Genomic DNA, 57,671 nt, shown 5'->3' on the forward strand with positions numbered 1-57,671 from the left:
CAGAACTGGTTGAAGTGCATTCCTGAGTTGTAAAGGAACAGGTCGGCTTGGTCGAATGCTTTCTGAAATTCAAGGTTGTTGGCTTTGCCGCGCGCGTTGAGTTTACCTTGTACGATCTCAACGTTCGGGAAACGCTGCTGGAGCATTGCGGTGATTTCGGGGGTAGTTTTATGCAGCCAGAGGATGACTTTGGCGTCGGGAAGATATTCTTCGAGGTAACGCAGTGTTCCCGGTGTATGGCCAATGTCTCCAATATTGATGGTCTGCCAGCCGGAACGCATCAGGATAGTTTTCTGTTTGGGTTCCGCAGCTTGTGAAAATGAGCAGGCAAATAGAGGCGTAATAGCAAGCAGCATGAGCAGGGAACGACGATTGAGCAGACGTGTGGTATTCACTGAAGAACTTCCTTGGGGTGATTCAATTTTTTCGTAACGATTGTTTGATTAACGTTTGATTCATCTTAGCTGTCAGTGGAGGCAGAGAAAAATCAAATTGAATTATTTAAGTTTGTTTTTTTGAGGTTCGGCGGTCGAGTTGCATCAAGGGAGAAATGATGTCTTGTGGAGGGGACGATTTATTGACTGTGAGGTGACTTCGAACCGGTTCTGACTACTGAATCATTGATGAGTGAGAGAGTCAAGAGTATGATCAATGAACAAAAATATGGTACCACTTTGAATACCAGCAGATGCAGGAGAATCCACTGTGAAGACACCGTCGAGCTTTTTAAAGCGGAGCGAAAATCTACTTTCGATGTGGCGTTTCTGCCCTTTGTTTGTATTGTCGGGAGATAATCCCCGCCAGTTTATGTCTGAGGCTTCGAATTTCGCCGAAGAAGCCAAACAGGCTTATGAAGACCTGCTCAAGAAAGGCAAAATTGTCTGGGGCAGTCTCGTTCAGGCCAATGTGGAAATCTTTGAACCAGGTAATCAGAATCTGCTGGCTTCCTATATCTACTCGCCGGAAAATTATTTCCTGGACAACCCACAACATTTGCTGGAAATTTCAAATCGTATTTTCAGGTTGAAAGGAAGAAAAACGGGTGACGAGCTGATGGATGCGGCTGCGAACCGGATAACCGATGAGCACAAAGATAGTTTTTCCTATCCGATTCCCTATCAATTGACGGACGGGCATCAGGTTTATCTGAGTTCGGTTTTACTCATGCGGAGTTGTCTGCCAGAAGGTCGTTTGACTTCACGGCTGATGCCGATGCTGGTTAATCCGCCTGACAATGGTTTCATACTCCCTTTACCACTCAGGTTCTGGTCGAACCCGTTAGAGCAATGTATGGCATTTGGTTTCCCACAAAAAGTGGAACAGGGGGTGTGGACGACGATCTGGCAGACAGAAAAAAGTCCGCCACACTTTCAGCCTTTAATCGGAGGAGAGCGAGCAGAGAAAGAGCCAGACTGGTTGCGTGATACTCTACCGATCAAAATCTCAGTGAAAGCTCACCAGTTATTGCGAGACTATCTGATTGATGCCAGACTTCTGGAAAATGGCGCCGTGCAGGTAGGTGAATACGCAGGTCAGTTCTTTTTGAAATTGATTCCTCGTCATGAAAATGAACTGGGTGGTTCATTGATGCTGGAAGATGTAATGTACTGTTTTTCCTCTGATCAGTTCTCGGAAAAGGACGGGATGAGTATCGACTATATCACTGGCCCGTTTCAGTGTGGACTTGATTTCAAAAAAGTTTCGGTTTGAGCAGCCGCCAGGCACCCGAGAACTGAAATGAGCGAGTTTTAAAACGGGAATGAAATTTACTTCAACAGAATTATGCTCAAGTGATGTCGTATTTTTTCAGCTTACTGTAGTAGGTGCTGCGAGGCATGCCTAGCAGGCGGGCTGCTTGAGCTTTGTTCCCATCACATTCGGCGAGAGCCAGCTTGAGTTGCTCAGGCTCAGAAAGTCGCTGGTCGACAGGATTCTGAGAGCCGGGGAACGTGATGACCTCGACATCGGATAACGGGATACGTCGAACAGGTTCAGAGCGAACCGATTTGGTTTCAAAGACGCGGGCCGGCAGACGTTTTTTCTGTTCCAGCAGATCTGCCGGCAGGTCTTTGAGCGTGATGACCTCCGATTCGGCGAGAACGACAGCGCGTTCGATGACATTTTCCAGCTGGCGGATGTTACCAGGCCAGGCAGCACGTTCGAGCGCTTCGATGGCGTCGGGATCGATATGAGAAATACGTTTGCCCAGGCGATTGGCAGTACGCTTGAGGAAGTAGAAGGCGAGTTCGAAGATGTCTTCCCGACGTTCACGCAGCGGAGGCAGCGTGATACTGATGACGTTGAGACGGTAGTACAAATCTTCGCGGAACAGACCTTCGGTAATTCGTTGTTCGAGATTCTGGTGGGTGGCGGTAATGAGCCGCACATCGACGTGCAGAGTTTCCGAACCTCCCACGCGTTCGAACGCCCGTTCCTGCAGAACCCGCAGCAGTTTCACTTGGGTATCGAGGGAGATATCCCCGATCTCATCGAGAAACAGGGTACCACCGTTGGCCAGTTCGAAGCGACCAACGCGGTCTTCGTGAGCACCGGTAAAAGCACCTTTGACGTGACCAAAGAGTTCACTTTCGAGCAGACTGGGCGAAAGGGCAGCGCAGTTGACGCGGACCAGTGGTTTTTCGTGACGGGAACTGTTTTCGTGGACAGCCTGGGCGAGGAGCTCTTTCCCGGTACCGCTTTCACCACGAATGAGCACCGTAGATTCGGAGTTTGCGACTTTACGGACGGTTTCCATTACCGAGCGGATCGCGGGGCTGTTCCCTTTGATGAGCCCACGCTGGACATCAATGGCAGGGGTAGATCGTTCGGCAATTTCCTGAGAGTTAGTGAGCTCTGACTGCAGTACAGAAACGAGCCTCCGCTGATCGTCGATCTTTTCGACTTTGATGCGCATCTCTTCATTCAGGCGGCGGAGGTCCTGATGGATTTTGGTACTATGCAGGGCGATACTGGTGATCTGTCCCATGGCATTCAGGAAGGTGAGGTCTTCTGCGGAGTAGGCACTGCCGGCCGTACGCTGTCCGAGTGCGACGAAGCCGGCAAATTCCCCGTCGAGTTCGAGGTTATAGATAAAGTCAAAGCCGAGCAGACGCAGCAGCTGTTGGGCCGGAGAGGCTTCTTTCAGGAGGCCTGTCGCGACGCGCTGGAATGCGAGTTCGCCTTCGAGGACTTCCAGCAGTTCCGGATTGCAGGGGACAGCCGAGGGCGCATTTTCAATATGAAAGCCGGTGAGCAGATCGAACTGAGTGCGCTCGGGATTGAGCAGGTAGATGGCGGCACTTTTGACCTGAAGTACTTCGCGACAGGAGGTCAGCATGCGGTCGGCGATGGAACGCTGGTCACCCAGGCGACCGACGGCCCGGTTCATTCGTTTGAGCGCTTTATCGAGCTGGTATTTCTGACGGAAGAAACGGCGGTCAATCAGACGCTGGATACGGTCGCGCGACCAGAGCAGCAGCGAAATGGCAAACAACATCACCAGAAAGACAGAAACTGCCTGATTGGCGCTGGGAACGCGGTTTAACTGGGTTCCCAGGAGTGAGCCAAGCGAAATCACAGTCGCATAGAGAATGGAGATTCCGGCACTGACGACGTAAAACAACATGCCACGACTGATGATCTGGTCGATGAGCATCAGTCGATAGCGAATAATTCCGACGACGAAAGCCGCCATGAAGGAGACACTGGCAAGGAACATGGGAATCCCGGCACCGCCGAGTGCGAACTGAGTGCGGTCGAATTCGGCCATATAAATTGAGTAACCAACGGGAATGGTCGAGATGAGCCCGGCCAGCGCAATCCACTTCAGCTGATTGCGTTCGTAAGGATTCTGACTTTTGAAATACCCATGAAATACAGCGGCGAGTGTCGCGAGATAATACAGGCCAGCAACAGTGATATAAGCATAAACGGCCCAGCGCAGGATATAGATGGCCTGAAACACAAGGGGCGAATATTCGAGACTGGCGAGGTCACGCGGATCTTCACCGATATGAGATGTGGCACGGAGGTAGGTGAGACAGGCCAGAATTAGCAGTGTAGTGGCGACCGGAATGGAATAAACAATTCGTAACAGTCCTACCGGATATTGAACGAGTGGCGGAATGGCCCGCGGGTAAGTGATGAAGAAGTGCAGTGTGATGGCTGGAATGAGAACTGCGGCGATCACAAATGGGATGTTCAGTATCAGAGAACCGGCAATGATCCACCAGTTATAGCCGCCAATAAAAGCAACCAGGGTAATAATACCCATGATAAAGAAGATACGTGTGGTCCGGTCAAAGGGGCGCATCCAGTAGGCGAATGCACCGATGGCGAGGATGATCAGTTCCAGCGAGAACCAGAGGAGTGAGATCGCCACATCTCCGGACGGGATGGACTGAATCTGGATCCAGGCGGACTTCATATTGAATGTAACCGAACTGGAGTCGCTCGTATCCCGGCTGAAATATTCGATCTTGATGAAGCGACCGCTGTTCTGAATTTCCACCATGGAAGGGACATCATGTTCGGTCGGGTCAGCTTTGGGTTGCAGTTGTCCGCCGGGAGGCAGATCCAAGTTGCGCAGTTTACTGAGAACTTGTGAGAAATCGAGAAACGTGCGAATGGGATATTCGCCGATCTTTGTGAGGACGTCACCGTTTTTGGGGGCAGAAAATGCACCGGCTGTTTTGATAGCGGGGGTCGCTTTGATTTCGATTCCTGCCACGCTGGGGCCATCCGTCTGAGGAATCGCTTCTACACTGTCCAGCATGGCACGAATACGGAGATCGGGGCTGGTGGTGACAAAGCCCAGTACGATCACTGAGTAGACTATGGCGAGGATTCCGCAGGTAAAGAGAATCGCACGTTCTCTGATCCCATTTTTTTTCATAATTGCAAGATCCCCCACCTCGCAAGGTGCATTTGAAATCAATCATTATTGATGCGTCGCACATCCGTTTAGCGCCGAAAATGTGGCGCCGATGAGGTGTCGACTTCAACAATAGACCATTTCGGCGCCGAAAATTCAAGGGTCAGTGTCGAAATCGTTGATAACGATGAGGGTACTAATGTATAAAAATGTGCGAAAAATGTCGAAAGTGCTTTAAAATGGGATGTATATGACGATCAGCGATTTGGGATAGAAAAATATTTCCCCTGAATATAAAAAATATTGGAGTTGGCATGCTGAATGCATATATCATCCTTCAGAGAGTTGAAAGAAATCAGGAAACGGAGTTACTGACTCTTTATTGAGTCCCTGATTTTCAATCAGCTTTCTGAACCCAGCCTGGCCCTTAAGAAGGAATCTGGTCTGGACGGAACATTATCCAGAAGGTCCCCCTGATTTGCGAGTTCTGACCCAGCACGCTCATCAGTTTCTGTGAAGTGAAATAAACTACGCTTTATCCGTCCACAATTCACCGCCTTCTTAAGGGCTTTCTTTATGCGCAGAGTTTGGTGACCTGTCGATTCTCTCTCAGTAGTGCATCCTTCTCAGAATGGTCACTTATCTAATCTGACCGTAATAGAGGTTGGTGTCGTATTTAAATGCGACTCTGCCTTCGACCTGATGCTGGTGAAAAATTTCCTGAAGACGATTCAGAATTTCCGAATATCCAGGCTGACCGACATTGGGTGCATACGAGGAGGAGAGTAGTCGCCCGGTGAGAGACTCCAGATCGAAGGATTGCTGACTGGGAAGGGACGCAGTTTGTACAGGATGCGGGTGAAAGAATTGGTCGAAGTCTTCGAGAGAGAGATTGGTGTGATTCACCTGAGTATAGTCGGTCGCGAAATCGAGGAGTAGTTGTTCGTATGCGACCAGAAAGGGAGAGGTATCGATCTGCCGTTCATTCCAGATGAGGACGACCCAGCCATCTGGTTTGATGATCCTTTGAAACTCCTGTCTGGTCTGTTCGTGGTCAAACCAGTGAAACGCCTGGCCGGCGATAATGAAGTCGAATGAGTCGGCGGGGAGATGTGTTTTTTCCGCTGTCGCGTTGATGCTGTGAAAGTGGGAATATTTTTGCAGGAGCTTTTCGGCAGCCTGTCGCATTTCCTGATTGGGTTCTACACCGTACACGGTATTGTGATGATCGAGAAACAGTCTGCTGGAGATTCCTGTTCCCGATCCAATGTCGGCGATCAGAGATTCGGAAGTCAAACCGCAACTGGTTTCCAGGAGATCCAGGACTTCAACCGGGTAGCCAGGGCGATATTTAATGTAGTTGTCCACGCGATCAGAGAAACGGGATGTCGAGTTTTTCATTGTAGGGTATCCTGATCTGGCAGATCATTCCTGAGCAGTAAAGAGCCACTGGCTACTTCAATTATCCATTGTATATAGTGACGCGTCTCTATTAGAGACTGGCAGCCCTGACTTTTTTGATTTCAGCTGGCTCTTTCTCAAAGGCCCAGTAGTTCCGACCGGCAAAATCTCTATGCAGGAGCCAGTTCCTTTCAGCGGCAGAATGGTCCTGTTTAATCAGGGCAAACAGGTCACTGAGTACGGCTCGGTTACTGCCGTAATAGGAATGACTCATGAAGCTGGTATCGACGGCTGAAACGTCAATCGTTTCGACGCCTTCCAGAATCAATGGTTCCCGGGAATCACCAGCGCGACGTTCCTGGTTGACCGCTTTGGATGCGACGAGAGCAACGTCTCCTGATCCTGAGTATAGAGTGACACGGTGGGCTTGAGCGATGATGGAGGGGGCCAGAGATCTAAACTCAGAGACGCCGACATCGGGAGCGGCCAGAATGATATTCTGGAATGGCTTCGTTTTTTCAAAGTGTTGAGGGAGTCGATTGAGAGCCCGCATCACAACACGATTACCCATGCTGTGTACCATGATGTTGATTTTTGTTCCCGGCGGAACAGAATTCACCAGGGTTTCCAGAAAATGAGCCATCGGTTCGACACTGGAACTGGCGACCTGACCGTCGAGCAGGTATTTCTCAACCCCTCCCTGCGAAGGCCAACTGTAGCAGACGACGGCCCCGTTGAAGGGGAGATCGTTGGCAATCTGTGCTGCCCGTGTGACTGCGCTGGGGAAGTTCACATTAAAACCATGGACGAAGACCAGTACATCTTTTTGAGGTGCCCGTTCCAGCAGTTGATTCAGGTCGGCAAAGAAAGGTTCCTCGTCGGAAGGAGTCAAAGTACTGATCTCCACCTGACCGGCTGGATCAGGAGATCCCTGCCAGATAGTCTGGATGACCTTTGATTTCAGATCGCTGTGATTTTTTCGGGAAATATGAACCTGGCTGGATCCGTAAGCTACTTCCGGGCCAAACTCATTCGCATAGCCGATTTCTCCGGACGGACTTTTTTGTTGAAGTCGATTTGTGGCGTAAAGAATTTTCCAATCGGTACCTTCTTCTGTTTGTTGTGCAGCGATTGGATCTTTTAGAGAATCTGCGTATGAATCTACCAGCTGCTGAGACAGGGCTCCGGTCACTTTTCCAGTATAGATCAGATCCATTTTGGATCTCATGGTCTGGCAGGAGAAACAGAGGCTTGCGCAAATTGAGAGTAGTACCCAGTGACGAATGGGGGTGGCATTCATTTCGGAGGTCTCCGAAGGGTCGAGTTCAGATTGGTTATGAAGTGTTTTAGTCAGGATTGACTGATACACCTGGAGAGACATGAGAGTAGATGTAATTGAGAGAGAGTCGGGGAAGATACTGTATTTTCAAAATCGGGTGAACCCCAAATAGAACAGGTGGGCGCATGAATATAGGGCTGCGGTGTGCTGCTTAAACAGAGTTTTGCTGATTTCCCAGGGCCAGGGCGAGATTGACGGCATTAAACAGTGAGTGTGTCACGACGATGGCGATATAGCTTCTGCGGTAATAAAAAAGGGTGCCCAGTACAATCGCCAGTGGGAACAGAGGGATACAGTCAGGAAATCCATGGACGATGCTGAAGACCAGAGAGCTGATCAGAATCGCTGCGAAGGGAGGCAGGAGCCTCTCCAGCCAGCCTTGAAAGAGGATTCGATAAATCAGTTCTTCAAAGAGGGGCGCCACGATAACCGCAGAAATAAAAATCCAGCTGATGGTGGAAAGGTACGGCTCGGCTTTTAAGAGTCGAAAAAATGGATGCAGGCTCTCTTCAGATCGGAATGGGTAAGTCAGTAATAAGAGAGCTATTACGGGCAGCAGAGCGAGCAGAAAACCGACCGCTCCATCACGCAGTTGCTGGCGGATTTCATTCAGGCGAAAACCCAGTTTCTGAATTACATCGAAGTGCGCCAACACCAGCATGAGCACCAGAATCGCTCCAAAACAGAATGTGATCAGAGACGATTGCATGATTTGCACTACAGTGACAGGGTTTGCAGGGGCTAAGGTCTGGTGCCATTCTGACCATTCCCGCTCAACCGAACTGGCGAACTGCATCGCAATCCAGATCATCGCCAGTAGAACGGGGAAAGAAAAATCCAGTTGGTATCGATCGGGATAGAGCGGGAACACGGACGATAGCCGTCTGGTTGCGATGAACTGCAACCAGTAGCGAATGCTCAGTAGAGTCAGAAGCAGCAGTAACAGATGCAATGCTGAAGGGACCAATCAATGGCCTCCTGAAGAAGGGAGTATAGAAAACAGCATGAATGTGCCATGGTCGTCATCCGAAACCAGAAATACAAGCGAATTGCGACAGGTTTTGCTGACTCTGTGGTACTTCGTGTCGTGGGAAGTTATGCTACGTGGAAGCAGCTTTACGTTTTTTATCCCAGATTCAGGTGTATGCGAGAAGTCGTGAGTAATATTCTTGAAGAAATTGTGGCCAGTAAACTGATAGAAGTCAGTCAGGCGAAATCGAACGTTCCCGTTGAACAACTGGCAGAGGGATTAGCGGATGCTGCACCTGTCCGGGACTTTGTGGCCTCAATGCAGTCGCATGGCCCGGTAGCGATGATTGCAGAAGTCAAAAAAGCATCTCCTTCTGCTGGTGTGATCCGGGAAGATTTTCATCCTGTGGAGATTGCCAGGATCTATGAGTCTGCGGGAGCCGCGTGTCTGAGTGTGCTGACAGACGAACAATATTTCCAGGGGCATCTGGATTTCCTGAAGGCAGTTCGCCAGAACGTGGCGATTCCGGTTTTGAGAAAAGATTTCATTATTGATCGCTATCAGATTTTAGAAGCAAGAGTCGCAGGTGCAGACTGCGTCCTGTTGATTGCTGAATGTCTGGACGATAGGCAGCTGGAAGATCTCTATGGTTATGCGCTGGAGCTGGGGATGTCGGCTCTGGTCGAAATCTATGAGCCGGACAATCTGGAACGTGTATTGAAGCTGTCACCTCCATTGTTGGGAATTAATAATCGAAATTTGAAAACGTTTGTGACCAGCCTGGAGCATTCCATTCAACTGGGAGAGAAAGTACCCGCCGACTGCCTGCTGATCAGCGAGAGTGGCATCCGAAATCGAAGCGATGTGTTGAAGCTTCAGGAATCAGGCGTCCGTGGCATCCTGGTTGGCGAGACTCTGATGCGTTCAACGGACATTGGAGAAAAAGCACGTGAACTGCTGGGACACTCGTCTCAGCCGACTCAGTAATCAATATAATCTATCAACCTGTCAACAGAGCAGAGAAGGATCAGCGATGTCAGATACGGAGCAGCAAGTGGAACATGTTATGGTTGTGCCTACACTTCTTTTTCACGAAGTAGGCTACTTTCAGGGATTCAACGATCAGGTGGGACCTTACCTGAAAACGCTGTTCGATCCGAACTACATCAGTTTCCGGCCACGTGACACGGTTGAAGAAGATCCCAGCTTCAAACAGTTGATCCCCTATTGTATTTTCCGCCATGATGGGAAAATCTTCTATTACACACGAGGCTCCAAAGGGGGAGAGCAGCGATTGCACAGTAAACGCTCCATCGGGATTGGCGGACATATTTCCCTGGAAGATGACGCGAAGGAAGGATCAACATACCGCGAGGGGATGCAGCGCGAAATTCAGGAAGAAGTCGCGATGGATACGAACTATACAGAAACCTGTGTCGGGCTGATTAATGACGACGAAACCGAGGTTGGGAAGGTCCACTTGGGAATAGTTCACATATTTGACCTGGAGTTGCCCAAAGTTCTACCCCGTGAAGAGTCGATTATAGAGACAGGGTTTGACTCACCGGAAAAACTGTTACAAGAGTTAGATCAGTTCGAAACCTGGTCTCAGATCTGTCTGAACGGGCTATTTGAACTATCTTAACTCAAGTCGGCAGAAACTGCCGGTAGAAACGGCGAGTCAGACAATCCGACATACAGATTCATGAACGGGCTGGTTGCGGGACTGCATACCAGCCTGTCTGCTCAATCAGGGAATGAGGGCAGAAAAAAATCGACAAATGTCAACATATGAGAAACAAAGTGACAAAGGAGTGTCTTCAAAATGAAAATCACGTTTCGCGGATGGATTGTTGTAGGTTGTCTGTTGGCTGTTTTGTCAGCGATGGCTTTTCTGGGTGCTGGCGTTAATGCACAGCAGCCTGCTACCACAAAACCGGCAGTGACAACCAATCCGGAGCTGCCAGGTCAACTCTCAGAAGAGCAGTTGGGAAACCTGTTGAAAGCAATGGGTTTAAATGCAACCAAAACTAAAAAGCGGTACGACTTTCAGTTCAAGGCTAACCAGAACAAAGAAGAATGGGAACTTTCCATGTCTGCCGTTCTGAGTGAGAACGGCGAATGGGTATGGGTCATGGCGTGGCTGGATCCCCTGCCTCGTAGTGCCGCCGATGTTCCACGTACTGCGATGTTACGTCTTTTGTCAGACAATGACCGTATGGGTAATGGAAAGTTTTTCGCTTACATTTCCAGCAACCGCCGGTTCGTGTTACAGCGTGTGATTCCTAACCAGCGAATCACTACTAAAAAGTTTCATGAGATCCTGAGTGATCTGGGCAGCAGTGTTGTGCAGTACTATCCTCACTGGTCGACAGATAACTGGAAACGTTCTTCAACTCCAGAGCCTCAGGACACCGCACAGCAGACACCGGCTCGTCCGACACAGACTGCTTCAGGAGTTTCTAATTTCAGTTCTCGCACAAAGAACTGAACGACAGGCAGATTTAACAGCAATCCTTTTAAGTTTCAAAGATCAGGCAGCCAGACTCTGGCACTTCGAACTGAGAAACACAGAGAAGGTACGGTTAAATTTGTAAGTCAATTGAAGAGAAAGCAGAATCCATTTTGAAGATGGAATCAGTCCTTGTTGCCTGAATGGTGGCAAGGACTGATTCACGTTCGGGTTCGCGATTTCGCGATGTTGAAGCTGTTGTCAGCTTGCTGGAAATGAGTTCAACCTGCTAAACTCTCATTTCAGTTGAGCCCCTGAACAGTGAAAGATTCAGTCTATGCGTATGATTCGCTTTGAGCAATTCGGAGAACCGGCAGAAGTTCTCAAGGTCTGTGAGACTGAAGAGCCCGTTGCCAAAGCAGGTGAGGTTCTGGTTCGCATGCTGGCCAGCCCTGTTAATCCGTCTGATCTGCTGAATATTCGCGGGGGCTATTCCTCACGTCCCTCTCTGCCAGCCACTCCGGGTTTTGAAGGTGTAGGAGTGGTTGAAGCCAGCGGGGGTGGATTACGAGGCGCTCTGTTTAAAGGCAAGCGGGTTGTTGTTCTGAATCGTCGAACTGGTAACTGGGCAGAAAAAGTAGTTGTCCCCAGTGAGTATGTCATACCGGTTTCGTCACGTCTCACCCTGGAAGAGGCGGCAACATTTTTTGTGAACCCGGCAACCGCCTATGTGCTGGTCAAATCGCTATTAGATGTTCCGCGGGGAGAATGGCTGCTGCAGACGGCAGCCGCTTCTGCTGTGGGAAAAATGGTCGTGCGTCTGGGGAATCATTATGGATTTCAGACGTTGAATATTGTCAGACGCCATGATCAGGCAGAGCAGTTGAAAAAAGCTGGTGCTAACCATGTGGTTGTATTCAATTCAGAACACGACAATGAACGGATATTAGTCGATCAGATCAGAAAACATCTGGGTAGTGAAACCGTGAAATATGCCATCGATGCGGTGGGAGGTAAGACCGCTTCAACGATCGTCAGGATCCTGGGTGAGCGTGCCCGGATGATTGTATATGGATCACTGGATCGAACCCCTCTCGACTTCATGTCACGTGATCTGATTCGCAACGGTGCCACGCTTGAAGGGTTCTGGTTGGCCCGTTACATGGAATCACTGTCACTACCTGCCAAGCTGAGACTCGTTTCTAAGTTAACCGGCTTCATTCGCAATGGTGTGCTGGCAACTGAAATTGGCAAAGTATTTCCCCTGGATCAGGTGATAGAAGCGGTGACCGAAGCGGAACGCACTGGAAAATCCGGAAAGGTTCTCATTCAGATATCCTGAACTGGGCTATGATTCAGAAATGAGTCTAGTCTTGTCCGAATCATGATGCCTGAAACGAAATATCGCATGGCGAATGATCTTTTTTTTCTGGCAATCTGTTTTGAACTGGTACTCTGCCTGAACTCCCTGCTTTTGATCAGGGGAATGGATAGAGAGACGCGGCAGGCTGCATTCCTGCAACAGCTCAAGTCCACTCTGCCATTAACAGTGATACTGCTGACAGGAGTGGTGTTGCTGTCGACTGCCGCCGACTCAACAGATTTGGGCAGAATTCAAAAAAATCTACAAGCGACAGGGGTGAGTGCGGCGTCGTTATTAAATGATTATTCTGCGATGCTGGGATTGATCTTGATTATCTCGGGAGCAGTTTTCCGGGTGGGACTGCTGCCAATTCATTTTCAGAACCGACTGTTGTTGAGGGCAACGTCGCATTTACTGTCAATCATAACAGTCCTGCTGCCGATTGCTGTCGGCTTGTGTTTTCTCGTGCTGGTTGTCAGCCAGATTATGGTCGCTAATCTGTCATCTGTAGAGCAACTGTTGTTTTTTCTTTCCCTGATCATTCTTGCAAGTTCGGCGGGGCTGCTGCTGATTGAGAAAGAGTGGAAAGGGATCCTGCATCTGCTTGCCATTCAAAGTACCGGCGTTTTTCTGGCGTTGTTTTCTGCTGTCTGCTGGAAGTGGAGGCATGAATCATTAGACGCTGAAACAGTATCCATCAAGCAGGCGATGCAGTCATACCTGCCTGAACTGTGTTTCATCTGGCTGGCGATTATTGGACTGGCCTGTTTTCTGGATAGTGTCGGGCGACGTCAGTCACCAATAGTTTTTCCGGACCAGCTCCAGGGATTTTTCCTTGACCAGCGACTGTCGGGCAGCGCTGTTGTCATATTACTCGCATTGTTGATGGGGGTTCCCGGGTCAGCTGTCTTTCAACTGAACTGGCAGACGGTATTGAGCCTGTTTGAAATTCATCAAGAGGCATCAAAGGGGACGATGGCGATTGTACACGCAGGTTATCTGGGACTCTGTCTCTTACTGATCGTCTCTTCTACGATTGTTGCATTGACCTGTGCAAAACTGATTCTTCAGATCGGTTTCGCAAAACCACTCTCACGCCACCGGCAGAAGCCTCGTCGGGGACTGGTGCTCTTCTGCTATGGATGTGTGATAGGTGCTTTACTCTTCAGTCTGCAAGGCATCGTGAGATATTGATACTCAGAGACTGTGAGTAGGAATTTAAGAGACCTTTTTATCATCCGGATAGATTTTGTGGATGAAGATATTGCCACAGCATGGGCATTCAATAGAACATCCCAGTCGACGGGATTGAAATTCCATTGAAGTTTTTTGACCTGTCTTGTAGATGCCAAATTGAGGTTTAATTTTAAAATCACATGAGGGGCAGAAGACTTCCATTTCATTTTGCAGCATAGTGGCGATTTCCTTATAAGGGGAACAATGACTATGCCACACTCTATTGGGATTTTATTTTGGAGTCAAAATGAGTTTGAGCACCTGAACCTGGAGAAATTTTATTTCGGTGAAAATCCTCCTGTTAATTAAGTTTTGTTTTTACACAGCGGTACACTGCAATTGGTTCGAGAACGAGGTTCTCTAAAAACAGCGGGGCGGCAGTTCCATGCAGGCAACCCCGTCCATCTCCATCTCTGTCCCTGAACGGGCTAGACGAAACTGCCGCCACCTGTATCTCAATTAAACAATTATCAATCGTCCAGGCAACTCATTAGCAAATCTTAGTACAGGGGTATGACAGCTGTCTGGCATACCCTGTCGGATTAGTGGAAAATAAATCAAGAATCAGGAAAGGTCAGTACAAATTCATAATGAGAATTCGTTGATATAATTCCTGTTTCAGTTTCAGGTTATCTCGCTTTGTGACAGTCTTGAAAAGGCTCGATAGCTGGAATGATTCATCAGGCCAGTGTAAGCTGAATAACAGTTCAAAATTGTCAATTTTCCCGTTCATTATATTGCAGGTGTCCTGTGAGAGTAGTCACATTTGGTGAAGTTATGTTAAGGCTGGCCCCACAAAACCATTTGAGAATCAGCCAGTCAATTCCCGGCATACTTGAGTCCACATTTGGGGGAGGTGAACTGAATGTTGCCGTTTCCATTGCCTTGCAGGGAGGCGCTTCTGCATTTGTAACGGCTTCGCCGGACAACGCCATTACCGATTCTCTCGTACAGGAAGTGAATAAAACAGGCGTTGATTCCAGTCTGATCCAGCGCAGTTCAAAAGGTCGGTTTGGTATCTATTTTGTGGAGACGGGCGCAAACCAGCGCGGAGGGACGGTAACGTATGATCGTGAATTCAGTTCGATTGCGTTAGCAACTCCAGAAGAATTTGACTGGAATCTGGTGTTTGAAGAGGCTACCTGGTTTCATATTACAGGAATCACGCCCGCGATCAGTGAATCAGGGGCAACACTTGCTCTGAGAGCTGTGCAGGAGGCAAAGAACAGAAGCGTGCCGGTTTCCTGCGATTTGAACTTTCGGAAAAAACTCTGGAACTGGAAAAGTGGAACGAAACCAGTTGAGCTGGCAAAAGAAACCATGCGATCTCTGGTTCCCTATGTGGATGTCGTGATTGCCAATGAAGAAGACGCGGATCTGTCGTTAGGGATTCGATCGCCTGAATCGAATGTAGACGCGGGCGAATTAAATATTCAAGGCTATATTGCGGTGGCCGAACAGATCACACAGCAGTTTCCCAATGTAAAACAGGTGGCGATTACATTACGCGAAAGTATTTCTGCAAGCCACAACAACTGGGGAGCCATGCTGTATACTCAGGATCAGCAGAAGGCTGTATTTGCGCCGTGTGACAGTAACGGCAACTATTCCAGTTACCAGATTCACAATATTGTCGACCGGGTTGGCGCGGGAGATTCTTTTGCCGGCGCGTTGATCTTTGCCTTAAATACATCAGAGCTGGCTGCTCCTGAAACGGCAATACGTTACGCTGTCGCTGCCAGCTGCCTGAAACACAGTATCCAGGGTGATTTTAATTATTCTACCCGTAAAGAGATAGAAGCATTGATGAACGGTGCTGGTTCAGGTCGCGTGCAGCGTTAGACAATTTTTCACTTTCGGATTCGTGCGTGGAAGTGAACTTAGTATATAATATCAGCATAGAGGCAATCGATAATCGGGTTGCGCAGAGGTGATCAGCTTGAGTATCAGACATGTGCTATCACCTCGAGTGAACTTTATGATGAGTGACTGAGATCCGGGAAAGGGTTGAGCAGGCATGCAACGAGGATCAGGACGCCGTACCCGGCTTGAGACCCGTTTAAATGCCCTCAGTACGCCCGTATTTGCTCTCGATGCTTCAAGGACCGTACTGTTTTTCAATCAGGGGTGTGAGCAACTGCTGGAATGGCCTGCAGAGGAAATTCTGGGGCAGACCTGTGACTATGCAATTGATACCGATTCGGAAGAATCTGAATCAGTTTGTAATTTATTATGCCCTCCCGCTGAAGTCTTTCAGGGAACTCGCATGGAGGTACCCCGCTTCCTGCTCTCACGCAGCGGAAAATCGATTCCCTGTCTCATTCGATACAGTCCTCTGGCAGATGAGCAACGAAAGACCAAACTGGTTCTGGGGTTTATTGAACAAATTCAGGGCCCTCAGGCACTTCCTTCCGCTTCTGCTTCACAGCAACTTCATGTAGAACTGGCTGCTTTGAGACTGTCTCTGCGCAATCGGTTTCGTTTTTCGACACTCGTGGCACGTAGTCCCGGCATGCAGCGCGTTTTGAGACAGTTGGAGCTGGCGATTCAGACGACTCAGCCGGTTCATTTCCAGGGGGAAACAGGCACGGGAAAAGAACATCTGGCACGTGCGATTCATTTTGAAAGTGAGCAGAGAAGAAAGATTTTTATTCCACTCAATTGTGAAAAGCTGCCTCCCCGGGAACTGAAGCAGACGGTAAAAAAAATCTTTGAACGGGATTATGATGAATCGATGCCGCTGGAACCGGGAGTTTTATTCCTGAATGAAATTCAAAGTCTGCCTCGAGACATTCAGGAAATTGTTCTCGAAAACCTGCAGGGTAAAGCACCCAAAGTACATGTCAGACTAATGACTGCCAGTCCCCAACCGTTGCAGGATCTGCTGGATCAGGAGGTCCTGCTCTCTGAATTTTTCTATTTCATTACCACGATGGAAATTCAATTGCCGGCGCTACGGAAAAGAAGGGAAGACCTCGAGTTGTTAGCGCAGCATTTTCTGGAGAATGAAAACCGGTATCAGCAGAAACAGGTAAGTGGGTTTGCACCTGGCGTGTTATCCCTGTTTCAGGACTACTACTGGCCTGCCAATCTGGATGAACTGATCCGGGTCATTCAGGCGGCATTTGAAGCAACAAGCGAGCCAGTTATCACGCGTGAATCGCTTCCCCTGCAATTCAAGACCGGTGTCGATGCCCGTTCGCTGGGGCCTTCCGTGCCGGCTCCGTTACGAACGCTTGATGACTCAATTACGCTGGTTGAAAAAGAACAGATCCTGCTCGCTTTGGAACGCTGCAGAAACAACCGGACAGAAGCTGCACGAATGCTGGGGCTAACTCGTGCCAAATTATACCGGCGAATGGAAGCTCTCAATATCAGCGTTGATGAGTTCTAATAACTTTCAGTACATGTGAAAATAGGTGCTTTGCGGTGTCTGGTGACTGGTTTTTAGCTGAAAATTGCTCCAAATCGGCAATTTGAGAATTGGGATTTGCGCAGATGCCAACATGAGTACAATTCTGCATTCTAACTTGAGTTATCTGATCATGTTTCCTGCAGGAGTAGTCGGTTGAAAATTAAGAGTCGAGCTTTACTGGGCGTTCTGAATTCCCTGATCGTTTTTGTGATCCGAATGATTTTCAAGACAACACGCCTGAAGTTTGTGGGCGACAGTCTTGAGCGGTGTCCCTTTGCAGACACGGGTTCGGAACGATATTTGTATAGTGTCTGGCATGATTCGGTGATCCCCCCGCTCTTCTGTAATGTGGAACATAACAGTGTGGCACTGATCAGCCAGCATCGGGATGCAGACACAATCGAGGCGATGCTGAAGGCCGCCCGTATGGGAGCAATTCGTGGTTCCACGACGCGTGGTGGTGCCAGTGCCATGAAAAAATTAATGACATCTGCAGAAGGCAAACATGTAGTGATCACCCCGGATGGACCACGGGGACCGCATCATCAGATGAAACCGGGCATTGTGTTTCTGGCATCCCATTCGGGGCGAAGTATTATCCCCAATGCCTTCGCTGCTTCGAGTTGCTGGAAATTTCAGGGCAGCTGGACCAGTATCTGGATCCCCAAACCCTTTGCGACCGTTTATTATTCTGTCGGAAATCCCATCCATATCCCGGAGGATATTTCACGGGAAGAGATGCGAGAGTACACTGATCTGGTACAGCAAAAAATGGAAGAGCTGGAACAGGAACTGGAGCAGCTCCTTACAGGTCCTGTGCAGGAACAGGCAACAGTGACGCTTCGTAAAGCTGCCTGAAATCAGTAACAAAGTATTTTATACTTTTCCCATTGTTTCGAAGTGACAAAATTGCATTCGCTTACCCTGGCGGTATAACATGACGCATTGCTCGGCATGATCAGATATCCTGCCACTGCGCTCGTTCGTTTTCGGTTTAAGCTCTATGTCACTTAAAGTCACAAATATCCGTCTGCCGGTTGAATATCCTGAACAGGAGCTGGCAGAAAAAATTGCACAGCAACTGGGTATCAAAGCGGACGAGATTCAAAACTACCGAATTCTCCGGAAGAGTCTGGATGCACGCTCGAGACATGATTTACGGTTCGTTTATTCGGCAGAAGTGAATCTCCCGGATGAAGCGGGCGTCTTGAAAAAGCTGCGGGATGATTCCTCAATTCAGGGGTATACCGAGGCACCTTTCCATGATCCTGGTTGTGGTACACAGCCGTTGGAAGAGAGACCTGTCGTTGTCGGCTCGGGTCCCGCGGGTCTTTTGGCAGGATATTATCTGGCCCTCAAAGGGTACCGCCCTCTCATTCTCGAACGTGGTTTTCCCGTCAAAGAACGTGTTCCGGAAATCAGACGTTTTGACAGAGGGGAAGGGTTCCAAAGAGAAAATAACTACCTGTTCGGCGAGGGGGGCGCAGGCTGTTTCAGTGATGGAAAACTGACCTGTCGGCTGAGTGGGCCGGATGTGCAATGGGTGCTCGACCGGTTTGTTGACTGCGGTGCACGTCCCAGTATCGTTTACGAGCATCGTCCTCACCTGGGGAGTAATAAACTTCCCATGATCTGTCGCAACTTTCGTCGCAAGATCGATGCACTGGGGGGGGAATTTCGCTTCGAATGTCGCCTGGAAGGCATGGATGTCGCAGACGGTCAGGTACAGGGAGTCATGACGTCATCGGGTTATATCAAGACGTCACATGTGATCCTGGGCATCGGGCACAGTGCGCGAGATACCTATCAGATGTTATACGAACTGGGCATACCCATGTTTCGTAAAGCGTTTCAACTGGGTCTTAGAATCGAACAGCCTCAGGAACAGGTTAACCAGCATAAATATGGTCGCGAAGAGTATCTTACTCTTTTAGGTGCCGCCGACTACACCATGATCACAAAAGGCAAACGTGATCTCTACACATTTTGCATGTGTGCGGGAGGGATCGTGATGCCCAGCGTTTCGGAACCGGAAATGTTCTGTACGAACGGTATGAGCAATTCACGACATGATACCGGTTACGCTAACAGTGGAATCATGACAACGATCTATCCCGAAGAATTCGGCAGTGAACATCCCCTGGCGGGAGTTGAACTGCAGAGGAAATATGAAGCGGTTGCGTATGCCCTGGGAAATAAAAATTATCTCTGTCCGATCCAGCGTGCGGGAGATTTTCTGAACCAGAGGAAGACTGAGTCGAGTTTTTCTTATACCGGCACTTACCAGCGGGGCGTAGTTGCCACGGAGTTGCATCAGGTTCTGCCACCAGTGGTTCTCACGCAGATTGAAAATGGATTACCAGTGATGGATCAGAAATGGCGCGGTGCATTTCTGGCAAATGCGGTACTGGTTGGTCCGGAAATGCGGGGTAGTTCTCCTGTCCGCATTGATCGAGAACGCGATACCTATCAGGCTCCCGGCTTTCGCGGACTGTATCCCGTCGGAGAAGGTGCAGGTTACGCGGGGGGAATTGTTTCTGCTGCCGTTGATGGACTTCTGAGTGCCAAGAAACTGGTAGAGGAATTTGCCCCGCCAGGATCTGCAGCTGAAAAACTTATTCACCATCAATGATTTGATTGATCGACTTGTCTATGGCGGTGAGATATTGATCCAGCTTTTCGAACAGTTCTTGAGTGAACTGGTCACTCTTTAACAGCTCTGCTGCCTGATTCCGCACGCTGATATCTTCGACGCGTCGTTTTTCAACACCGTCAGGTAACTCGCGAACCAGGCGAATCATCTGTTCGTTCATGGGAATGAAACCGAGTTCCAGATGCTCTACCAGTTCCGAAGTGAGCCGCTCTGAATCCGAGAACATTTCCCGCAATGTCAGTTGGTTGAGCGCACGTTTCACGATTCCTGTCTCCCTTCCAAAGATCAAAGGATATTAATATTAGACAGGTGATCGCCTTGGAGGGTCAAGAGTATTTTCGATTCAGCTTTGATTAAGATTATGACAAGCAGGATCTCTGTTCAAATGGGATCTGAACAAAGATCTGAAGACACGTCTGCAATCAGATTAATTTGCCGACATGCGACCAGATTTCGTCACCAATCTCTTCAATGGAGCGGAGTGTCTTATCTTTCAGACATTCAATTTTCTGCCAATACTGATTTTCTTCAGCCAGTTGCAGATACACTTCACGAACGTTGGCGAGATAAGACTGATCTGCTTCCTGTAGATCGGCAACTTTTTCGGTATAAGATCGTTTCTGTTTTTCAGCGATCAGTTTTTGTGCAAAGTCAGCAGGGAGATCCAGAAGTATTGCGAGATTCAAACGGGGCATTTTATAAATCGCATATTCAATCTGTTCAATCCATTCGATGAACTCGCTCCGTTCTGTTCCAGTCAGTTTTGCTCCCTGGTGAGCTACGTTCGAAGGGATATAGCGATCAAAAATGACGACATCGCTGGACTCGATGGTGTTCAGGATGTGCGATCGAGATTCAAAGCGATCACCGGCATACAGCAATGAAGCGAGAAAAGGATTGACTTCATCTAACTCACCAAACCGCCCGTTCAGGAAGTCTCCAATCGACTTCCCGAACAATGTCTGGTCGTAACGGGGAAAGCCGATCAGGCTGGATTTGATTCCATCAGCCTGGCAACGGGCATGCAGCCTGGCAGCCTGGGTTCCTTTACCAGATCCATCAATCCCCTCAATTGCAATTATGACTGCCACTCAATCACTCTCTAAATATAAAACGGTATTGTCAGTTTGAAATGTTGACAGAAAGCTGTGCTGCTGAATGTCAATGAAAACCATCGTTCAGGGAGAAGTGCGATCTGCTTCGAGATATTCGAGGTGATCTTTTCTGCCTTGTGCATACACGAATTTCCCCAGGTCTGCTTTCGTTCCCTGACAGATGACGGGGGCATACCAGCGATCGGTACCACGAACCCAGCCGGGACGCTCCTCACATTCGCGTTCGATCATTACTTCAAGTTTACGATCAATCAAAGTGTGATAAAACTTCTGAGCCAGTGATCGTTCAAGGTCTGCCAGTTGTGCACAGCGTTCCTGGCGAATTTCAGGGGAGACCTGATTTTCATATGTCGCAGCGGGAGTTCCTTTGCGGGCACTGAAGGGAAAGATGTGAATTTTCATGAAAGCCGCTTCTTCACAAGCCTGCATCGTCTCTGCGAATTCGTCATCGGTTTCGCCTGGGAATCCGACGATCACGTCTGTAGTGAAAGAGGGATGGTTCAGACGTTCCCGCATGCGTTGTAGTTTTTCCAGAAAACGACTGACATGGTAGCGACGTTTCATGCGACGCAGGACGGTATCAGAGCCACTCTGGAGTGAAGGGTGGAACTGGGGACAAAGATGTTCACAGTCAGCTGCTGCAGAGATAAAATCATCATTAATTTCTGCTGTTTCCACGCTGGAGAGTCGCATTCTCCAGTCACCCGGAATCTGATCCAGTTTGCGAAACAGATGCCAGAGACGAAATGGTGGTTTCCCCGATTTTCCTCGTGTTGTATCGACGCCGAAATGACCGACGTGGATTCCGGTGAGCACGATTTCCTTGAAGCCGTTCTCGACCAGCCGTCGCACTTCTGCTTCGATATCTTCTGGAGATCGACTTTGCAGTCCCGGTCTGACGGAAGGGATAATGCAATAGGTACATCGCAGGATACAGCCGTCCTGGACTTTCACATAGGCTCGTTTACGACCTTCAAATTCAGAAATCCCGGTGGGCATATCGACGATGCCATGCCGTTCCAGAATGTCGGGCAGTTCCCTTTTATCGGTTACGACTTCGAATACCCCGGGCAACTTGGAAACGGTTTTTGGATCTCGCGTGGCGTAGCAACCCATCACCAGAATTTTTGTTCCCGGATTTTTTTTCGCCAGATTGCGAATCAGTTTTCGTCCTTTGGAATCACCGGTGGCAGTGACGGTGCATGTATTGACGACACAGAGATCAGCTGTTTCCGTTTCCTCTGCTTCGCGATAGCCGTTTTTCTCAAGCGCTTCTTTGACCAGCTGCGTTTCATACTGATTCACCTTGCAGCCCAGAGTGACCAGCTGGCAGGTTTTATTTTTACCGGGAGTATGAAGTTGAGTGAGTGTCATAATTTTGCAGCTGTAGTTAACAGTTGTTTTGCACAGTGAGTGGCTCAGTATCACCGTGGCGAGCCTGGATACAGTGATTGAGCCGATCAGGAAAATAGCCCGGAAATCTGGACTTACCGGAATTTACCACATTCCATCTGGAAATTCATCAAGTCAGGTCGCATAGTATAATCAGAGTCAAACCAGACTTCGAGCGGCAGAAAGCAATTGTCTGATCCGTTTACAGGAATAAGCGTTTCACCGTATCTCTTTGCCTGAAAGTAATCTTATGTCGTTTCGATTAGTTCATCATAAATCATTTATAAATCAAATGTTAAGTGTTCTGCTGGTGTTTGCTGTCCTGGGGAAGACTCTTCCCGGGGTTGCTGCAGAGCAAGCAGAGACCATCGATTCTAAAGTATATCCCAACGCCGTGGTTGCCGCGGATCATCCGCTGGCGAGTGCAGCAGGAATTGCCATTCTTAAGGCTGGCGGAAATGTCGTTGATGCGGCTGTCGCGACTTCCTTTGCCCTCTCTGTTCTCAGGCCCGCCAGCTGTGGTCTGGGAGGCGGTGGCTTCATGGTGATCTGGGACGCCGAGCAACAGAAATCTACGGTCATCGATTATCGTGAACGCGCACCTGCTGCTGCAACACCAGATATGTATTCAAGGCTTCCAGGATCGGAAGAACAACGGCAACTTGCCAGCCGGCAGGGCCCTCTGGCAGTGGCGGTTCCCTGTAATGTCGCCGGTCTATGCTACGCTGTCAAAGAATACGGGAAGCTGGATCTGAAGACAGTGATGCAGCCCGCAATTCTGATGGCCCGTCGTGGGGTTCCGATAAATGACCACATGCGATCCGTACAGAATTCCATGTTAAACCGTGTGAAAAAAGGTGAACTGAATCAGAAAGAGTTTCAGCCATTGATAGATGAATATTTGAATCATGGCAAACCGTGGGAAGAGAAAGCACGTTTTTTCAGTCCACAGTTAAAGGCGCTGGAACTGATTGCAGAAAATGGTCGTGCCGGCTTTTATGAAGGGCCTGTCGCGGATGCCATTGTGGCGACCTGCGGGAAGCAGGGGGGCGGGATTCTAACTCTAGAGGATTTAAAGGAGACCGAACCCATCATCCGCAAGCCGCTCACTACCACATTCGATGGGTATCAGATTATTACTATGCCACCCCCTTCCAGTGGAGGCATCGCGATCATTGAGTCCTTCAATATGATTGATGCTCTGGAAAAGCAGGTACTGAAACACCCTTTTGCTGACCTGAAATATCATTCACCTCAGGAACTGCATTTTCTAACGGAAGTGATGAAACACGCGTTTGCTGATCGGGCTGAATACCTGGGCGACGCCGACTTCGTACCCGTTCCTCTGGAGCGGTTAACAGACTCGGCTTACGCTTCCCGTCTGGCGGCCCGCATTGACTCGAAGCAGACAAAAAAACTGAAAGACTACGGACGCTATATTCCTCCAAAAGATAGTGGAACGAGCCACTTATCGGTTATGGATGCAGCCGGCAATGCGGTGGCTTGTACAGAGACCATTAACCTGACATTTGGAAGTTATGTTGTGATACCGAAATACGGGATTGTAATGAATAACGAAATGGATGATTTTGCAGCCATCCCTGGTAAACCGAATGCCTTCGGACTGCTTCAGAGTAAAGCAAACGAGATTGAACCGGGGAAAAAACCACTCTCCAGCATGTCGCCTACGATTGCCATCAAAGACGGCAAAGCAGTTTTTTCAGCAGGTGCCTCAGGAGGCCCGCGCATCATTTCCAGCACACTACAGGTGCTGTTGAATATGATTGTCTTTGGTATGCAGCCGGAACAGGCAGTTGAATCTCCCCGTATTCACCACCAGTGGGTACCGGAAGATCTGCTGCTGGAAGCCGAGCTGTATAAACAGGTAGGGAACGAACTGAAGCAGTTCGGACATTCGATCAAGAAAAGTTCCAGCCTGGCAGCAACGCAGGCGGTTTCACGTCAGCCAGACGGATTACGGGGACACAGCGATTCACGCAAACATGGCGCTGCAGCCGGATATTGAGGACGGGCTGAGCTTCTACAGGCTCAAATTAATTCTGAGCCGTAGCCAGTTTCTTTTCGATCTCTTTCTGAGTTTTTTCCAGCTGTCGTTTGACGACTTGCGATTCTTCTACTTCGATTCGTTTTTTCAAGGCATCAATTGATTCCTGGGTTCCGATCGCCTGTAAAATATTGCAGGCTTCGATTCTCATATCTTTGTCAGGATCATCCAGTAATCGCAGTACCGGTTTTTCCGCGATTGTTCCCATGATTTTAAGAGCCGTGCGTGCATCTTTCATATCTGCGCGGTTGGGGAGACGACCGACAATGATTTCTGCCATTATTTCAGAGTGAATCGTCGGCATCAGTTGGATGATATCTTCGCGAACCAGGGCAGAATTTTCTTCTTCCAGTAACTTTGCAAAGGCAAGTGTGGCTTCGTCGGTATACCAGACCGACATGGCGTTGATATGTTCTTTCATACGAAAGCCATCTTTGGCCTGGGGAAGCGTCTCTGCCAGTACCGTAGAGACTCTGGCAAGATTTTCGGTATCCGGTTTCATTGTAACCAGTTTTTTACAGGCCGTGTCATGTGCAAAAGAGCTGGTGCCAGAGATCACCCGTAGTGCCCAGTCGATCGTATCTTCGTCTGGTCGTGGTTTTAAGTCCCGATCATTTCGATTCGGATCAGTAGAAGCCTTAGGTTTCATTTCCGGTTTGGAAGTTGTGGAATCAGCCATACTTTTCAGAGAGTTGGAGTTTGCAGAAACTTTAACCGAAGGGTCAGACTGCAGAGGATTCGATTTATTTTTTAGTGCAAGTGCATTCAACTCTTCAGGCTGGACTTCGATGGTGATGATCCGGTTCTGAACGTCAATCTCTTTCATTTTTCCGCAATTAAGTTTCTGGGCAAATGCAAACAGATCTTTCGGAACCTGATGCAATACCAGAACCAGTTGCTGATCCTTGCTGAAATAATCGATTTTTGCGTTTTCAGTCTGCTCGGAAGTGGGCTGGTCTTTCTGCTCAGTCGAATTCAGATAAGCAGACTGCATATTTTTCTGTAGCTGCTGTACTGCGTCCGGCTCGATTTCATTCAATCCACGAATAAGAATGGCAACACCAGGCTGTTCTGTATTCAATGTCTGTTTGCGGACCTCACTCAGCAGATCTGTTTCGGGATTCTCATTGGCTGGTGTCCCTGTTGCTGGCTGCATTGTGGGAGCACTGGGATCTTTTTCTTTTACGGTTTCAGCAGGAGTCGCTGCAGGCCGAGATTGAGATACCCGGGGACTTGCAGGTGCCAGTCGAGGCGCAGGGGCAGCATTATTATTTGCAGGTGCGAAGGGGTTGGAATTAGTGCGCTGCTGACTTGTATCAGACCCGCCACAACCAGGCGCGAGTAATAGAGAAGAAATCAGGAGGAAAGACAGAATTGGTTTTAGAATGTTGGCCAGCATAGGAATACGATTCTGTTGGAAGGATAAAGGCAAACAGGCACAGCATCTGTTTGATATAGATTTTACGATATCTCAGGTGAACAGGATCAAATAAAATATGATATCTGGTCAAATAGACATGAAAAATCTGGCAGGGTTCGTGTGGCATGCATATGTATATATGCTATCTGCGCGTTCCTGCCTCTGCAAGATCAGTCATCTTATCTATTTTAAAGATCTTCGTTTTATGCTGTCGAAGCCGTTTTACGGCCAATATTGAGCCATTTTTGCCCTGAGGAAAGCGACACTTTCCTCTAAATCTTCCATTCCGTTGACTCCATCTTCGATGCTGACCCAGCTGTCAAAACCAACTTCTTTCAGCTGTAAGAAGATGGTGTCGTAATCGTTGAGACCTTTGCCAATGACCCCATGGCTGAGTCGACTGGCGTAACCCAGGCTGTTCTCTTCCTTGCGCAGGTCTTCAATCGTACCTTCAATCAGGTAGCGGTCACTGGCGTGCATGGTAACCACGCGGTGTTTGATTCGTTCCAGCAGTTCCAGTGGATCTTCTCCTGCCAGGATTGTATTGCTCGGATCATAATTGACTCCGAAGTTGGGTGAATCAATTCGAGAGACAAGGTCGCAGAATACATCTGCCATCTGTGCGAATTCCGGATAGTCCCAGTAGTTATCTTTATAGTGGTTTTCGATAATCAGTGTCAGTCCCAGTTTTTCTGCCTGTGGAAGACAAGCTTCGATCGATGAAACGGCGTATTGAATTCCTTCTTCCCGGGAAACTTCAGGTCTGCGTTGACCTGAAAGCACTCGACAATATTTCCCTCCAAGGGCCGCCGTCATTTCCATCCAGAACTTTTCGTGTTCGATCTGCTCATTCCGAAACGCCTCATCAGGGTGAGTGAAATCGGGTGAACAACACATCATGGGGATTTCCAGTCCCTGATCGCTGGCCATCTTTTTAGCTTCCGGCCAGAAATTTTTGTCTTTCATTTCCAGAAAGCCAGCGTAGAACTCCAGCCCGTCAATATCCAGAGTGGCTGCCAGATCAATCCACTGGCGAAGAGTCATCTCGCCTGAAAGACAAAGTTCATCCATAAAAGCTTTGGGAAATGCGGCGAGTTTTGGCATCTAAGGTTCCATCAGGTTCTAATGTTTTCAGGTTGTTGTTTTTTAATTAAGAACGATTTTCGATAGCAGCAGAGATTAACTTTATGGCGTCAGGACGGCTTTTACGATTTCACCTGAGTGCATCGTTTCAAAAGCCGTATGCCATTCGCTGAGAGACCAGGTTCCACCGATAATAGGTTCGAGATTCAACTGACCTGTCGTCAGCAGGCGAATAACTCGCTCCCAGATCGGCCAGTTATGGCTGAAGCTGCCTTGCAGTCGAATGTTCTTCTGTACGAGTGGATCGAGTGAGAAGCCCAATGGTTGTGGTCCCCAACCTACTTTGCTGATCCAGCCTCCTGGGCGGACAATTTCCAGTGATTTTTTCAATGTGACTGATACGCCCGCAGCATCGACGACGCCATTAACGCCCAGTCCATCTACTTCATAAGACCAGTCGTCAAGTCCTTCGATGACTGGTTGGCATCCATAGTATTGTTCGGCAATTTCCAGACGGCCCTTGTCTCGCTCCAGTCCCACTACAGCAACTTCAGCTCCCTGCAGTCGCGCCATGGCTGCACAAAGTAAACCAATCGGCCCTGGTCCGAAGACGACGATGCGATCACCGGGTTGAATGTCACCATTCATGACCACGGCATTGAAGGCGACGCAACAGGGTTCAGTAAGCGCTGCTTTTTCAAGTGGTAAACTGTCCGGAACACGATGCAGGCAACGTGCGGGGACACGCACAAAACTCGTCATGGCACCGTTTACACCATAACCAAACCCTTTACGGGTTGGATCCAGATTGTAGCGGCCTTCGCGTGACATCGGGTTGTCAGGATCTATGATAGCCGCCGTCTCACTGACAACGCGATCACCCTCTGACCAGTTTTGAACGAGGTTTCCTGTTCTAAAGATTCTTCCTGCAAACTCATGTCCGAGTACTACGGGATAGTTTACAGGCCAGCTGTGATCTGCCGTCCATTGATGCAGGTCACTGCCGCAGACGCCAACCGCTGCTACTTCCAGGAGCACTTCATCCGGTCCGATGTCGGGTACAGGGATCTCCTGTAGTTCGACGGAGTTCGCCTCAGGGGCGTAGTTGACAACCGCAGTTTGTGTTAATTCAGCCTGGCTCATTTTTGACCTCCGATAGCGACATCACCGTATGCATGTACTTTTTCACAAATCAATCTTAACGAGTCTTCCAGGTTTCCACTCGCGGTTTTGAATGAGTCCGCGTCAATGGTCAATGGGGCTCCCAACACGACAAGTGGGGCACCATACTCGGGGGTCTGGATGGCCTGTTCCAGGGATAGTCCTCCTACTGCCTGGACAGGAACATTGACGGCTGCGACAACTTCTTTCAATTGGTCCAGGGGGCTTGGCATCCGTTCGCCACGAGCAGCAATCCCACGGCGTTCATCATAGCCTACATGGTGAATCACATAATCACAGCCCAGGTCTTCCAGTCTTCTTGCAGCGGGCACCATGTCATCGGCCAGGTTATCACCCATAACTTTGACACCGTGGTCTTTACCAGCCTGAACGACGCAGTGGATGGTTTCTTCATGTGCCCGCGACATGACGACTACATGAGTCGCTCCTGCTTTCGACATCATTTCTGCCTCCAGATAGCCTCCATCCATGGTTTTGAGGTCAGCGACGATCGGAGTTTCCGGAAAGTTCTTACGCAGCTCTCTCACACAATTCAGGCCTTCAGCCAGGATCAGCGGAGTACCTGCTTCCAGCCAGTCAACGCCGGCTCTCATCGCCATCGCAGCAGTCTCTAAAGCCTCTTCAATATTGGTCAGATCTAATGAGATTTGTACGATTGGTTTCATGAAATTAATATCACTTTCTTCCACTTTAGATATCGTTGGACAGTATTATGTTCACACTTCAGATGCTGTCCGAATGAAGCAGTGTTCCAGACAGAAAAGTTCAAATAAAGTACCATCCTATCGGAAGAATTTGATTAATGCGAACGCAGGAAGCGACTCTGGAAAGATATTCAAAAAGTGTACAAAAGGGTATGTTTCAGGGGTGGCTTGAGAGAGTCAGACTTCGTAAGCGTTAAAGTTTAACAGTCAACTGCTGGGTTGTGTGGATTTTGCTGGTTTTGAGGTAAATTCTGGTCGTTCGGCATCCGATTCGATTAAAGGCGTGTTATGTCACGCATGCGGGATGATTGAATGAGTCTGGATGATTGTAGGACAGTCAGAAATGCCTTCTGAATTATTAGATGATTATCAGGTACAGAACCATCTGCACGAGCACCATTCGACGTTTGGAGCTCGGGCGATTTTGATTTTATTCTTAGCTCTTGCGGGTGGAATTATTTGTGCCCAATGGGTACGTGGCGTTCGAGTAGAAACCTATGTAGGTTCCTTGCAAGCCCCTAAAACCATCATCACAGCAAAAAGCGATGCCATCATTCAGGAAGTGCATGTCCAGGAAGGTCAAACGGTTTCCAGTGGAGAAACAATTTTGACTCTGTTTGATAGAAGCCTTGAGAAGAGCTGGAAGTCGAAACAGCAGGAACTGGTAATGCTGGAATCTGAGTTGGAACAGTCTAAAGCGAAAAGCGAAGTCGAACTGGCTTTACGAAATAAAGAAATCGAGTCTGAAGTCTTCAATGCCAAGTTGAAGTCCTCACAGTATCTGAAGGAGAAATATATCCATCAGATAACCAATCTGGCCTGGCAGGATTTCCTGCAGGATTACGATTCAATTTCGAGTAACGGATCCAATGAGGACGTTTTTCGCTCGCTGGTTTATGAAAGCCGGTTACCTGATGAAAATAGAATCACAGCCATGTTGCGTCAGGAATCTGCCCGAAATTCAGCAGAAGTATTTGCCGCACGTGTTAAGCTCTGTGAAGATCAGATGGAAGAGTTAAAAGCAATCCAGCGGAAGCTTCCAGCTCAAATTCGAGTTGCCATGGGGGTGGAAGTCATAAAAAACCGCCTGGATCGTGTGAAACAGGAATTGAAGCAACTGGAATCCCAGCGAGATGCTTTACAGTTGAAAGCGGGTAGGTATGGAACTGTTGGAATCTTTGCCAGTGAAAAAGGTGATTCCGTCAAGAAAGGGGCTCCGATTGTGGAACTCTTTGACAAAGAACATCCCTATCTGGTTGTGGAAGTACCTTCCCGGAAGATCAGCCTGTTTGACGAAGGGAAAGATGTCAAAATCATGTTTTCCGGAAATTTGAAAGGGAAAGGCACCATCCAGAGGATTTCAGAGCAGGCGATTCAAAAGCCTGGTTCGTCTGAAAGTATCATTCTGGTTTATGTTGAACCCGCTGGTCCACTCTGGCCCATTTTCCCGATGGGGACCACCGTCGATGTCACGTTAGAGAAATAATCCGACATTGGCAAAAATCCGGCCCCGGCCTTCAGATTGAGTGAAATTCTAACTCTAATCAGGCCCTGCTCTTCCGTCATTTATCGTATTACAGGTCTATTTTCGACTTGAATTTACACCATATAAGTTACAATATTTGTCAATTCTGGTGATTAATATCAGGAGTGGTATTTTCGCCAGAGACCTGAAAACAGCTCTCTCACCCGCTTGAAGATCCTTGCCAGGGATCATCCAGAGAGAGTTCAGGGTTGTTCTTTAACAAATTGGGTCGCGCGGCTGCAGGAAGCTGGTTCGCCGAGTTTCATTCTCAAAACTTTAAGCGTGAGGAGAAGACCGTTGGGTATTTCAGCTACAATTCCTTTTTCAGCAGAAGAAGCAGACAGACTTTCAGTCGATGCTATAGAGGAGATGAGGCTGCGCACCTGGGCAAGAAAGAACTACATCGAAGTATCGCAGCGCGACGATCTCTGGCACCCGGTCATTCTGGATGAGATGTTACGCATCGATCAGGAGTAATCCCAGTTGCTCGGGACTCCAGCAAAACTCATTCATGGGAGCAATAGCGTCTCCAGCTCTGTCATATCTGATACAGATAGACTTGGAGACGCTACAAAAGTCAGGATTTAGAAATTCTGACTTTAATACTCTGCCATAATCGGCAGGACCTCTGTCTGACGTTCCCCTGCTGTCACATGCACCTGATGTTGTTCGTCGATGAAGACATTAATTTCGCTGCGCACACCAAACTCCGGGAGATAGATTCCTGGTTCAATCGAAAAACACGTCTGGGGTAAAACCAGTCGTTCTTCATGAGTTTCGAGGTTATCCATGTTGGCCCCGTTTCCATGTGTTTCCTGCCCGATGCTGTGTCCGGTTCGATGCACAAAGTATTCGCCATAGCCTGCTTCTTCAATAACATTGCGACAAGCCTGATCTACTTCCCAGCCTTGCAGGGGGTTCCCTGCTTGAAATGACTGTTCTACCAGAGCGATTCCCGCATCGCGCGCTGCTGCTACAATCTGAAAAATATTCGTATGTTGTTCCGGGACTTCTTTTCCCGTGAATCCGACACGAGTCATATCACTATAAACGCCACGCGGCACATCCAGTTTGGCCCATAAATCGATCAGAACAAATTCATCTGCTTTGATTAATGTATCCTTACCGGTTCCGGTTTCGTAGTGGGGATCTCCACTATGTGCTTCGCGCGCGACAATAGGAGGGTGATAGGTTGTCAATCCGGTCTCTTGAAAATGCTGCATGATCACATCACACACCGCCTGTTCCTCTACACCCCCCTGCTCTCGAATCTGAGTTGCAATAAATGTCCAGGCAACTTCGAATGCTTTATCAGTGTGCACTCCCGCCCGTTGATGAAGTTCCCATTGCTCCTGATCCCAGACCGCTTCAAACAGTTGTACCAGATCCCCTGAGGGGACAACTGACTCAACTGATTCTCTGACCAGCTCAACCGTACCTGCGTCGACACGGGAAATATATGGATTCGCATTTCGCGGCGAGTATTCCATTGCGACCCGACTGGTTGCTTGCAGTATTGTCCTGATCCCCGCTTCTAACTCCTGCCATTTCAGGTAGATGATTTTCTGGCCTGGTAAATGATCGAGGGCCTCGGATTCGATTCGATGAACCAGTTTAACTGGCTCACCTGAACGGGGAATAAAATAAAAAAAGCGGCGCGATCCCATTGCTTCATCAGGAATATCGAGAATTCTGCGGGCCAGAATATTACTTCCTCGAAAATCGTATAACAGCCAGCCATCCAGAGAAAACTGTTCCAGAGCGGCTTGTACCTTAGAAAGTTCGAACATGGATGTACTGCCTGCTTTTTTGAGGTTTAGATGAACTGATCAATAGAAAAGTTTGTTAATCAAATCAATGTAAGACCTTATAAGGTTTATTTCAAGATGGGAGAGACGGGACATTCTTTATAATCAGGCGGACTTCTCGGAAAAACAGCTTGATTCGAGACGCTTTCTGTTGCCAATCGTAGTTGTGGTCAGGACAATATCGCCAGCAGACCCGAGTCTGTAATTCAACTCCAATCATCGAACCTGTCTTGAATCTGAGGAGAGAAGACGATTTCCACTGTATCGACTGAGCTTGCTTACCAGAAATGCATTTCACCTGCCTGTGAGGCGACTTATTCCCTGGACGAAGTCTTAACCAGCTGTCCCAAATGTGGCGAACTGCTGGATGTGACTTATCACTGGGATCAGGTTCCGGTGCCTCAGTCGCTGCGCGAGTTTGAGAAACGCTGGAGTACACGAAACAATCCCATTGATTTCAGTGGCGTCTGGAGGTTTCGGGAATTACTGCCTTTCGCACAGGACGATCAGATCATCACAATTGGTGAAGGTCAGACCATGTTGAAAGCTTCGGCTCCCGTTGCACGATACGCGGGATTGAACGAAGATGGATTATACCTGCAATATGAAGGTCTGAATCCTTCAGGCAGTTTCAAAGATAACGGGATGACTGCTGCCTCAACACACGCAGTCATGGTCGGAGCAAAAGTAGCCGCATGTGCTTCAACGGGAAATACCAGTGCTTCACTGGCGATCTATTCCAGCGTTGCTCAGAAATTCAAAGTCGTCGTATTTGTCGGCAGTGGTAAAATTGCGTTTGGAAAATTATCACAGGCGCTCGACTATGGTGCTAAGACCGTACAGATTCAGGGGGACTTTGATGATGCACTGGCCCGGGTCCGTGAGGTTTGTGCTCAGGAAGGGATTTATCTCTGTAACAGTGTGAATCCATTTCGACTCGAAGGCCAGAAGTCGATCATGTTTCGTGTGCTCGAAAGTCTGAACTGGGAAGTACCAGACTGGATCGTGGTGCCTGGCGGAAATCTCGGTAACTCGAGTGCTTTCGGGAAAGCATTCATGGAATTGAAACAACTGGGGTTAATTGACCGTATTCCAAGGCTGGCGATCATCAACGCTCACGGAGCCAATACTCTTTACCAGCTCTATGAACAACACGGCATCCGCTGGAATGCTGGTAATTACGATCGGGATCAATCAACAGATTACTTCACACAAATGGATAACGAAAACCGCCGTGCTTCAACATTAGCCAGTGCGATCGAAATTAACCGGCCTGTGAATTTCTCTAAGGCTTTGCGTGCCCTGGATGTCTGTGATGGCGTTGTTCGGGAGGTGGATGATCAGCAGATTCTTGATGCGAAAGCTCAGGTAGGTGCAGGTGGTTTCGGATGTGAACCGGCCAGTGCCGCCAGTGTCGCTGGAGCGAAACTGCTGAAAAGTGAAGGAGTGATTTCTGCAAGTGATCGTGTTGTCTGTGTTTTAACAGGGCATCAATTGAAAGATCCAAATGCCACTGTCAGCTATCATTCAGCAACTGATGAACATATGGATGAAAAACTGACGAGTCATGGGGTGAATACAGCTCCTTTTTCTAACGGACCTATTGTCGTTGAGAATGATTTAGATAAAATAATAGAAGTCATTCGATCTTTTTGAGGTGATTCTCAGAAAGCGAAAATTCTGATCAGGGATTCTTTTTCCTGGCACAGTGGACTGTGTATCGGGTTGAGATAAATTTTATTGGAACTTCACTCTCAGTGAAAAAGAGTTTAAGGGGCAAGGGATGAGTTCACCCTTTGAGGAACTGGAATATCTGGCTGATTTTCTCCCAGAGGAGGGAGAGTCTGTGATTGTTTCACGCAATCATGGAGAACTGATTTGCGAGAATTTTCAGAAGGAGCGTCCTCTTGATGAAATGGCGAGTCCTGAATTTTATGGCCATCTCGTGCACGCAAATGAGCGGCTGAATGCGCTTGTTGCCCGTCCTGTGTGGATCTCTATACTTGTATGGTTCTGGACTTGTGTTGGGATCCATGAATACTACCAGCAGGGTTGGGGGATTTGGTATATCGATCTGGGGCTGGGGCTGGTAGCGCTGGCTGCCAGTTATGCTGCGATTCGGTTACGCCAGGATCGCTATTTTAAAAATGAAGTCCGACCGACTCTGAATCGGCAGATGTATGGCAGTAATCTAAGCAAGTACGCATTGGTGGGAGTCATCAGACAACGACCTGAGTTACGAACCCTGCTGGATACACTCTCACGTTCGCTGCATTAAACCAGCTGCCTGGCTTATTCAGGGTATTCCACCCGTCCAGTCACATAAATGTCAGAACCCAATTGCTGGATTTGATAATCCCGCAGGTTATATTCTTCCGGAATAATTTCCAGCCCTTTACCTGCGATCGGCGTCAACGCTTCTGCTCCACCAATAAGCTTAGGTGCGATGAATACGTGGACTTCATCAATGAGTCTCTGATCAAAGCAGGAACCCAGTAAACCGCCTCCCCCCTCCACTAAGATATTTGTCATGCCCCGTTGTGCCAGTTCCTGCATGCAAAGTCGCAGGTCTGGTTGACTTGCAGTCGCGCAGGTGGATTCGGGAATCATCAGAACCTCTACCCCTGCCTGCTTGAGCTGGAGGATTTTCTCTTGTGAAGCGGAAGGATGTGCGATCACAATCACAGGCGCTTCATTCACTGTCTGAACCAGTTGAGATTCAATCGAAAGACTGGCCTTTGAATCAATGACAATGCGGGCCGGAATTCGTTTCCCAGACGGGCGAGCTGTCAGAAGAGGGTCATCGGCGGCAGCTGTCCTTTGGCCGACCATAATTCCATCCATAAAGCCTCGCAATTCATGAACCCGTTTCCGAGAGCGCTGATTGGAGATCCACTGTGAATGGCCAGTGCGTGTAGCAATTTTCCCATCGAGTGTCATCGCCCACTTGGCATGGATCCAGGGTAAATTCTGTGTCACCCGTTTAACGAATGGACGGACCAGAGCCTGAGCCTCTGATTCCAGCAGACCAACTTCGACTTCGATTCCAGCCTGTTTCAGTTCTTCAATGCCACCGCCATCGACGTGCGGGGCTGGATCGCGCATTGCGATTACAACTTTCTTGATTCCCGCCCGGATCAAGGCTTGAGAACAGGGGCCGGTCTTGCCTTGATGACAACAGGGTTCGAGTGTGACATAAATGGTTTTACTCTGAGCCTGACCACCGGCCATGTTGAGAGCATGGATTTCTGCATGGGGGCCTCCATATTGCTGATGGTAACCTTCACCGATCAGCTTGAGGTTGTCATCCACGATGACCGATCCGACAGCAGGGTTTGGCTCGACAGAACCGATTCCCTGTCGGGCCAACTCCAGGGCGCGTTGCATGACTTCTTCTGGACTGGAAAACACTCTGTTAGGATCCACAGTCTGCTACACTTTCCTGCAGGGGCTGATTTACGATGAATTGAATCAGATTTGGTTCGATTTGCTCAGGATTGCCCCGGGATCCAGAGTTTCTGTCCAGAATCGGAGTCGGGAGCGGCGTCACCGGGTGACCAGATTCCCTCTCCAGAAACATTTCCACTGAGATCACCTGTATCCAGCAGCGAAGCGCCAGACATCCAGGGAAGATCCAAATCAAATGCCTGGGCAAAGGCCATAAGGTATTCTTTGATTTGAGGTGTCTTTTTGCCATATTTATCCCAGATTTCTTTCATGAAATCAGAAAGCTCGGGATCGGAAGTGTCTTCCAGGCGGAAGGATAGTTCACGCATTTTCCACTGCATTTCGTTTTCAAATGCTTTATTGGGTTGTGCCTGCGAATTTTCCTGTCCTTTTTTGATCCAGGTCAACATTTCCTCTCGTTGATTTTTTTTATGGCAGATCTCTGTCAGCGTCGTATAGACTCGGTCCAGATCCACTTCTTTTTTGCATTCCTCCCGATCGAGTACTTCGATCAAAACATCATACAGAAATCGGGGATGCCGAATGAGGAGTGCGCGATTGAAGATATACATCAATTGTGAATCACTGAGCACTTTTGCCGGAATCCGGTTTTGCGTCATTGAGGAACAGGTATTGAAATGTGATGATTCATTTACTTCAAGCTGAGGTAGCTCAGTCAGACCCAGTTCTGGATCGAGTTCTGAAAAGTCCAGGAAATGCCCCAATGAGAGGGTTTGTGCATCGAGTACATACGCAGCTGCAGTCAATGCCGTTTTCAGGTCTGCATCGGCAGCAGCTTCTTTAGGGGTTTTCCCGTTCAGACTGTCCAGTTTTGTGTTTGGCCAGGTTTCCGAGAGTAGTTTTTTCCACTGTAGAGCTTCCAGTTCCCGCCGTTTGAGAATCGGCATTTTTTGTGGGAAGCTCCAGCGGAAAAAGAGTGGCCATTGTTCTGTTGGGATAGGAGACAGTGGATTCCCGGTCTCTTCCGTGTCACGTTCTACAACTTTTAAACCACAGTCTGTTTTGCCTTGATCGCCCAGTGCTTCGTCAAAAATCTTCTCTGCGAGCGTCTGTTGATCACCTTCGTACGCATACAGATGAATCAGCGCTGGTTGTCCGATTTGTCGATCTGCATCGAAGACATCAATATCGCCAATGACGGTCGGTACATTTTCGAGTGTAATGTTTTCACCCTTCGATTCTGTATCGACGGGAGTATTGGTGATTTGAAAGTAAGCAATGGGGTTGTTTTCGTCAGGGTTCTGCTCCTGCGGAGGAGGTACGTTACCGCGTAATATCTGTGGGTGTTGTTCCAGCAGCGTCAGAAAGCGGGAAATGGATTCCACTTCAAATATTTTTTCAATGGAATTAACGACATCCGCTGTATTATTGAGGTCGAGTAGTTGAGCCAGAGTTTCCAGTTCGACCGCATCGGCAAAATCTGTTTCGAGGCTGGCTGCGTGATGAAATAATTCAGCAGCTTTGACTTCATCAGTAGCCCACGCGTAACAGAAGGCTGCATTTTTCCAGAGCGTGACCAGTCCGGTGGCTTCCGCCAGTTGTTTAAAAAGACCTGCTGCAGATCGATAACAGCCAAGGTTTGCCAGGCGTTGGGCTTTTGCAAAGGTCTCTTGCTGTTCTGAGTCTTCCAGAGCACATCGCTCCAGGATATGAACGCCGCGAAACTGATAGGGGATTTGATCATCGCCATCAAATTCCAGCAGATTCATGAACAGGTTCTGTTGGTATTCCTGGGAAGCAACCCGCATTGCCAGAGCAAAATGTTCGCGGGCAGCCAGATAGTATCCGCGCATCTGGAGCGCGATGGCAATGCTGATGGCCAGTGGAGTTGCCAGACTGACATCTACGGCAGCACATTTCTGAAATGCTGTATAAATCGTTTTTTGTGAATGCTTATAACCATGAGCCAGGAATGAAGAAGTCGCCAGTAGAGAATGGGCAGCCGGGTGATTAGGGTCATGTTCAAGGCATTGAACTAATGGAGCAATTGCGTCTTCAAATCGCCGTTCTGCCATCAGAATCTGAGCTTCGGTGATGAAGCTTAAAGGTTGATCGGGATAGTTCTTCTTGAGTCGATCCAGAAGCTGTAATGCAGTCGCTGTCTGATGAGTTTCATGAAGATGCGAAATCTTACTGATTTCATCTCCGACAGAATGACAGCAGAATTTATATTTTTTACCACTGTTACAGGGACAGGGGTCGTAGGAGTCTATACTCATAACCTCGGCCTTCTTTGTTTCCTGAAGGTTGAACTATGGGAAAGGTGTCGTGATCGGAAAACGGTCTGATCATACAGGATCGAAGTAGAGTTTCATTGGCATCATTTTTAAATCCAATGCAGCATCATATCACAATGGAAACGCATATTGCACGCGTTCAATGCTTTCTTCTGTGAGAATTCACTGACTCCCAGCAGCAGTGGAACGATGTAGGCATACATTCCACTGCGATTCTAAAATCTGGAAGTAACAGCGCTACTCAGATCAACTGTCTAAGGCCTGTTTCAGGTCTGCGACAAGGTCTTCCGGGCTTTCGATACCAACTGAAACCCGCACCGTTTTTTCTGTAATGCCGGCAGCACGGCGTGCTTCCAGTGTCATGGATGCGTGGCTCATGCTCTCGGGGTATTCAATTAATGATTCCACACCACCCAGTGATTCTGCCAGCAGGAACAGCTTGGAATTGAGCATGACTTTTTCAGCGACAGGTCGGCCGTCACGCACATCGAAACTCAGCATTCCGCCGAACCCGTCCTGTTGACGTTTTGCCAGTTCATGATGCGGATGAGATTCCAGGCCCGGATAATAGACACGTTCTACTTTCGGATGTGACTCCAGCATCCGGGCTAATGCCATAGCACCACGTTGATGTGCTTCCATACGTGGAGCCAGAGTTTTAATACCTCGCAAAACAAGCCAGGCATCAAAGGGAGCGCATCCCAGACCCAGGGCATTCGAAACATAAGCGACGCGCTCAGCCAGTTCTTCAGTTCGAGAGACAACACAGCCTCCGACAACATCGGAATGACCGTTTAAATATTTGGTTGTCGAATGCAAAACAATATCGACACCGAATTCGATCGGTCGCTGCAGATAAGGGGAACAGAAAGTGTTGTCAGCAATCGTCAGGATGTCAGTACCTGCTTCAGATACCACTTCAGTGACAGCTTTGATATCAACCAAATTTAACAGTGGGTTGCTGGGAGTCTCAATCCAGATCGCTTTGGTATCCGGGGTGATGGCTGACCGAACATTTTCTGCATCACTCATTTTCACAAAAGAAAATGTAATACCCCATTTCGTGAAGACATCTGCAAACAGTCGATAGGTGCCGCCATAGATATCGTCGCCAGCAATAATATGGTCGCCAGGTTTAAACAGATGCATTACCAGAGTAATGGCAGCCATACCGGTCGCTGTAGCCCGACAGGAGACGCCCCCTTCCAAAGCGGCAATGTTTTCTTCCATGGCGCTGCGGGTCGGGTTACCACTTCGGGTGTAATCAAAACCCTTATGGCTCTCCAGGCTATCCCAATAGAAAGTTGATGAGGTATAGATTGGCGTTGTACAGCTGTTAAAGGTGCTGTCCTTATCAACTCCGGTATGTACGCACTTGGTTTCAAAACGCATGGCTAACGGTCCAAATCTGTGTAAATATCTGAAAGAATCCCTGTAACTTCAGCTGGCTGATGTGCTGTTCCGAAAGACACCAATCCAGCCTGGGGGTTCCATGTAATTTCTGTTTTTAAGAAGGATACAGCCGCTGACCGCTGGTGGCTACCGTTCCGGCAGCAGAACTGGACGCAAAGAAATTTGTACAGCAAGGCTATGCTGGAATTCTGCCCGGAACGGACTCTCTTTCAACGACTTGAAGCACCCGGAAAACGATCAGCGTGCATCGTCAAACAGTGGGGTGGACAGATAACGTTCGCCGGAGTCAGGCAAAATGACAACGATGGTTTTCCCTTCCGCTTCCGGACGCTTAGCGATTTCTAAGGCAGCGTGCATCGCGGCACCACAGCTGATTCCGCAAGTGATTCCTTCGCGCCGGGCGATTTTGCCAGCCATTTCGAACGCTTCATCATCGGTGACTTGAATGACCTCATCAATCAGCGAAGTATCACAGTTACCGGGAATAAATCCGGCTCCGATTCCCTGAATTTTGTGTTTACCCGGTTCACCACCTGAGAGGACAGGGCTGCTGGTAGGTTCGACTGCAACAGATTTCACCTGTAATCCCTGATCCTGTTTCAGGAATCGGGAGACACCTGTAATCGTTCCGCCTGTGCCGACTCCCGCGACGAAGTAATCAATTTTACCTTCGGTGTCTTTCAGAATTTCGGGGCCCGTCGTTTTGAAATGAATTGCCGGATTAGCTGGATTTTCAAATTGCTGGGGCATGAAAAACTCAGGGCTGGCTGCCAGTTCTTCCGCTTTCTGGATCGCTCCTTTCATTCCATCTGCACCAGGAGTGAGCACCAGATTCGCACCAAAGCCTTTCAGCATCAGACGACGTTCGACAGACATGGAGTCTGGCATGGTAAGTGTTAATTGGTATCCCCTTGCTGCACAAACAAATGAGAGTGCAATCCCTGTGTTTCCACTGGTTGGTTCCACGACCTGCATGCCTGGTTTCAGCTCTCCGCTTTTTTCTGCTTCCCAGATCATGTTAGCGCCGATACGGCACTTCACACTGTAGGCAGGATTTCGCCCTTCAATTTTTGCCAGTACCGTCGCCTTAAGTCCTTCAGTCAGGTGATTGATTTTCACCAGCGGTGTGCGGCCGATTGTTTCAGAATTATCATTGAAAATGGACATGTCTATTTCTTTCGATCAGAGGAACTTACAGACGGTTTACAAAAACGGATCTGAGTCCGTAGTAGATTACTTGTCACGTAAACTGTGACGAGACTGATAGTTGACAGTCCTCGCCAGATCGCCTGTATTATGTAAAATCACCGAAATTGAGGCAATCCCTTTTCAATAGACTCAGAAATGTAAGCCCAACTCAGAAAAAATAGCCAGTGTCGGCTTATTTTGGCTCCACTGAGACCAAAAAAGAACCCAAAACGACATCGTGTTCAAGACATCTATGGATCGACAGTTCTGAAAGTCGACAGGAACGGATCTGAGGGACCGAGTTTCAATTTCGCTGTCGTGCTTTTTGAGCCAGATGGTACCTCAACGATTCCATCTGCACTCACTTTCAAAGGACCGGTGTGGGAGTGTGTGTCTTCCTTTGATGCTGTGACATACTCTGAAAACTGTCCGGTCTCAAAGAGGGTATTCTGCCAACTGATCTGTCCCGGCGTATAATAGTTATAATCGAAATAAGAAGTCTGTGATGACGACTTCAGGATCGTTTTGCAATCAACAATTGCTGTCTGGGTCACATGACAGAAACTGTTACTGTCAACTGTCAGGCCAGTCTGTGAATCGGAAATCACAGAACGTTCTATAATAGCGGTCGCGCCATTGCGAATGCTAAGACCTGTCTGATTTCCATTTCCAAAGAGAGATAAGTTCTGGGCAAAGAGAATGGTTTTGCAGAGGGGATTTTTTTCGGAACCAATCATATGTCCGGGATTTGATCCGGCAATATCGATTTCCTTCTGGATGCTGTCTCGGATCTGGCAATCGACAAGTGAATGATAACCTCCCACGAGACTGACACCAACCTGGTTTCTTTCAGCGAGGACACCGTTATATACGGATCGCGAAGCATTCACATCCTGAATACCAAAAAAATTATCGTAGACATAAGCATGTTGCACGACCAATCCACCGGATTCATGAATCGAAATCCCATCATCACCGTTGTGTCGTGCGATCACATTTTCAAGTCGAATACCACGACAATCACCGTGGATATTAAATCCATCATTGGAGAAATATTCAGCTGACAGATTGCGACAGACAATATAGCTTGCGCTGGTAAGAGTGAGACCACTGATACGCAGGGTCGCTTCCAGTTCATAGTCAGCCGGTATCTTGCCGGCAGCACAAAGAAAATAAATTTTGTTTTCACTACGGTCCCAGTAGTGTTGACCTGTCTGAAGCAGTTCCCTGCTCTTTACCTGGGGCAGTCGTTGCCCCCGCGATACCAGAAACGGATTTCCATATGGGGTTTTGTCGAGCGAGAAAGTATACAGGTCTTCTTTCACATTTTCCCATCTGGTTGTATCCAGGAAGTTCAAACCGGAGATTACAGCGCCGTTCCCTTCCACGACAAAGGGACGATCAGGCCGTCCCCCCAGATTGCGAAAAAGTATGGATTCCCTGTATGGAATTCCTGTGTTTGCAAGTTCAAGAGTATCGCTGGTTCGGGCTAAAGAGATCGCTTTAGCAATTGTGGCAACAGCAGTTGTCTGAGAGGAGCCATCATTATCGTTGTTACCCGTCTGATTATTCACATACCAGCTCGCTGCGCTTGCTGATGAAGTAAAGTGAGGAGTGATGATCAGCCACACTAATAATAGACAACTATAAATACGGAGTGTTACTGGAGTCAGTTTAGAGAGATACAGAGTAGGAAAGCGATGCATGGAATGAGCCTGAAACAAACTTGATTAGAATTAAAAGAGCGAATAAAAGTAAGGAATAATCTGCATACGAAATGCCTGCAGGCTGAAGTAACCAAAGAACGCTGCAGCCCAGACCATCGCTACAAATCTTAGCGGGCTGGTACTGATACTGCGACTGAGGATTTTCGAATTCATATAGAGCAGGATCATCGAATACAAAAACATCACGCCTCCATTCATGGCGGCGGAAGTTTCAATCAGAAACAGGGGCTGTTTGAAATGCGGATTCACAGAACCGTAGAGCAGAATTGCAGAACCCAACAGAATCTCGCCCCAGAGAAAACAGTAATATAACTTACTTAGTGACCAGTGTGTGTTGTCTCTGAGATAATTGACTTTCAGGATATCAGCCGAAATACGTGCAGTTGCATCAAGTACTCCCAGTTCCGTGGTTAAGAGGATGGCTGCACCCATCAGCAGAAACATCAATTTGAAAGTGCTACCCAGTCGACCTTCGAGTAATGTCGCCTGTCCCCAGATAAAATTTAGACCTGAACCAAACTGAGAAACTCCTTCTTTCAATTGGCCGTCGGCCTGGTAGAACAACGAATAGGAAATCAGCGATAAGAGAACCAGACAAGCCAGACAGGTGAGAAAGAAGCTGAAAAAGTGCTCTATGTTGGCAGCACGCCACCACTGTTGCCAGCGCGCCTGATTCTCTGCAGTATGCTTGAAATGATAACCAACTTCACTGACCGCTTCTTCCTGTCCTGTGATCGGGCTCGTAATACGCCCGATATATTTCCCCATGCCGTAGCCTTTATCTTTGATGAAATTACTTTGCCCGAGGTTCATCGTGCCGCCGGCTCCGGCGAAAGCCAGTGCTCCCAGTAATGCCATTGTTTTCAGACCGCTCGATTCATCAGGCATCTGACCGATATTGACAGCACCTTTCAGCATGGAATTGATGGCATAGGGTTCGATCAGGTAAATTCCCAGGATCACTGCGATCACAAAGATCATGCCTACCAGAAAGATCTGGATTTTTTCTACGGTATTATAGACGACAGGTCCCGTGGTTAAGACTATGCCAACCAGTAACAGGCCGGCAATTCCCAGGAATGTGCTGTACTTTGCTTCGTACTGCAAATCTTGTCCCTGGTTGATCCTCTCAAATAAATCGGGTGCATGATTTTGAATCTGGTTTTGAAGAAAGAAATTGCTGAGAACATCGCGCTCGTCGACACTCATATCTCCACGCCATATAATAACGCCCGTTTCGAATGAGTACTCAATCTTTTCTGAAGGTAGATTATCGAGAGAAAGCTGAGAAGGCGCTGGATCGATTTGAACACTGGCAATTTTCTCTGGACCGAAAAACGTCCAGCTGATCATCGTGCCTGCACCAGTCGCCCAGCCCGGCCACGCCCAGGGTATTATATTCAGGAGTAACATGATCCAGGCCCAGTGCTTATTTAACCGACAGAAACCGGTGATTGCACTTTCGCCCGTGGCCAGTGTCCAACGTTCAATTTCCATGTTCATAAAAAACTGAGTGAGTACACCCAGCAGGCATGCCCAGAAGAAGATGAAACCAGTCTTGTAGGTAATATAAGGCCAGAGTACGAATTCTCCCGAACCCAGAGATAACCCTGCGAGCATGATGCTGGGGCCGATCATTTTTCGCCAGGAGATTGCGGGAGGTAGGTCTCGATATTTCAGAGGTGGCAGAGACTGATGTGGTATGACCTCATCGGGTACCAGTTCTTCTGCGAGATCAGGTTGACTAGGGTCGGACATGGGCGTTTCTTTCGTGAACGGCGAGCGTAATTCAGAAGATTTTTATTCTAAGCAGATCAAAAAAGGATCGCTACTCAACTCGTATCTCATGGGAAAAAGACGGGAAATGATTAATGTTGTAAACCGGTGTGGAATTTTTTCCGCCTGGCGAGATAAGTTGTTATAGGGAGTTCAAGACTGTTTTCGAGGCATGCGTTTTGCGATGTCGCTTAAACCGACCAGCTCTGCCCGGCCTCCCGACTGGTTAACCAGATTACAGACTAGTTTGACCGTTTCGAATTGGGGGTCTTCGACATACATGATTGAGGGATGGCATAAAAAATCAAAGACTCCTCCCTGTTCGATCGCCTGTTGAATGCAGAGTTCGACCGACTTCAGAAAGTATTTCAACTTCCAGCGACTCGTACGAAAGGCTCCGACATCGCTGATGGGACTCATGGGTATTTCGATCAGACCAGATGGGTAAACATAAGGTTGAGCTTCTTTCTGTGCAGAGAGGATCGACTGATAAATTTCATGATCTGGCTCTGTATTGGGAGGACTGTATTCGTGTCTGGGATATTTGGAACTGACCCAGGAGAAACCTTCCGCCAAAAGCATTTTTTGTAAGTCTTCACGATCATCTAATGCCGTACTGGATCCTCCCGGAGTTCGGAATCCATCAGGAGAGATATTCAGACGTTGTTTCATCGCTTCCGTTGTGATGCGAATATTCTGGCGGATCACTTGATCTGCACTCTTTCCTCCCAATAGCCAGGGAGAACGCTGGAAACGGAATTGCGTTTTCGCTGGTTCAGTTGCCCAGACATTGACATGATCATAAGTATGATTGCCAATCGGGTGCCCCAGCTTAGAAATAGTTTTTAACCATTGAATATCTTTTTGTTCCAGAACGCGTCCCACACAAAAATAATGAATGATTCCATTTAAACCAGATGCAATTTCAGCCGCTTTCAATGAGTAGTTCTTCGTTTCCTGGTTTAGATTTCCTTTTTGAAAATCCCATTCCATCATTTCGCGCCGCGGATACTGGCGACTCATTTCCAGATCGAAAGTAATTGCAATTTGTGCTTTCGGAGTATCCTGGGATTCAGAGGCTGTTAAACGAGCTGTTTGAATTCCAAGAGTGGCGGCAATCGCTGTATTTAAAAAAGAGCGGCGTGCTGGTGAGAAATGGGATTTCATTTTTATAGGATTTTGAAAGTTCATCTTGTGTCCTGGGCTGGTCTGAATCTTCGTGTTTGTCGTGACGGACTGCCGATTATATAAGAGAAAATAAATGTTTCATCAGGTTTTTACATGTCGGGTTGAAAAGTCAACCTGAAATGCCATAAATGACTATAAAACAGGTCTCATTCAGTTTGATAGCGTTTCTGGGGAATCAGGAAAAAAACATTATGTATATTGCTTTGTTCAGGGTGTTCTGGTACAATGATTTTCGTCGTCTGGGAGTGGTTTCGAACCACAATTCCATTTCTGCCTGGGGGCAGCCGCGGAGTGACCGCTGTAGGTGTCACTAAGTTTTTATCGCGTCATTCTACCCGTCCAAGCGTCATTCCTGACTTGCAGGAAACCCTCTTCGTTTCACCTGAAGTCTATGATTTGCGTCAAAGGTACGCGCTGCTGCTGCTGGGAGAAGGCGAGATAAATCACTGGTAGGTTTTGATCTCATGACGGAATCAAACACACACATTGAATCTGACAGATTTGCATTTGAATTAGTAGCTAACCTTGCGAAATCTCCAGGAGCCTTTCCTCAAACCGGAAAATACAGCAGTAAGATCTGGGCCCAACTCTTTGGAATGACGGAGAAGAATTTTAAAGAGCTCTTAAAAGAGACCAGAATCCCCTACTTCAAATTTGGCAGCAACATCATTGTCGATGCACAAGACTTCTGGTCAGGCCAAACACATCGCGAAGTTTGAACCGACCTTGTTCACCGATGAACCGGCCTCTTCTTGCATTAGAGGGATGGGGAGAAGCATACCCAACTGTTGTCCCATTGAGGCTGGTACAGATTCAAACCAGTGAAAGAAGAATCTTGATACATTCGTGCATTTTAACTCGAGTGTATTTATGAATTTTTAGCAAGTTGGTTCAAAAAAACTGTGCAAGATTGGACTTACTTGTCTTTTATCTTTCAGACCTGCATATGCGATTTAGTATCAATCGATTGTTATTGGAGTTAACGATCCTTGATGGTCTCAGTCATCGTGTAATCCCTGTTTCCTAATCGAATAACAATATGTAAAAGGAGTGTAACCGCTTCTCTCATGAGGGATAAATCTTTAAATCATATGCAGTTAAAAACCTTAAAGTGCCGAATTTAAGTTATGTTTATATATAAATTGAAATAATTCAAGAACTGTTGAAAGCAGAATCCTAATCAAAATGCCAACGCTATTGAGAGATGACGCTGTACACAACTCTTCAATTCCTTGGGCTTATCTATGAAAGTTTTAATAGTCGACGATATTGGGTATTCGTGCCATTATTATGCGCGTCTCGTCGAAAAAATTGGCTTCACTGCAATTACAGCTTCTTCAGGCTATGAGGCGATCAAGTTATTACAGACGGATAATGAAATTCATGTCGTCTTGACTGACCTGATTATGAGTGGCATGGATGGCGTCGATTTATTTCAACAGGCGCAACAGGTGGAGCGATATTCGGACAGCGGTGCAGTCGCCGCTCCACAGTTTATTCTGATGACTGCCGTCAGACCTGACAAAAACCCTGAGGATAAAAATCTTCAAAGAATTAAACTGGCTCAAGAGTTGGGTTTTTCCAGAATCATGTTTAAGCCACTCGACCAGGGTGAATTAAAACAGGAATTAAATGACATGTCCTTAAATGTGCTTCATTCTACTCAGAATGCGGCACCTCTTGACCTTTATTCTCCCACTCAAAAAGTCAGGCAGTCAGTCCGAGAAATCGTCGAGGCTGATAACAAAGAGGCAGCTTCAGAACTTTTGAAAATCCTGCTGGAAGAAATTGCCAACTTGAAGAAATATCTGAAAACTTCCTGATCCCACCTCACCATTATCATCTCTGCCAGTTTAAAATGAACTGTTCTCAAACGGAACAGGTTCCATTTCTATAACCAGTAAACGGCTGCCAGGAAAAATTATGGCGAAATGTGATCAGGGTTATCTCTGTGTGATATGTGGTGAAGAAGTTGAGCACATCGAAGATAGTGGATTGTATCTTCGCTACATCATTGGAGAAGTCCAGGCAGAGGAGTTACAGGCACAGCCGGAACACCACATTCGCTGCAACCCCGTTCTTGCTCAGTTCATTATAGACAAAGACTTCGAAGCAGTTTCTGTAGATGGTCCTTTTGATAAACGCGAGCTCGATCCTGAAGAAGTCAGATTACGAGAATCTTTAGTTACCAGGGGCTGGTTGAGATTACAGGAAGTCAACAACAAACAACTTTCCATTAGTGAATTCCCATTGGACTGATCTATTTATTTTTACTCTGAGTAAGAATTGAGATCCAGGTTCATTTTAAACACCTGTCGTTCTGAGCAACGGCAGGTGTTTTTTTTATGCATTTCTCAGTTGTCTCAATCGCACCTTTCATGAGAATCAAACCCTCTGACAATTCTGACGGTTTGTTTTTATGGGGGGGATCGTGGCAGAATTAAATCGAAAAGGGATATTCATTCCTGCCTGGGTTATTGCCTGTATTTTTTCTCCGATCATCGCAGGTAGCGTAGGTGCAATTACCTGGACGGCAAAAACATTGCTTGAACACAGCAATCAACTGATCGAGATCGACGAAAAACTGGATGCGAATAAAGAGCTGTTGATCGAAATGGTGAACTCGCATGAAAGGCGGATCAGCCGAATTGAAGACCGCGTGTTTGGTGAGAGACCATGATTGAGATTAAAACGGCAGATCTCCCCGAAGCTCTGGTAGAGCAAATGGAAGGGCCAGCACCGCCGGATTACTTCATTTCCAATGGTTGCAGTTGCTCACCAGACCAGTGGGGAGGTGTAGACATCAGGCCTGCCTGTCACTGGCACGATTACGCATACCAGCGGGGTGGATGTAAAAAGGATCGGGAGCTGGCAGACGGTCAGCTGTATCGGAATTTGAGGCGCTGTGATCTGGGGAAGTTCATGGCAAACATTTACTACCGACGCGTGCGGCTGTTTGGGGTGGCAGCGTTCAACTGGGCGGAGGGGAAGGTGCCCAACAACCCGTGGCACTACTGGCTTTTATTCTGGGATCGGTATCTGAAATGGTGAAAACACTCACAATTCTATTTGTGCTTCTGATAACTTCCGTTGTGCAGGCGCAGGCGCTGGTGATCAGGGTGACGGAAACCGAATGTACGCCTACTGGATGCCGACAGCTGATTGGAACCGGGGCCTGCGCTTATGTGGGTGACATCGACGAGCGGTCTGTTTACATCACGGCAGCTCATAACATCAATAATGCCAAGACTATCCATGTCGGCTATGACGGTAGATGGTGGGGGGCTGTTGTTAAATACCGTGAGTATTCCGGATCCGCAGACTATGCGATCATCGAGACTGTCAGGATCCCCGCGAATACATGCTTTGAGGTGTCAAACAGGATCCCCCAGGATGGATCCGCGGCAACAGCTTACGGCTACTCTCAGGGGATTTATAACCTCAGGTCGCTGAAAGCACGGATCCGGATCCGGAACGGCGGCGGCTATTTCACAAAGATCGTAGAAAAGGGGGATTCCGGAGGTCCGATTCTGGTTAATGGTCAGGTGGTCGGGATTATCAAAGGCCATGACTATCGAGAAACCATTTATACCGATTCAGTCCGGATCCGGAGAAAGCTGATTAGTGTTTATGGAAGGATCCCCTGCTGTGGTTGCGGGACGCCTGCAGTAGCTGATCAGGGTGAATCAAAACCGGATCCGGATCCAAGCAGCGGAGATCTGACAGCCCTGCAGGATGAAGTGACCCGTCTCAAGGCAGAGATCGACAAACTGAATAAGACGCAGATACCTGTCTGGATTGTAGGCGCAGACGGGGAACCAGTCGCAAAACAAACGTATCCGCTTGGTGATCCTATCAAGCTTCGTTTTAAGGCCGTTAAACAGAGTGAGGCTAAGTAATGCCTGACGGCGATATTTTGGATGTGGAAATTCCCATTGAGGGAGAAAGTGAGAAGGAGATGGCTGTGGATTTATCCGACAATGTTGCCAATCACATGCTGACGCAACTGATGCAGACCGGAACTGTCGCGCAGAATAACTTCGTGACCGTTCAGAAGGTGGTTGATTATGACTACCTGGAAAACAAACGCATGGTGACACTGGACGAAGCCGTTGGCATTCGTGAAGTCGCCAGCAAAACCACTCCCGGTGGACCTGCTCAGGCAACCTAATGACTGACCCACTTGAGGAGCTGATCAGGCAGAACAACGAGTTTCATAACAGCCTGATCGAACAGAACAACGAGCTTGACCGAGCGTTCCAATCCGGGACGTTCGGCGAGCTTGTTCAATCATGGAGCAAGAACGATGGCGGAGGATCTGAACTGGAAGGAGAAGCTGGCGCAGAAGATGTGGGCGGTGAAGTTGGGGGAGAGAGCGGAGGGGCTGAGACAGACAGCGAGAAGGTTTGACAACGTGGATTCGCTCACGATGGCAACCCGTGAAAAGCTGCTTGGATCAGAGATCACAGATAAACATCGTCCTGAGGGCGAAGACATGCACATTGGCGACGATAACAGCGTGATCCACCAGTACCTGCCAGCGCAGCAGGGAAGCGTAATTGGCTCACTGGCGAAACTGGCATTGGGAGCGGGATTGATCACAACGGGAATCGGAGTACCTGCTGGCGGATATCTGATCTGGGACGCGTTAAAGAACCAGCAAACACCAGCGCCAGTAACCGACACAGATACTGACACTCAATACGAGATAGGGCTTGAACCGTAGGGGTGCACATTATGAGTTCATGTTGTGCATTGCTACCGGAATGTACCCCAAGAAAAAACGGAATACCCTTTTAGAATACAACAAGTAGCTTGTTTTGAAGATTCCTGAAAATTCAATTCTGAAAGGGTAAATCAGATGACACAATTTATTGTTTATCTTGCAAGTGAAAGTGGACGGCCTCCTGTTAAACGGCTGGATCGAGAAGCTCAGACACATGTTCTGGTAGCAAAGATGGTAGAAGCAGAATTTCCGGATCTAGTAGTAAGTTCTGTGCTGGAAAAACACGAGCCTATCTCAGCTTGTGCCAGGTGTGGTGCCCCTGTGTTTAAAGGCGATTTTCATAAAGATCAGATCCGACAGCGAAATGGAACCAATCGATGTCTGGACTGTTTATAGAGTTCATGAATTAGAGAGGCATAGGTAATTGAAAGATCGCATCAGCAGTTTCAGACGTATCAAAGCATCTCTCCTGAAAAGAAATGCCGGTAACTGGCGAGAGCATACCGACTCACAGGAAACAGCATTGCGAGCGATCCTGGATGAAGTGGGATTTGCTTCTGCATGTCTGGTTCGGGATTGTAAGAATGGGACTTACGAACTGATTGACGGGCATTTAAGGGCTGATATAGCGGAAGATGAAAAAGTCCCCTGCCTGATATTGAATGTGACTAAAAAAGAAGCTGATAAACTATTGGCAACTTTTGATGTCGTCACTTCGATGGCCAGGACTGATCAGCTTGCACTGGATTGTCTGCTAGGAACCATTTCAACAGAATCCGACGCATTACGGGACTTGCTGGATTCCATGAAGCTTGAAAAACTCGAAGTGCAGGAAATGTGTGAAGCTGATGATGAGACCCATTTGCTGGTTGATTCATACCGAATCCTGATTGACTGTGATAAGGAATCCGAGCAGGTAGCACTACTCAAGCGATTCAAAAAAGAAGGGATCAAATGCCGCGCCTGGATCTCGTAAAGAAAACGCGGGTCATTCGCAGTCCGCGAGTGGTTCAACTTGAAGGCATGTTTGGTTTGCCTGCTGAAAAGACCAGCACGCAGCAATGGGCGGTCGATATGCCGATCGAAGATGAAGATTGGAACGTGGGTCTGATCGTCGGCCCCTCAGGTTGTGGAAAAACATCCATAGCCAGGGAATGTTTCAAACATGAAATGGTTCGCGAATTTAACTGGTTTCAACAGAAAAGCATCATCGATTCCTTTCCAGATGAAATGGGGATTAAAGAGATCACTGCCCTGCTCTCTTCAGTAGGGTTTTCCTCGCCTCCCAGCTGGTTAAGGCCCTTCCATGTGTTGTCAAACGGTGAACAGTTTCGAGTGTCGATGGCACGGGCACTGGCTGAATTACCCGGGTTAGTTGTCATTGATGAATTCACTTCAGTCGTTGATCGGACCGTTGCGAAAATCGGAAGTTCTGCTGTTGCCAGAACTGTCAGAAAACGGAATCAAAAGTTTGTCGCCATCAGTTGCCATTTTGACATAATCGACTGGTTAGATCCCGACTGGATCTATATGCCTGCAACCAACGAATTTCAATGGAGGTCTGAAAGGCAATCGCGACCTCCTGTCACACTCAAAATTATTAACGTGCATCGAGATGCCTGGAAATTATTCCGCAAGCATCACTATTTAGATTCAACGATCCATAAAGCGGCAAATTGTTTTGTGGCTTTGGTCAATGATCATCCTGCTGCGTTTACTGCCGTCATTCATTTTCCACACCGGCAAGCCCCTTCCTTTCGTGAACATCGCACCGTATGTCTTCCCGATTTTCAGGGAATAGGTATTGGAAACGCACTTAGTGATTTCGTCGCTTCACTGTACTCCTGCAGGAAAAAATACACGAGTGTAACGGGGCATCCTGCGATGATTCAGCATCGAGCAAAATCTAAAAATTGGAAGATGACGCGTAAGCCGTCCGCTGTTTCACGACAGAAGGGGTTGGAGAAAAATACAAATCGCCGAATTGCATCCAGTCATGAAAGGGTGACTGCAGGTTTTGTGTACTGTGGACCCAGACACGAGAATGAGGCTGGAGAATTTGGTCTAATATGAAAATATTACCAGGCTGAACACCGCTTCCAGGCTGAATGTGTCTGAAAACCTTCAGCAGCTGTTACTCCAGATTGAGTGCCGCGTGCACTGCATTGTTGAAGCATCAGTTCCTGCAGTGGGGAGAAGCTGGAGTCTTTCCCGCGTTTCAGCTGACTCTGGTGGCAGTTCAGCATCGAAATTTTCGTTTCCACAAAATCAGTTACATCGATATAAAAGTGGGGATCAAATGAAGTCATGTTGATCGTATCCATCCACCAGAGTACAGGTGGTTTGACCAGGGCAGGTGAATTTGTTTTGTTACCAACTGAAGCACTAAACCATGTTGCCGCTTCTGTGATCACCGAGGCTGCCCGATGATCTGCATGATAATCTGACAGAGAATGGCTTAAGACGAGTGTCGGTGAAAACTGTCGCATGATCTCAGTTAGTGTTCTTCGTAACTCAGCATTGTCGAAAAGATTGCCGTCTGGTTGCTCTCCAAAAAACAGTGTCGCATTAATTACATTTGCTGCGGACTGCATTTCCTGCTTTCTCACTTCAACCAGATTATCAAGAGGAGGGTCAGGCTGCCCTTTGTCCCCCTGACAGAGTACGCAAATCCCGATGACTGCCCCTTCCTGTTGAGCACGTGCCAGTGTGCCTGCACATAATAACTCGGCATCATCTGGATGGGCTACGACAGCAAGGATTCGTTCTTGTTCGAAGTTTAATTTCATCAGCACGGTACTCGTAGAGGTTTATTTCAGTTCAATTCAGCGAAGACGAATATCGGGAGGATCTGCTACATATTCTGCAACGGTAAGCGAAGCGGCTGGGTGTGTCCGCAGGAGGGAAGCAGGACAGGCACTGGTGACAGGTCCGTGTAAGACTCTGCGAACGACTGAACTTTGCCAGATTCGATTGCAATAAAAATGAAGTTCTGCTGCAGAGAGTATTTCTTTCATGCCAATCGTGACAGCCCTCCAGGGGATGATCGAAATTTCGCCTCCCACCGTTACCGAATTGATGGTTCGAGTCTCACGGGTTAAATCGAGATTTCGAGTTGGCAGCTGTGCAAAATCATCAGCGCTGACTGCCTGATTGGCTTCCGGAGGTTCATTGAATGCGATATGGCCATTTATTCCGATCCCTCCAAAGCAGGCATCAACGCCCCCACGCTGATCAATTATCTTTTGAATCGCTCCTGTATCATCAGGGTTCGGGCAGATTCGATTCTCAGGTAAGGGAGCCAGTTCCGGGTTCAGCAAGTCGTAAAATTTTCGATTCATATAACCTCGAAAACTAAGCGGATGTGTGAGATCGACCCATTGATCCTCATCAGTCAGGTATTCGTCCATGTTAATCAGCATCACATCTTTGATGGAGTATTGTTGCTGGTTAAGCATGTCTGCCAGAATGGGATATTGATCGACGGGACCGACTGGAACAATTAGTGTTGCCGGTTTTCCCTTCTCTTTGGCAGACTCAATGACCTGTAACATGGTTTTCGCCATATGTTCTGCGATATCCGACATGTCTTTCAATACGGAGAACGTGATAGAGGTTCCTTTTGCCAGTTCATTACGGCTGATGTCGAGGTAGTCAGGGAAATGAGATGTCATGGGATTATCTACACTTTTTGAAACAGGTTGCTTTAATTTTAGTTCTTTTCAGAAATGTTGGCTGATTCTTTACCTGCCATATTTAAAATCGAAGCGATAGAATAATGGGTATCAGTGAATATATAATAGCGATTTGAGTTCCGGGAATCTCCTTTCGGGCTGCTACTGATGCATTAATATTAAAAGCCATTTTATTCTGACAAAAGGAATACACAATGAAGTTATTTCTGGATAGTGCGATTACTGATGAAATCAGACACAGCCTTGAATATTGGGACCTGGATGGGCTGACCACTAATCCTAAACATGTAAAAAATTCGGGAAAGCCGTTTTTAAAAGTTATTGAAGAAATCGCAGAACTGTTTGCCGGAACAGATAAGCCGGTCAGTGTTGAAGTGGATCCACATCTCACTGACTGGGAGCAGATCGTGGAACAGGGTATAAAGCTTTCAAAAATGTCTCCCAATTTTGTTGTAAAAGTTGGTGCCAGCGAGGGGGGATTTAAAGCAATTCGAGAACTGACTCAATTGGGTATCAGGACTAATGCCACATTGATATTCTCAGTTTCTCAAGCCTGGCATGCAGCACGGGCGGGGGCATATTTTATCAGCCCGTTCATCGGTTGGAAGGAAGCGTACGGCGAATCGACTTCGACTTTCATTCTGGAAGTTGCAGAAATGCTTGAGCAGCATGAGTATGATTCGCAGATCATCGCAGCCGCGATACGTAACAGTCGCCAGATTGCTGACGTTGCTCTGGCAGGTGCTCATTGCGTGACCGCTGGTCTTGCCGTATATCAGGAGAGCATGCAGAACCCTTTCACGGTTCATGGAGAAAAAGTATTTCAGGATGCCTGGGATGCGACACCCTCTGAAAGGTAGAGAAGTTCATAATGTCAGATTACGAAATCTAGTAATGCCTTATGTACAAACTCAGGGTTAATTATGAATAAGATCGCGTTGAATTATCGTGTTGCAAATCTTAAGCGTTGCATTTGGTCTGGAGTTTTCGTTTTCATTTGCCTGTTCGTATCGTTCTCTGAAAGAGCGTCAGGAGCAACAAAGGCTGAGAAACCGAATGTGATCATCATTTTCACAGATGATCAGGGATCGGTCGACCTGAACTGTTATGGGGCAAAAGATCTGATCACACCACATATGGATTCCATTGCCCAGAGGGGAATTCGCTTCACACAGTTTTATGCCTCTGCGCCGGTCTGTTCTCCTTCACGGGCAGGCATGCTCACAGGCAGGTTTCCAGCGAGAGCAGGAGTCCCTGGGAATGTTTCATCGCATCACGGCAAAAGTGGTATGCCTGTTGAGCAGATTACGATTGCAGAAATGATGCAATCAGCAGGCTATCAAACATTCCATGTCGGAAAGTGGCATCTGGGTTATACGCCAGAAACGATGCCAAACGGACAAGGGTTCGAAAGATCTTTCGGACATATGGGGGGCTGCATCGACAACTATTCTCACTTCTTTTACTGGAACGGTCCGAACCGACATGACTTATGGGAAAACGGTAAGGAAGTCTGGCGTGATGGCATGTTTTTCCCAGACCTCATGGTAGAACAGTGTCAGAATTACATCCGAGAGTCAGGTGACAAACCATTTTTTCTGTATTGGGCCATCAATGTTCCTCACTATCCATTACAGGGAAAAGAGAAATGGAGAAAAGCTTATGCACAGCTCCCCTCCCCGCGTAATAAATACGCTGCATTTGTTTCAACGATGGATGATTGTATTGGTGAGGTGCTGGCAACACTCGACGAATGCCAGCTTCGCGAAAAGACAATCATTATCTTCCAGTCCGACCATGGGCACTCACAGGAAGAACGAACATTTGGAGGCGGAGGCAGTGCCGGTCCCTATCGTGGCGCGAAATTCAGCCTGTTCGAGGGAGGGATTCGTGTGCCTGCCATGATCTCCTGGCCGGGAACAATTGCTGAAGGAGAGGTGCGAAATCAACTGGCAACCGGGTGTGACTGGCTGCCTACCATTTCTGCATTAACTGGTGCACCATTACCAGCACACCAGCTGGATGGTAAAAGCTTGAAAGCAGTCATTGATTCTGCTGATGCACAGAGTCCACACGAAAATTTTTACTGGCAGATTGGCAAAAGCTGGGCAATACGTGAAGGCGACTGGAAATTACTGGGGAACCCTCGCGATACAAGCCTGCAGGCTCCTCTAGGAAAAGAAGATCAGATATTTCTGGTTGATCTCTCCAAAGATATCGGGGAAAAGAAGAATCTTGCCCCCCAATATCCCGAAAAGGTAGATCATCTCAAGAAGATTTATCATCAGTACCAGAAATCATTGTCTGAATAAAACAGAAGTTTGCTTGAATTGGATCCGATATGAGTCTTTCGGCAGAGAAACAACAGGCATTAAAACCACGGATGATACGTATCGTGTTGATCGTTGTTTTTGCGTTAGTGATTTATTCGGCCAGAAAAAATCAACCAACGCCTCCTGAAAGAAACAGCAAAGAGAATGTACCGGCACAGAAGCAACGTATAACCAGTGATTTCGAAAAAAAGACAGGACCAAAAGCTTCTCCAGTCTTAAAGTCGGGAACTGCGGGGGAAAAGCAAGCGGTAGCGAGTAAAACTACCGACAGCTTGCTCCTGCAAGAGGATAATCTCACTACAGATTCCAAGAGCAAGTCGACCGAACCGGAACTTTCTGGAAAAAACTCAAAACAGACCCCTGCTAAATCCAGCCGGCCGCCACCTGCACGGAAATCAAAGGGTTCGCAACCTCAACAACCGGAACTCGGGCAACTTCGAGATCTAGGAGGAAAAGTCTGGGAGTCTGCTGCCGGGCTCAAGTATGGTCCTGGAAGTCAGGAAAAACATCGATTATTACATGTAATGAAGCATGCAGAAGATGAGCCGGATCGTCCCGGTAAGCATGGTGTCTTTGCCGGTGATGGTGTGAGAAAAAATGTTTTGGCATTGATCGATGAGGCTTATCTCAAAGCCCTTGCAGGGGGCAAGAATGTAGACAAAAAGAAAGAGGGGACACGTGTCGTTTACACAGTCAATATGGGGCGACCGGTAGGTTACGTGGGAGGTCGTGTTGGAAATCAACAGGGTAGGCCACCAGCCTACAAAGTGCGGTTGGTTCTGGAAGGTACCGAAGTCATTACGGCGTTTCCCTTATAAATATTTAGATCAGGGTCCGGATCATGTACTACGTAGGGATTTGTTCGTTCTGCGAACAGGGCGCACTCGGAATTCGTATCTGCAGCGGTGAAGCTCACGCCCTGATTTTATGCGATGAATGTGATGCAGCCTGGAAATCAACAGATCTTACACAGAAGCCGGTTTTCCCAAAACAATCCGACCTGCCCTGCCCTTGTTGCTCAGGAAGTTTAATGCTGCCTCCCGCGCACTGGGCCAGTTTTGGAGAAATCTACCGGAGAGGCTTGATTTCAAAAGTAACAGGTCAGACAACAGATTGATTTCGTGAATTGCCCGGAGTTCAGAATACAATTTCCAGAGTCTGGTTTTCCTTCAAAACTCGGGATCTGATTTTGATGGTGTCACGTGTTGCGGGGATTTTAGATCCTGGAACTTTAACGATGAGTTGTGCGACCCGATTTTTAAGAGGCAGATAATCCCCTTTGTCAACCGGTCTGATATCCCCTACAGCATTAGGCGTGAAAGTCGAATTAATCCACCTTGAGTCCCAGGGAATAGCCTGGCGATGGTCATCAGTTCCCAACACGAGGCCTGAAAGGTCAGAGGCACGATAACGGGTTGATTTATAACTGTCAGGAAGCTTGACCTGAATGATAATCAAATAGTCTTCATTTAAGTCCGGATCTTTAGGAACAGTCCAAGCGGTAAAACTGCCAGCTGTCACCGCATTACCCATCGGCTTCAACTTAAATTCTCCCCCTCCTTCGCCAGATCCATCTCCTTCAGAATCGCCTGTTCCTTTACCTATATGAGCAGAAAAATCCTCTTGGATTTCTTCGACGGTATTCTCATTCTCACCAGTCATCGTTTTTACTGGTTGCATGATATTAAATTCGGTCGTTTGTCCACCTGCTTCTTCGATTCGGGTATCGAGAGGGCCGTTCAACGAAAAATTTTGCTCCTCCTCGATACTGGCAAGCGTAGGAGTATTATCGTCCCCCTGCATCCCTCCCACAATTACGATTGCCATCAAAGTTAAAGCTGTCGAATGGAAGAGCAAGGAAATCAGATATCCGGTTGCAGAGCAACTGGCCAGCCAGATGACAGCTTTCTGTTTCAACGAAAGA

52 protein-coding genes (2 of these 52 running past the window's edge) are annotated in these 57,671 nt (G+C 47.9%); 29 read left to right on the top strand and 23 right to left on the bottom strand.

All coding sequences use genetic code 11. From position 1 onward, the window contains the following. On the bottom strand, nt 1-395 hold the 5' end (the start) of the coding sequence (locus ACN0YN_RS20280; protein ID WP_417386835.1) for a polysaccharide pyruvyl transferase family protein. 916 nt of this gene lie to the left of the window's left edge; only the first 395 of its 1,311 coding nucleotides appear in the window; its start codon is at nt 393-395; its stop codon lies off the left edge, out of view. 310 nt (nt 396-705) lie between these two features. Between ACN0YN_RS20280 and ACN0YN_RS20285 the strand changes: the two genes are divergently transcribed. After that, a complete protein-coding gene (locus tag ACN0YN_RS20285; protein ID WP_417386836.1) occupies nt 706-1,710 on the top strand; it encodes a hypothetical protein in 1,005 nt (334 codons plus the stop codon). A gap of 76 nt (nt 1,711-1,786) precedes the next feature. Here the strand turns inward: ACN0YN_RS20285 and ACN0YN_RS20290 are convergent, their stop codons facing one another. From ACN0YN_RS20290 to ACN0YN_RS20305, 4 genes are all read right to left on the bottom strand, one after another. Next, entirely contained in the window at nt 1,787-4,894 is a 3,108-nt protein-coding gene (locus ACN0YN_RS20290; protein ID WP_417386837.1) for a sigma 54-interacting transcriptional regulator, read from the bottom strand. Between the two features lie 618 nt (nt 4,895-5,512). Next, nucleotides 5,513-6,274, bottom strand: coding sequence for a class I SAM-dependent methyltransferase (locus tag ACN0YN_RS20295; protein ID WP_417386838.1), 762 nt, complete (start codon nt 6,272-6,274; stop codon nt 5,513-5,515). A 91-nt stretch (nt 6,275-6,365) separates the two neighbouring features. Further along, a complete protein-coding gene (locus tag ACN0YN_RS20300; protein WP_417386839.1) occupies nt 6,366-7,490 on the bottom strand; it encodes an alpha/beta hydrolase in 1,125 nt (374 codons plus the stop codon). A 274-nt stretch (nt 7,491-7,764) separates the two neighbouring features. Further along, a complete protein-coding gene (locus ACN0YN_RS20305; protein ID WP_417386840.1) occupies nt 7,765-8,580 on the bottom strand; it encodes a CPBP family intramembrane glutamic endopeptidase in 816 nt (271 codons plus the stop codon). A 189-nt stretch (nt 8,581-8,769) separates the two neighbouring features. Here ACN0YN_RS20305 and trpC point away from each other — a divergent pair, with 189 nt between their 5' ends. The 9 genes from trpC (at nt 8,770) to ACN0YN_RS20350 (ending at nt 19,681) form a co-directional block, all read left to right on the top strand. Next, the gene (gene trpC / locus ACN0YN_RS20310; protein WP_417386841.1) at nt 8,770-9,570 is read left to right on the top strand and encodes an indole-3-glycerol phosphate synthase TrpC; all 801 of its coding nucleotides are present in this window, start codon (nt 8,770-8,772) and stop codon (nt 9,568-9,570) included. A gap of 46 nt (nt 9,571-9,616) precedes the next feature. After that, entirely contained in the window at nt 9,617-10,228 is a 612-nt protein-coding gene (locus ACN0YN_RS20315) for a phosphoesterase (protein ID WP_417386842.1), read from the top strand. A 180-nt stretch (nt 10,229-10,408) separates the two neighbouring features. After that, a complete protein-coding gene (locus tag ACN0YN_RS20320) occupies nt 10,409-11,074 on the top strand; it encodes a hypothetical protein (protein WP_417386843.1) in 666 nt (221 codons plus the stop codon). 298 nt (nt 11,075-11,372) lie between these two features. Continuing rightward, nucleotides 11,373-12,377, top strand: a complete 1,005-nt coding sequence (locus ACN0YN_RS20325) for a zinc-dependent alcohol dehydrogenase family protein (RefSeq protein WP_417386844.1) — start codon at nt 11,373-11,375, stop codon at nt 12,375-12,377. Between the two features lie 66 nt (nt 12,378-12,443). Beyond that, nucleotides 12,444-13,592: a hypothetical protein gene (locus ACN0YN_RS20330; RefSeq protein WP_417386845.1), complete on the top strand. Its 1,149-nt coding sequence runs from the start codon at nt 12,444-12,446 to the stop codon at nt 13,590-13,592. 792 nt (nt 13,593-14,384) lie between these two features. Continuing rightward, a complete protein-coding gene (locus tag ACN0YN_RS20335; RefSeq protein ID WP_417386846.1) occupies nt 14,385-15,476 on the top strand; it encodes a PfkB family carbohydrate kinase in 1,092 nt (363 codons plus the stop codon). 175 nt (nt 15,477-15,651) lie between these two features. After that, nucleotides 15,652-17,028 carry a sigma 54-interacting transcriptional regulator gene (locus ACN0YN_RS20340; RefSeq protein ID WP_417386847.1) on the top strand — a complete coding sequence of 459 codons (1,377 nt, stop codon included), beginning with the start codon at nt 15,652-15,654 and terminating at the stop codon, nt 17,026-17,028. 174 nt (nt 17,029-17,202) lie between these two features. Beyond that, nucleotides 17,203-17,907 (top strand): lysophospholipid acyltransferase family protein, encoded by a 705-nt coding sequence (locus tag ACN0YN_RS20345; RefSeq protein ID WP_417386848.1) that lies wholly within the window; start codon nt 17,203-17,205, stop codon nt 17,905-17,907. Nucleotides 17,908-18,052: 145 nt separating this feature from the next. After that, complete coding sequence (locus ACN0YN_RS20350; RefSeq protein WP_417386849.1) at nt 18,053-19,681, top strand: NAD(P)/FAD-dependent oxidoreductase; 1,629 nt, start codon at nt 18,053-18,055, stop codon at nt 19,679-19,681. Here the strand turns inward: ACN0YN_RS20350 and ACN0YN_RS20355 are convergent. From ACN0YN_RS20355 to mtaB, 3 genes are all read right to left on the bottom strand, one after another. Next, a complete protein-coding gene (locus ACN0YN_RS20355; RefSeq protein WP_417386850.1) occupies nt 19,665-19,964 on the bottom strand; it encodes a hypothetical protein in 300 nt (99 codons plus the stop codon). The genes ACN0YN_RS20350 and ACN0YN_RS20355 overlap by 17 nt on opposite strands. Nucleotides 19,965-20,124: 160 nt before the next feature. Then, entirely contained in the window at nt 20,125-20,793 is a 669-nt protein-coding gene (locus ACN0YN_RS20360; RefSeq protein ID WP_417386851.1) for a thymidylate kinase, read from the bottom strand. Nucleotides 20,794-20,880: 87 nt separating this feature from the next. After that, entirely contained in the window at nt 20,881-22,191 is a 1,311-nt protein-coding gene (gene mtaB / locus ACN0YN_RS20365) for a tRNA (N(6)-L-threonylcarbamoyladenosine(37)-C(2))-methylthiotransferase MtaB (RefSeq protein ID WP_417386852.1), read from the bottom strand. Nucleotides 22,192-22,459: 268 nt separating this feature from the next. Between mtaB and ggt the strand changes: the two genes are divergently transcribed. After that, nucleotides 22,460-24,235, top strand: a complete 1,776-nt coding sequence (gene ggt, locus ACN0YN_RS20370; RefSeq protein WP_417386853.1) for a gamma-glutamyltransferase — start codon at nt 22,460-22,462, stop codon at nt 24,233-24,235. A 28-nt stretch (nt 24,236-24,263) separates the two neighbouring features. Here ggt and ACN0YN_RS20375 read toward each other — a convergent pair whose 3' ends face one another. The 4 genes from ACN0YN_RS20375 to ACN0YN_RS20390 all read right to left on the bottom strand — a co-directional run bounded on the left by ACN0YN_RS20375 (nt 24,264) and on the right by ACN0YN_RS20390 (nt 28,624). After that, nucleotides 24,264-25,673, bottom strand: coding sequence for a HEAT repeat domain-containing protein (locus tag ACN0YN_RS20375; protein WP_417386854.1), 1,410 nt, complete (start codon nt 25,671-25,673; stop codon nt 24,264-24,266). A 243-nt stretch (nt 25,674-25,916) separates the two neighbouring features. Further along, nucleotides 25,917-26,798 (bottom strand): sugar phosphate isomerase/epimerase family protein, encoded by an 882-nt coding sequence (locus ACN0YN_RS20380; RefSeq protein ID WP_417386855.1) that lies wholly within the window; start codon nt 26,796-26,798, stop codon nt 25,917-25,919. Between the two features lie 81 nt (nt 26,799-26,879). After that, nucleotides 26,880-27,920 (bottom strand): zinc-binding dehydrogenase, encoded by a 1,041-nt coding sequence (locus ACN0YN_RS20385; protein ID WP_417386856.1) that lies wholly within the window; start codon nt 27,918-27,920, stop codon nt 26,880-26,882. Next, the gene (locus ACN0YN_RS20390; protein ID WP_417386857.1) at nt 27,917-28,624 is read right to left on the bottom strand and encodes an orotidine 5'-phosphate decarboxylase / HUMPS family protein; all 708 of its coding nucleotides are present in this window, start codon (nt 28,622-28,624) and stop codon (nt 27,917-27,919) included. Before ACN0YN_RS20390 ends, ACN0YN_RS20385 begins: the two co-directional genes overlap by 4 nt. A gap of 382 nt (nt 28,625-29,006) precedes the next feature. On the opposite strand from ACN0YN_RS20390, the gene ACN0YN_RS20395 reads away from it, so the two are divergent. Together ACN0YN_RS20395 and ACN0YN_RS20400 are read left to right on the top strand one after the other, a co-directional pair. Beyond that, nucleotides 29,007-30,149 (top strand): HlyD family secretion protein, encoded by a 1,143-nt coding sequence (locus ACN0YN_RS20395; RefSeq protein ID WP_417386858.1) that lies wholly within the window; start codon nt 29,007-29,009, stop codon nt 30,147-30,149. A gap of 336 nt (nt 30,150-30,485) precedes the next feature. Further along, a complete protein-coding gene (locus tag ACN0YN_RS20400; RefSeq protein WP_149303545.1) occupies nt 30,486-30,665 on the top strand; it encodes a hypothetical protein in 180 nt (59 codons plus the stop codon). 122 nt (nt 30,666-30,787) lie between these two features. On the opposite strand, the gene ACN0YN_RS20405 is transcribed toward ACN0YN_RS20400, so the two are convergent. After that, on the bottom strand, nt 30,788-31,978 hold the full coding sequence (locus ACN0YN_RS20405) for a M24 family metallopeptidase (RefSeq protein ID WP_417386859.1): 1,191 nt from the start codon (nt 31,976-31,978) through the stop codon (nt 30,788-30,790). Between the two features lie 270 nt (nt 31,979-32,248). Here ACN0YN_RS20405 and thrC point away from each other — a divergent pair, with 270 nt between their 5' ends. Both thrC and ACN0YN_RS20415 read left to right on the top strand, forming a co-directional pair. After that, a complete protein-coding gene (gene thrC / locus ACN0YN_RS20410; RefSeq protein ID WP_417386942.1) occupies nt 32,249-33,652 on the top strand; it encodes a threonine synthase in 1,404 nt (467 codons plus the stop codon). A 127-nt stretch (nt 33,653-33,779) separates the two neighbouring features. Next, nucleotides 33,780-34,274: a hypothetical protein gene (locus ACN0YN_RS20415; protein ID WP_417386860.1), complete on the top strand. Its 495-nt coding sequence runs from the start codon at nt 33,780-33,782 to the stop codon at nt 34,272-34,274. A gap of 14 nt (nt 34,275-34,288) precedes the next feature. On the opposite strand, the gene ribD is transcribed toward ACN0YN_RS20415, so the two are convergent. The 7 genes from ribD to ACN0YN_RS20450 form a co-directional block, all read right to left on the bottom strand. Then, a complete protein-coding gene (gene ribD, locus ACN0YN_RS20420; protein ID WP_417386861.1) occupies nt 34,289-35,383 on the bottom strand; it encodes a bifunctional diaminohydroxyphosphoribosylaminopyrimidine deaminase/5-amino-6-(5-phosphoribosylamino)uracil reductase RibD in 1,095 nt (364 codons plus the stop codon). 104 nt (nt 35,384-35,487) lie between these two features. Continuing rightward, nucleotides 35,488-37,683, bottom strand: coding sequence for a tetratricopeptide repeat protein (locus tag ACN0YN_RS20425; RefSeq protein ID WP_417386862.1), 2,196 nt, complete (start codon nt 37,681-37,683; stop codon nt 35,488-35,490). 264 nt (nt 37,684-37,947) lie between these two features. Beyond that, on the bottom strand, nt 37,948-39,093 hold the full coding sequence (locus ACN0YN_RS20430; RefSeq protein WP_417386863.1) for a trans-sulfuration enzyme family protein: 1,146 nt from the start codon (nt 39,091-39,093) through the stop codon (nt 37,948-37,950). Nucleotides 39,094-39,351: 258 nt separating this feature from the next. After that, a complete protein-coding gene (gene cysK, locus ACN0YN_RS20435; protein WP_417386864.1) occupies nt 39,352-40,281 on the bottom strand; it encodes a cysteine synthase A in 930 nt (309 codons plus the stop codon). A gap of 272 nt (nt 40,282-40,553) precedes the next feature. Further along, the gene (locus tag ACN0YN_RS20440; RefSeq protein ID WP_417386865.1) at nt 40,554-42,008 is read right to left on the bottom strand and encodes a hypothetical protein; all 1,455 of its coding nucleotides are present in this window, start codon (nt 42,006-42,008) and stop codon (nt 40,554-40,556) included. Between the two features lie 30 nt (nt 42,009-42,038). Continuing rightward, nucleotides 42,039-43,787 (bottom strand): Nramp family divalent metal transporter, encoded by a 1,749-nt coding sequence (locus ACN0YN_RS20445; RefSeq protein ID WP_417386866.1) that lies wholly within the window; start codon nt 43,785-43,787, stop codon nt 42,039-42,041. A 171-nt stretch (nt 43,788-43,958) separates the two neighbouring features. Beyond that, the gene (locus tag ACN0YN_RS20450) at nt 43,959-44,996 is read right to left on the bottom strand and encodes a polysaccharide deacetylase family protein (RefSeq protein WP_417386867.1); all 1,038 of its coding nucleotides are present in this window, start codon (nt 44,994-44,996) and stop codon (nt 43,959-43,961) included. A gap of 461 nt (nt 44,997-45,457) precedes the next feature. On the opposite strand from ACN0YN_RS20450, the gene ACN0YN_RS20455 reads away from it, so the two are divergent. From ACN0YN_RS20455 to ACN0YN_RS20505, 11 genes are all read left to right on the top strand, one after another. Beyond that, nucleotides 45,458-45,712 carry a hypothetical protein gene (locus ACN0YN_RS20455; protein ID WP_417386868.1) on the top strand — a complete coding sequence of 85 codons (255 nt, stop codon included), beginning with the start codon at nt 45,458-45,460 and terminating at the stop codon, nt 45,710-45,712. 525 nt (nt 45,713-46,237) lie between these two features. Beyond that, nucleotides 46,238-46,816 carry a response regulator gene (locus ACN0YN_RS20460; protein ID WP_417386869.1) on the top strand — a complete coding sequence of 193 codons (579 nt, stop codon included), beginning with the start codon at nt 46,238-46,240 and terminating at the stop codon, nt 46,814-46,816. A gap of 100 nt (nt 46,817-46,916) precedes the next feature. After that, nucleotides 46,917-47,252, top strand: a complete 336-nt coding sequence (locus ACN0YN_RS20465) for a hypothetical protein (protein ID WP_417386870.1) — start codon at nt 46,917-46,919, stop codon at nt 47,250-47,252. Between the two features lie 172 nt (nt 47,253-47,424). Continuing rightward, entirely contained in the window at nt 47,425-47,673 is a 249-nt protein-coding gene (locus ACN0YN_RS20470; RefSeq protein WP_417386871.1) for a hypothetical protein, read from the top strand. Beyond that, nucleotides 47,670-48,044 (top strand): hypothetical protein, encoded by a 375-nt coding sequence (locus ACN0YN_RS20475; RefSeq protein ID WP_417386872.1) that lies wholly within the window; start codon nt 47,670-47,672, stop codon nt 48,042-48,044. The genes ACN0YN_RS20470 and ACN0YN_RS20475 overlap by 4 nt, the downstream gene beginning before the upstream one ends. Next, the gene (locus ACN0YN_RS20480; protein WP_417386873.1) at nt 47,999-48,892 is read left to right on the top strand and encodes a hypothetical protein; all 894 of its coding nucleotides are present in this window, start codon (nt 47,999-48,001) and stop codon (nt 48,890-48,892) included. Before ACN0YN_RS20475 ends, ACN0YN_RS20480 begins: the two co-directional genes overlap by 46 nt. Beyond that, complete coding sequence (locus ACN0YN_RS20485) at nt 48,892-49,164, top strand: hypothetical protein (protein ID WP_417386874.1); 273 nt, start codon at nt 48,892-48,894, stop codon at nt 49,162-49,164. Before ACN0YN_RS20480 ends, ACN0YN_RS20485 begins: the two co-directional genes overlap by 1 nt. After that, nucleotides 49,164-49,403 (top strand): hypothetical protein, encoded by a 240-nt coding sequence (locus ACN0YN_RS20490; protein WP_417386875.1) that lies wholly within the window; start codon nt 49,164-49,166, stop codon nt 49,401-49,403. The genes ACN0YN_RS20485 and ACN0YN_RS20490 overlap by 1 nt, the downstream gene beginning before the upstream one ends. Before the next feature lie 4 nt (nt 49,404-49,407). Beyond that, a complete protein-coding gene (locus ACN0YN_RS20495) occupies nt 49,408-49,719 on the top strand; it encodes a hypothetical protein (RefSeq protein ID WP_417386876.1) in 312 nt (103 codons plus the stop codon). Nucleotides 49,720-50,143: 424 nt separating this feature from the next. Further along, nucleotides 50,144-50,695 (top strand): ParB N-terminal domain-containing protein, encoded by a 552-nt coding sequence (locus ACN0YN_RS20500; RefSeq protein ID WP_417386877.1) that lies wholly within the window; start codon nt 50,144-50,146, stop codon nt 50,693-50,695. Further along, nucleotides 50,674-51,792 (top strand): ABC transporter ATP-binding protein, encoded by a 1,119-nt coding sequence (locus ACN0YN_RS20505; protein WP_417386878.1) that lies wholly within the window; start codon nt 50,674-50,676, stop codon nt 51,790-51,792. Before ACN0YN_RS20500 ends, ACN0YN_RS20505 begins: the two co-directional genes overlap by 22 nt. A gap of 5 nt (nt 51,793-51,797) precedes the next feature. Here ACN0YN_RS20505 and ACN0YN_RS20510 read toward each other — a convergent pair whose 3' ends face one another. Next, nucleotides 51,798-52,508 (bottom strand): PIG-L deacetylase family protein, encoded by a 711-nt coding sequence (locus tag ACN0YN_RS20510; RefSeq protein ID WP_417386879.1) that lies wholly within the window; start codon nt 52,506-52,508, stop codon nt 51,798-51,800. A 36-nt stretch (nt 52,509-52,544) separates the two neighbouring features. Next, on the bottom strand, nt 52,545-53,393 hold the full coding sequence (locus ACN0YN_RS20515; protein ID WP_417386880.1) for a glucosamine-6-phosphate isomerase: 849 nt from the start codon (nt 53,391-53,393) through the stop codon (nt 52,545-52,547). 215 nt (nt 53,394-53,608) lie between these two features. On the opposite strand from ACN0YN_RS20515, the gene ACN0YN_RS20520 reads away from it, so the two are divergent. The 3 genes from ACN0YN_RS20520 (at nt 53,609) to ACN0YN_RS20530 (ending at nt 56,565) form a co-directional block, all read left to right on the top strand. Then, nucleotides 53,609-54,274 (top strand): transaldolase family protein, encoded by a 666-nt coding sequence (locus ACN0YN_RS20520; protein ID WP_417386881.1) that lies wholly within the window; start codon nt 53,609-53,611, stop codon nt 54,272-54,274. A 198-nt stretch (nt 54,275-54,472) separates the two neighbouring features. Further along, nucleotides 54,473-55,726: a sulfatase-like hydrolase/transferase gene (locus ACN0YN_RS20525; protein ID WP_417386882.1), complete on the top strand. Its 1,254-nt coding sequence runs from the start codon at nt 54,473-54,475 to the stop codon at nt 55,724-55,726. Nucleotides 55,727-55,755: 29 nt separating this feature from the next. Beyond that, nucleotides 55,756-56,565: a hypothetical protein gene (locus ACN0YN_RS20530; RefSeq protein ID WP_417386883.1), complete on the top strand. Its 810-nt coding sequence runs from the start codon at nt 55,756-55,758 to the stop codon at nt 56,563-56,565. Between the two features lie 319 nt (nt 56,566-56,884). Here the strand turns inward: ACN0YN_RS20530 and ACN0YN_RS20535 are convergent, their stop codons facing one another. After that, nucleotides 56,885-57,671: the 3' portion of a hypothetical protein gene (locus ACN0YN_RS20535; RefSeq protein WP_417386884.1), read on the bottom strand. Its footprint extends 212 nt past the window's final position; only the last 787 of its 999 coding nucleotides appear in the window; its start codon lies off the right edge, out of view; the stop codon is at nt 56,885-56,887.

The organism is Gimesia sp., from assembly GCF_048260065.1.
Lineage (GTDB): Bacteria > Planctomycetota > Planctomycetia > Planctomycetales > Planctomycetaceae > Gimesia.

Coding starts and splice junctions, on each gene's coding strand:
- ACN0YN_RS20460 (WP_417386869.1), top strand. CDS start 46,238: ATGAAAGTTTTAATAGTCGACGATATTGGGTATTCGTGCCATTATTAT.
- ACN0YN_RS20390 (WP_417386857.1), bottom strand. CDS start 28,624: ATGAAACCAATCGTACAAATCTCATTAGATCTGACCAATATTGAAGAG.
- ACN0YN_RS20395 (WP_417386858.1), top strand. CDS start 29,007: ATGCCTTCTGAATTATTAGATGATTATCAGGTACAGAACCATCTGCAC.
- ACN0YN_RS20520 (WP_417386881.1), top strand. CDS start 53,609: ATGAAGTTATTTCTGGATAGTGCGATTACTGATGAAATCAGACACAGC.
- ACN0YN_RS20405 (WP_417386859.1), bottom strand. CDS start 31,978: ATGTTCGAACTTTCTAAGGTACAAGCCGCTCTGGAACAGTTTTCTCTG.
- ACN0YN_RS20515 (WP_417386880.1), bottom strand. CDS start 53,393: ATGACATCTCATTTCCCTGACTACCTCGACATCAGCCGTAATGAACTG.
- ribD (WP_417386861.1), bottom strand. CDS start 35,383: ATGCAACGCGCCCTGGAGTTGGCCCGACAGGGAATCGGTTCTGTCGAG.
- cysK (WP_417386864.1), bottom strand. CDS start 40,281: ATGTCCATTTTCAATGATAATTCTGAAACAATCGGCCGCACACCGCTG.
- ACN0YN_RS20530 (WP_417386883.1), top strand. CDS start 55,756: ATGAGTCTTTCGGCAGAGAAACAACAGGCATTAAAACCACGGATGATA.
- ACN0YN_RS20315 (WP_417386842.1), top strand. CDS start 9,617: ATGTCAGATACGGAGCAGCAAGTGGAACATGTTATGGTTGTGCCTACA.
- ACN0YN_RS20415 (WP_417386860.1), top strand. CDS start 33,780: ATGAGTTCACCCTTTGAGGAACTGGAATATCTGGCTGATTTTCTCCCA.
- ACN0YN_RS20490 (WP_417386875.1), top strand. CDS start 49,164: ATGACTGACCCACTTGAGGAGCTGATCAGGCAGAACAACGAGTTTCAT.
- ACN0YN_RS20300 (WP_417386839.1), bottom strand. CDS start 7,490: ATGGATCTGATCTATACTGGAAAAGTGACCGGAGCCCTGTCTCAGCAG.
- ACN0YN_RS20320 (WP_417386843.1), top strand. CDS start 10,409: ATGAAAATCACGTTTCGCGGATGGATTGTTGTAGGTTGTCTGTTGGCT.
- ACN0YN_RS20385 (WP_417386856.1), bottom strand. CDS start 27,920: ATGAGCCAGGCTGAATTAACACAAACTGCGGTTGTCAACTACGCCCCT.
- ACN0YN_RS20375 (WP_417386854.1), bottom strand. CDS start 25,673: ATGCTGGCCAACATTCTAAAACCAATTCTGTCTTTCCTCCTGATTTCT.
- ACN0YN_RS20295 (WP_417386838.1), bottom strand. CDS start 6,274: ATGAAAAACTCGACATCCCGTTTCTCTGATCGCGTGGACAACTACATT.
- ACN0YN_RS20290 (WP_417386837.1), bottom strand. CDS start 4,894: ATGAAAAAAAATGGGATCAGAGAACGTGCGATTCTCTTTACCTGCGGA.
- ggt (WP_417386853.1), top strand. CDS start 22,460: ATGTCGTTTCGATTAGTTCATCATAAATCATTTATAAATCAAATGTTA.
- ACN0YN_RS20485 (WP_417386874.1), top strand. CDS start 48,892: ATGCCTGACGGCGATATTTTGGATGTGGAAATTCCCATTGAGGGAGAA.
- ACN0YN_RS20325 (WP_417386844.1), top strand. CDS start 11,373: ATGCGTATGATTCGCTTTGAGCAATTCGGAGAACCGGCAGAAGTTCTC.
- ACN0YN_RS20510 (WP_417386879.1), bottom strand. CDS start 52,508: ATGAAATTAAACTTCGAACAAGAACGAATCCTTGCTGTCGTAGCCCAT.
- ACN0YN_RS20505 (WP_417386878.1), top strand. CDS start 50,674: ATGCCGCGCCTGGATCTCGTAAAGAAAACGCGGGTCATTCGCAGTCCG.
- ACN0YN_RS20340 (WP_417386847.1), top strand. CDS start 15,652: ATGCAACGAGGATCAGGACGCCGTACCCGGCTTGAGACCCGTTTAAAT.
- ACN0YN_RS20380 (WP_417386855.1), bottom strand. CDS start 26,798: ATGCCAAAACTCGCCGCATTTCCCAAAGCTTTTATGGATGAACTTTGT.
- ACN0YN_RS20430 (WP_417386863.1), bottom strand. CDS start 39,093: ATGCGTTTTGAAACCAAGTGCGTACATACCGGAGTTGATAAGGACAGC.
- ACN0YN_RS20455 (WP_417386868.1), top strand. CDS start 45,458: ATGACGGAATCAAACACACACATTGAATCTGACAGATTTGCATTTGAA.
- ACN0YN_RS20330 (WP_417386845.1), top strand. CDS start 12,444: ATGGCGAATGATCTTTTTTTTCTGGCAATCTGTTTTGAACTGGTACTC.
- ACN0YN_RS20450 (WP_417386867.1), bottom strand. CDS start 44,996: ATGAACTTTCAAAATCCTATAAAAATGAAATCCCATTTCTCACCAGCA.
- ACN0YN_RS20425 (WP_417386862.1), bottom strand. CDS start 37,683: ATGAGTATAGACTCCTACGACCCCTGTCCCTGTAACAGTGGTAAAAAA.
- ACN0YN_RS20475 (WP_417386872.1), top strand. CDS start 47,670: ATGATTGAGATTAAAACGGCAGATCTCCCCGAAGCTCTGGTAGAGCAA.
- ACN0YN_RS20465 (WP_417386870.1), top strand. CDS start 46,917: ATGGCGAAATGTGATCAGGGTTATCTCTGTGTGATATGTGGTGAAGAA.
- ACN0YN_RS20440 (WP_417386865.1), bottom strand. CDS start 42,008: ATGCATCGCTTTCCTACTCTGTATCTCTCTAAACTGACTCCAGTAACA.
- mtaB (WP_417386852.1), bottom strand. CDS start 22,191: ATGACACTCACTCAACTTCATACTCCCGGTAAAAATAAAACCTGCCAG.
- ACN0YN_RS20350 (WP_417386849.1), top strand. CDS start 18,053: ATGTCACTTAAAGTCACAAATATCCGTCTGCCGGTTGAATATCCTGAA.
- ACN0YN_RS20445 (WP_417386866.1), bottom strand. CDS start 43,787: ATGTCCGACCCTAGTCAACCTGATCTCGCAGAAGAACTGGTACCCGAT.